The 45,873-nt window shown below is 59.0% G+C and carries 35 protein-coding genes (1 of these 35 only partly in view); 19 read left to right on the forward strand and 16 right to left on the reverse strand.

Going from position 1 to position 45,873, the window contains the following annotated elements; translation table 11 throughout:
• Positions 1-114 carry the start of a hypothetical protein gene (locus tag ACQ4OE_RS20660; protein ID WP_122589761.1) on the reverse strand. It extends 177 nt beyond the left edge of the window, so 114 of the gene's 291 nt are visible here — the first part of the coding sequence; its start codon is at positions 112-114; the stop codon falls past the left edge of the window.
• Between the two features lie 404 nt (positions 115-518).
• Here ACQ4OE_RS20660 and argF point away from each other — a divergent pair, with 404 nt between their 5' ends.
• Positions 519-1,439 carry an ornithine carbamoyltransferase gene (gene argF, locus ACQ4OE_RS20665; protein WP_430947722.1) on the forward strand — a complete coding sequence of 307 codons (921 nt, stop codon included), beginning with the start codon at positions 519-521 and terminating at the stop codon, positions 1,437-1,439.
• Positions 1,436-2,545 (forward strand): ABC transporter ATP-binding protein, encoded by a 1,110-nt coding sequence (locus ACQ4OE_RS20670; protein ID WP_122589765.1) that lies wholly within the window; start codon positions 1,436-1,438, stop codon positions 2,543-2,545. Before argF ends, ACQ4OE_RS20670 begins: the two co-directional genes overlap by 4 nt.
• 119 nt (positions 2,546-2,664) lie before the next feature.
• On the opposite strand, the gene ACQ4OE_RS20675 is transcribed toward ACQ4OE_RS20670, so the two are convergent.
• Positions 2,665-3,447, reverse strand: coding sequence for a PhzF family phenazine biosynthesis protein (locus ACQ4OE_RS20675; protein ID WP_430947723.1), 783 nt, complete (start codon positions 3,445-3,447; stop codon positions 2,665-2,667).
• Positions 3,448-3,542: 95 nt separating this feature from the next.
• Positions 3,543-4,013, reverse strand: a complete 471-nt coding sequence (gene ybaK, locus ACQ4OE_RS20680; protein ID WP_430947724.1) for a Cys-tRNA(Pro) deacylase — start codon at positions 4,011-4,013, stop codon at positions 3,543-3,545.
• A gap of 362 nt (positions 4,014-4,375) precedes the next feature.
• On the opposite strand from ybaK, the gene ACQ4OE_RS20685 reads away from it, so the two are divergent.
• From ACQ4OE_RS20685 to ACQ4OE_RS20735, 11 genes are all read left to right on the forward strand, one after another.
• Entirely contained in the window at positions 4,376-5,227 is an 852-nt protein-coding gene (locus tag ACQ4OE_RS20685; protein ID WP_430947725.1) for an MIP/aquaporin family protein, read from the forward strand.
• Positions 5,228-5,304: 77 nt separating this feature from the next.
• Positions 5,305-6,807, forward strand: a complete 1,503-nt coding sequence (gene glpK, locus ACQ4OE_RS20690; RefSeq protein ID WP_007916698.1) for a glycerol kinase GlpK — start codon at positions 5,305-5,307, stop codon at positions 6,805-6,807.
• Positions 6,808-6,902: 95 nt separating this feature from the next.
• Complete coding sequence (locus ACQ4OE_RS20695) at positions 6,903-7,658, forward strand: DeoR/GlpR family transcriptional regulator (RefSeq protein ID WP_007916700.1); 756 nt, start codon at positions 6,903-6,905, stop codon at positions 7,656-7,658.
• Between the two features lie 282 nt (positions 7,659-7,940).
• Entirely contained in the window at positions 7,941-9,482 is a 1,542-nt protein-coding gene (gene glpD / locus ACQ4OE_RS20700) for a glycerol-3-phosphate dehydrogenase (RefSeq protein ID WP_122589773.1), read from the forward strand.
• A gap of 554 nt (positions 9,483-10,036) precedes the next feature.
• Complete coding sequence (locus tag ACQ4OE_RS20705) at positions 10,037-10,963, forward strand: glutamate/aspartate ABC transporter substrate-binding protein (RefSeq protein ID WP_122589775.1); 927 nt, start codon at positions 10,037-10,039, stop codon at positions 10,961-10,963.
• Positions 10,964-11,156: 193 nt separating this feature from the next.
• Positions 11,157-11,903 (forward strand): amino acid ABC transporter permease, encoded by a 747-nt coding sequence (locus tag ACQ4OE_RS20710; protein WP_008079435.1) that lies wholly within the window; start codon positions 11,157-11,159, stop codon positions 11,901-11,903.
• On the forward strand, positions 11,903-12,574 hold the full coding sequence (locus tag ACQ4OE_RS20715; protein ID WP_003227756.1) for an amino acid ABC transporter permease: 672 nt from the start codon (positions 11,903-11,905) through the stop codon (positions 12,572-12,574). The genes ACQ4OE_RS20710 and ACQ4OE_RS20715 overlap by 1 nt, the downstream gene beginning before the upstream one ends.
• Positions 12,571-13,305 carry an amino acid ABC transporter ATP-binding protein gene (locus tag ACQ4OE_RS20720; RefSeq protein ID WP_007963947.1) on the forward strand — a complete coding sequence of 245 codons (735 nt, stop codon included), beginning with the start codon at positions 12,571-12,573 and terminating at the stop codon, positions 13,303-13,305. Before ACQ4OE_RS20715 ends, ACQ4OE_RS20720 begins: the two co-directional genes overlap by 4 nt.
• 176 nt (positions 13,306-13,481) lie before the next feature.
• Entirely contained in the window at positions 13,482-15,383 is a 1,902-nt protein-coding gene (locus tag ACQ4OE_RS20725) for a sensor histidine kinase (RefSeq protein ID WP_430947726.1), read from the forward strand.
• Complete coding sequence (locus ACQ4OE_RS20730) at positions 15,380-16,708, forward strand: sigma-54-dependent transcriptional regulator (protein WP_430947727.1); 1,329 nt, start codon at positions 15,380-15,382, stop codon at positions 16,706-16,708. The genes ACQ4OE_RS20725 and ACQ4OE_RS20730 overlap by 4 nt, the downstream gene beginning before the upstream one ends.
• A gap of 20 nt (positions 16,709-16,728) precedes the next feature.
• Entirely contained in the window at positions 16,729-17,058 is a 330-nt protein-coding gene (locus ACQ4OE_RS20735) for a GlpM family protein (protein ID WP_430947748.1), read from the forward strand.
• A 6-nt stretch (positions 17,059-17,064) separates the two neighbouring features.
• Here the strand turns inward: ACQ4OE_RS20735 and ACQ4OE_RS20740 are convergent, their stop codons facing one another.
• Together ACQ4OE_RS20740 and ACQ4OE_RS20745 are read right to left on the reverse strand one after the other, a co-directional pair.
• Positions 17,065-17,733 carry a DsbA family oxidoreductase gene (locus ACQ4OE_RS20740; protein ID WP_430947728.1) on the reverse strand — a complete coding sequence of 223 codons (669 nt, stop codon included), beginning with the start codon at positions 17,731-17,733 and terminating at the stop codon, positions 17,065-17,067.
• Between the two features lie 162 nt (positions 17,734-17,895).
• Positions 17,896-18,930 carry an alpha/beta fold hydrolase gene (locus tag ACQ4OE_RS20745; RefSeq protein WP_430947729.1) on the reverse strand — a complete coding sequence of 345 codons (1,035 nt, stop codon included), beginning with the start codon at positions 18,928-18,930 and terminating at the stop codon, positions 17,896-17,898.
• Positions 18,931-19,135: 205 nt separating this feature from the next.
• On the opposite strand from ACQ4OE_RS20745, the gene metR reads away from it, so the two are divergent.
• The gene (metR, locus tag ACQ4OE_RS20750) at positions 19,136-20,053 is read left to right on the forward strand and encodes a transcriptional regulator MetR (RefSeq protein WP_122589789.1); all 918 of its coding nucleotides are present in this window, start codon (positions 19,136-19,138) and stop codon (positions 20,051-20,053) included.
• Positions 20,054-20,083: 30 nt separating this feature from the next.
• Here the strand turns inward: metR and ACQ4OE_RS20755 are convergent, their stop codons facing one another.
• From ACQ4OE_RS20755 to ACQ4OE_RS20765, 3 genes are read right to left on the reverse strand one after another with little or no spacing between them, the layout of a single operon-like run.
• On the reverse strand, positions 20,084-20,581 hold the full coding sequence (locus ACQ4OE_RS20755; protein ID WP_430947730.1) for a GNAT family N-acetyltransferase: 498 nt from the start codon (positions 20,579-20,581) through the stop codon (positions 20,084-20,086).
• A 2-nt stretch (positions 20,582-20,583) separates the two neighbouring features.
• The gene (locus ACQ4OE_RS20760) at positions 20,584-21,222 is read right to left on the reverse strand and encodes a LysE family translocator (protein ID WP_430947731.1); all 639 of its coding nucleotides are present in this window, start codon (positions 21,220-21,222) and stop codon (positions 20,584-20,586) included.
• Between the two features lie 23 nt (positions 21,223-21,245).
• A complete protein-coding gene (locus ACQ4OE_RS20765; protein ID WP_430947732.1) occupies positions 21,246-21,680 on the reverse strand; it encodes an NUDIX hydrolase in 435 nt (144 codons plus the stop codon).
• Positions 21,681-21,942: 262 nt separating this feature from the next.
• Between ACQ4OE_RS20765 and ACQ4OE_RS20770 the strand changes: the two genes are divergently transcribed.
• On the forward strand, positions 21,943-23,562 hold the full coding sequence (locus tag ACQ4OE_RS20770; protein ID WP_430947733.1) for an FMN-binding glutamate synthase family protein: 1,620 nt from the start codon (positions 21,943-21,945) through the stop codon (positions 23,560-23,562).
• A gap of 36 nt (positions 23,563-23,598) precedes the next feature.
• Here the strand turns inward: ACQ4OE_RS20770 and ACQ4OE_RS20775 are convergent, their stop codons facing one another.
• From ACQ4OE_RS20775 to ACQ4OE_RS20785, 3 genes are all read right to left on the reverse strand, one after another.
• Complete coding sequence (locus ACQ4OE_RS20775; RefSeq protein ID WP_430947734.1) at positions 23,599-23,961, reverse strand: GtrA family protein; 363 nt, start codon at positions 23,959-23,961, stop codon at positions 23,599-23,601.
• Positions 23,962-24,232: 271 nt separating this feature from the next.
• Entirely contained in the window at positions 24,233-25,654 is a 1,422-nt protein-coding gene (locus ACQ4OE_RS20780; protein WP_430947735.1) for an amino acid permease, read from the reverse strand.
• Between the two features lie 374 nt (positions 25,655-26,028).
• The gene (locus ACQ4OE_RS20785) at positions 26,029-29,268 is read right to left on the reverse strand and encodes a hypothetical protein (protein WP_430947736.1); all 3,240 of its coding nucleotides are present in this window, start codon (positions 29,266-29,268) and stop codon (positions 26,029-26,031) included.
• A 533-nt stretch (positions 29,269-29,801) separates the two neighbouring features.
• Here ACQ4OE_RS20785 and ACQ4OE_RS20790 point away from each other — a divergent pair.
• Positions 29,802-32,912, forward strand: a complete 3,111-nt coding sequence (locus ACQ4OE_RS20790) for a transglycosylase domain-containing protein (protein WP_430947737.1) — start codon at positions 29,802-29,804, stop codon at positions 32,910-32,912.
• Between the two features lie 157 nt (positions 32,913-33,069).
• Positions 33,070-38,115 carry an NEL-type E3 ubiquitin ligase domain-containing protein gene (locus ACQ4OE_RS20795; protein WP_430947738.1) on the forward strand — a complete coding sequence of 1,682 codons (5,046 nt, stop codon included), beginning with the start codon at positions 33,070-33,072 and terminating at the stop codon, positions 38,113-38,115.
• A 117-nt stretch (positions 38,116-38,232) separates the two neighbouring features.
• Here the strand turns inward: ACQ4OE_RS20795 and ACQ4OE_RS20800 are convergent, their stop codons facing one another.
• From ACQ4OE_RS20800 to ACQ4OE_RS20820, 5 genes are all read right to left on the reverse strand, one after another.
• Positions 38,233-38,724: a CS1 type fimbrial major subunit gene (locus tag ACQ4OE_RS20800; protein WP_430947739.1), complete on the reverse strand. Its 492-nt coding sequence runs from the start codon at positions 38,722-38,724 to the stop codon at positions 38,233-38,235.
• A gap of 31 nt (positions 38,725-38,755) precedes the next feature.
• Complete coding sequence (locus ACQ4OE_RS20805; RefSeq protein ID WP_430947740.1) at positions 38,756-39,496, reverse strand: molecular chaperone; 741 nt, start codon at positions 39,494-39,496, stop codon at positions 38,756-38,758.
• A 34-nt stretch (positions 39,497-39,530) separates the two neighbouring features.
• Positions 39,531-40,766: a hypothetical protein gene (locus ACQ4OE_RS20810; RefSeq protein WP_430947741.1), complete on the reverse strand. Its 1,236-nt coding sequence runs from the start codon at positions 40,764-40,766 to the stop codon at positions 39,531-39,533.
• A gap of 27 nt (positions 40,767-40,793) precedes the next feature.
• On the reverse strand, positions 40,794-43,316 hold the full coding sequence (locus tag ACQ4OE_RS20815) for a TcfC E-set like domain-containing protein (RefSeq protein WP_430947742.1): 2,523 nt from the start codon (positions 43,314-43,316) through the stop codon (positions 40,794-40,796).
• Positions 43,317-43,424: 108 nt separating this feature from the next.
• Entirely contained in the window at positions 43,425-43,910 is a 486-nt protein-coding gene (locus tag ACQ4OE_RS20820; RefSeq protein ID WP_430947743.1) for a CS1 type fimbrial major subunit, read from the reverse strand.
• A 520-nt stretch (positions 43,911-44,430) separates the two neighbouring features.
• On the opposite strand from ACQ4OE_RS20820, the gene ACQ4OE_RS20825 reads away from it, so the two are divergent.
• Together ACQ4OE_RS20825 and ACQ4OE_RS20830 are read left to right on the forward strand one after the other, a co-directional pair.
• A complete protein-coding gene (locus tag ACQ4OE_RS20825) occupies positions 44,431-45,051 on the forward strand; it encodes a PadR family transcriptional regulator (RefSeq protein ID WP_430947744.1) in 621 nt (206 codons plus the stop codon).
• Positions 45,048-45,836: a siderophore-interacting protein gene (locus tag ACQ4OE_RS20830; protein ID WP_430947745.1), complete on the forward strand. Its 789-nt coding sequence runs from the start codon at positions 45,048-45,050 to the stop codon at positions 45,834-45,836. Before ACQ4OE_RS20825 ends, ACQ4OE_RS20830 begins: the two co-directional genes overlap by 4 nt.
• The last annotated feature ends 37 nt before the right edge of the window (positions 45,837-45,873 follow it).

Here is a 45,873-nt window from a genome sequence, read left to right on the forward strand (position 1 = left end):
ATCTTCGCTGCGCAGCAGTTCGAAGGACATTGACGTCACCGAGGCAGTGAGATGGGTCAGGGAGCGAGCCGTGTGGCCCAACAATTCCATTAACAGTTTTTCTTTCGATTCCATGCGGAGGCTTCCTGCGTCGCTCGAAAGGTATTTATAACCCAGCACTTTGCTTTAGCAAATGTTTCAGGCTGAGCATCCGACCAAATGGTGGCATGGCGCCACGGTCGTAAACCGACTCAAGCGACCCGATCCCCGCCACGCCGCATTGCCAACCCCTGCGAGGCCAGTGTACAAAGAGGCTCGCTGCTGTCTTGAACCCGGCTTCAAATGCGCCACTGCAACATCCAGTGCGCCCTTCGATTCCCGCAAGAACCGTAGCCTATTGGAAAAACGCGACATTTAGTGTCAATATCGCGCCTCCCCCTATTTCGTCGCCCCGTGCGGCTTACGCCGCAGGTCTCGCCCGTTGTTCCGTTAAACAAGGCTTTGAGCATCTGCGGTTTGTAGCAAAAAGGTAGTCAATGATGAGCGCAAGGCACTTTCTCTCCCTGATGGATTGCACGCCCGAAGAGCTGGTCAGCGTGATCCGTCGAGGCGTTGAGCTCAAGGACCTGCGTAACCGCGGCGTACTGTTCGAGCCTCTGAAAAACCGCGTGCTGGGCATGATCTTCGAGAAGTCCTCGACCCGTACCCGGATCTCCTTCGAGGCCGGCATGATCCAGCTCGGCGGCCAGGCGATCTTCCTCTCGCCGCGCGACACCCAACTGGGCCGTGGCGAGCCGATCGGCGACTGCGCCATCGTCATGTCGAGCATGCTCGATGCGGTGATGATCCGTACCTTTGCCCACAGCACCCTGACCGAATTCGCCGCCAACTCGCGCGTGCCGGTGATCAACGGCCTGTCCGATGACCTGCACCCGTGCCAGCTACTGGCCGACATGCAGACGTTCCTTGAGCATCGCGGTTCGATTCAGGGCAAAACCGTGGCCTGGATCGGCGACGGCAACAACATGTGCAACAGCTATATAGAAGCGGCGATCCAGTTCGACTTCCAGTTGCGCGTCGCGTGCCCGGAAGGCTTCGAGCCTAATCCTGAGTTCTTGGCCAAGGCTGGCGATCGTGTGACCATCGTCCGTGATCCGGCCGACGCCGTGCGCGGCGCGCACCTGGTGAGCACCGATGTCTGGACTTCGATGGGTCAGGAAGAGGAAACTGCCAAGCGCCTAAAGCTGTTCGCCCCGTTTCAGGTTAACCGTGCCCTGCTCGACCTCGCTGCCGAGGACGTGCTGTTCATGCACTGCTTGCCTGCGCACCGTGGCGAGGAAATCAGCCTCGACCTGCTTGATGACCCGCGCTCCGTCGCTTGGGATCAAGCAGAAAACCGTCTCCACGCACAGAAGGCCCTGCTCGAGTTCCTCGTTGAACCGGCATATCACCACGCATGAGCCATGAATTACTGCTGAACCTGCGCAACCTCGCTTGCGGCTACCAAGATCAACGAGTGGTGCAGAACCTCAATCTGCACCTCAACGCCGGCGACATCGGCTGCCTGCTCGGCTCCTCCGGCTGCGGCAAGACCACCACCCTGCGCGCGATTGCCGGTTTCGAGCCGGTGCACGAAGGTGAAATCACCCTCGGTGGCGAGACCATTTCCAGCGCCGGTTTCACACTGGCGCCGGAGAAACGCCGGATCGGCATGGTGTTCCAGGACTACGCGCTGTTCCCGCACCTGAGCGTCGCGGACAACATCGCCTTCGGCATTCGCAAGCACCCGAACAAAGAGCGCGTGACCGAAGAACTGCTCGAACTGGTCAACCTGAAAAACCTCGGCAAACGCTTCCCGCATGAGTTGTCCGGTGGCCAGCAACAGCGCGTCGCCCTCGCCCGTGCGTTGGCGCCGGAGCCGCAATTGCTGCTGCTCGACGAGCCGTTCTCCAACCTCGATGGCGAACTGCGCCGCAAACTCAGCCATGAAGTCCGCGACATTCTCAAGGCCCGTGGCACCAGTGCGATTCTGGTGACCCACGATCAGGAAGAAGCCTTCGCCGTCAGCGATCACGTTGGCGTGTTCAAGGAAGGTCGACTGGAGCAATGGGACACGCCGTACAACCTGTACCACGAACCGGCGACGCCATTCGTCGCCAGTTTCATCGGTCAGGGTTACTTCATTCGCGGCCAGCTCGGCAGCCCGGAATCGGTGCAGACCGAACTGGGTGAGTTGCGCGGTAATCGGGCTTATACCTGGCCGATTGGCGGGGCGGTGGATGTGTTGCTGCGTCCGGATGACATTGTTTATGCGCCGGACAGTGCGTTGAAAGCGCGAATCGTCGGCAAAACGTTCCTTGGCGCGTCGACCCTGTATCGCCTGCAATTGCCAACGGGCGCGCAGCTGGAATCGATTTTCCCGAGCCACGCCGATCATCAGGTGGGGGCGGAGGTAGGGATTCGTGTTGCCGCTGAGCATCTGGTCTTGTTCCAGGCATCCGGCAGCACCGCCGCACAAATCCCGGCAGTGGAAAACGGCGTGCGCCGCTACAGCACCGCCCTCTGATCCGCCCTGGATCAAAACGGTGGGAGCGAGCCTGCTCGCGAATACAATCTATCAGTCACAGATGATTTGACTGACCGACCCTATTCGCGAGCAGGCTCGCTCCCACAGGTGTTTTTGGGCTAGCCCAACAACAATGTACCGCTCGCAACCAACGTCGCGTAGCCGCCAATCTTCACCCGCTCACCGTCCAACCGGCAAACCAACTCCCCGCCCCGTGCCGAACGCTGGCATGCGGTGAGGCTCGTTTTGCCCAGACGTTTCGACCAATACGGAATCAGGCTGCAGTGCGTTGAACCGGTCACCGGATCTTCATTGATGCCGATCGCCGGGGCGAAATAGCGCGAGACAAAATCGTGCTGATTACCGCGCGCCGTGATGATTGCGCCCAGCCACGGCAGCTTGGCCAACGCGACCATGTCCGGTTTGCAATCGAGCACGGCCTGCTCCGATTCCAGCACCACGAACAGTTCGTTGGAGCCAAGCACATCAACGGCTTCAACACCCAGCGCGCGCTCTACATCGAGGGTCACGCCAATCTCTGACGGCACGATCGAAGGGAAATCCAGCCACAAGCGGCCATCTTCACGGCTGACACTCAAAGGCCCGGACTTGCTGGTGAAGTCGATACGCTCGGCAGTTTCTTTGTAAATATCGAACAGCACATGCGCGCTAGCCAGCGTCGCGTGCCCGCACAATGGCACTTCCGTGGTCGGGGTGAACCAGCGGATATGCCAGGCCGATCCTTCGCGCACCAGAAATGCCGTTTCTGCCAGATTGTGTTCAGCGGCGATCTTCTGCATCAGCTCATCCGCGAGCCACGCATCCAGCCGATAAATCATCGCCGGGTTGCCACTGAACGGCCGATCACTGAATGCGTCGACCTGATGAAACTCGAGATGCATAACCTTCTCCCTAAGTCAGTCGACAGAGCATGCGGCGCGCGCCGGCTCAGCGCCAGTGACAGAACCGGCCAATTTTCTTCATACAGCGATAACGCTCAGGCGCGACCGATATCGGCGAATTTGGCCTGGGTGTGTTCGGCGAGAACGGCGGGGGCCAATTCGACTTCCAGACCGCGCCGACCGGCACTGACATAAATAGTCGCAAACCCCCGAGCCGAGTTGTCGATAAAGGTGCGCAGGCGCTTCTTTTGCCCGAGCGGACTGATGCCACCCAGCAGATAACCCGTGGAGCGCTGGGCCGCTGCCGGATCAGCCATCTCGACCTTTTTCACTCCAGCAGCGTGGGCCAGACCTTTGAGGTCAAGGCTTCCGACGACCGGCACCACCGCCACCAGTAGCTCGCCTTTTTCACTCGCCGCCAGCAAGGTTTTAAACACCTGCGCCGGTTCCAGCGCGAGTTTCTCAGCAGCCTCCAACCCATACGACGCGGCTTTGGGGTCATGTTCGTAACTGTGCACGCGATGTTCGGCACGAACTTTTTTCAACAAGTCCAACGCAGGGGTCATGGCAGCTCCAGATTCGGCAGCGAGAGAAAAATCCTGCGGCGGATTCTAGGCGATCGCGTCGCAAAAGGCTCTATCCCAGGCCACGTTTGCCGGGGCTTGCAGGGGTTTCAAGTAACTAAGCCAGCGGCAATGGCAAAGGATCATTCACACGGCGAATAGTTTTATTGTGACCGATGGTTCACTTTCGACCTTTGACAGGTTTGTTTCTTGTCTATATTTTTTCGAATCTGAATAATGTAAGAATTATCATCATTGCAGCATCCAGCAGTAAACCGGGAACCGAATGGGGATTCCAACCCGGTGAAAATCGCGCTCTGCCCTGACGGCAATGCGCCAGACAACAACAAAAACCGAGGTTTTCAATGACGACTGCTTTACAGCAACCAACGCTCTCGAGCCAATGCATGGCCGAGTTTCTGGGCACTGCACTCCTGATCTTTTTCGGCACCGGCTGTGTCGCCGCGCTCAAAGTCGCGGGCGCCAGCTTCGGCCTGTGGGAAATCAGCATCATCTGGGGCGTCGGCGTGAGCATGGCGATCTACCTCACCGCAGGCGTTTCCGGCGCGCACCTGAACCCGGCCGTAAGTATTGCGCTGGCGATCTTCGCCGACTTCGAAAAGCGCAAACTGCCGTTCTACATTCTTTCCCAGATCGCCGGCGCCTTCTGCGGCGCGCTGTTGGTTTACACGCTGTATAGCAATCTGTTCTTCGATTACGAACAAACCCACCAAATGGTTCGCGGCTCTGTCGCCAGTCTTGAGTTGGCCTCGGTGTTCTCGACCTTCCCGAATCCGGTGCTGTCGACCGCGCAGGCGTTCCTGGTCGAGATGATCATCACCGCGATCCTGATGGGCACGATCATGGCGCTGACCGACGACAACAACGGGTTGCCAAGAGGCCCGCTGGCGCCACTGCTGATCGGTTTGCTGATCGCGGTGATCGGCAGTTCGATGGGCCCGCTGACCGGTTTCGCGATGAACCCGGCGCGTGACTTCGGTCCGAAACTGATGACTTTCTTCACCGGTTGGGGTGAAATTTCCTTCACTGGCGGCCGTGATATTCCGTACTTCCTGATTCCGATTTTTGCACCGATTGTCGGTGCCTGCCTCGGCGCTGCCGGGTATCGCGGGCTCATCGCCCGTCACCTGACCGGCGCCACACCTGCTACAAAGGATGCAGAACCGGCCATTGACGGCAAACCAAGAACTTCTTGAAACAGTCGGCGCAGGCTCCTGCCCAATCGAGCCTGCGCCACGGCCCACTCTCCCTTATTTCGTCCAAGGCAATCGACATGACCGACATTCAGAATAAGAACTACATCATTGCCCTCGATCAGGGTACGACCAGCTCCCGCGCGATCATTTTCGACCGCGATGCGAACGTGGTCTGCACCGCGCAGCGCGAGTTCGCTCAGCATTACCCGCAGGCCGGTTGGGTCGAACACGATCCGATGGAAATTTTCGCCACCCAGAGCGCGGTGATGGTTGAAGCGCTCGCCCAGGCCGGTCTGCATCACGACCAGGTTGCCGCCATTGGCATTACCAACCAGCGTGAAACCACGGTGGTCTGGGACAAGACCACTGGCCGCCCGGTGTACAACGCGATCGTCTGGCAGTGCCGCCGCAGCACCGAGATCTGCCAGCAACTCAAGCGTGACGGCCACGAAGAGTACATCCGCGATAACACCGGTCTGGTCACCGACCCGTACTTCTCCGGCACCAAGCTGAAGTGGATCCTCGACAACGTCGAAGGCAGCCGCGAGCGTGCGCGCAACGGCGAACTGCTGTTCGGCACCGTTGATAGCTGGCTGATCTGGAAATTCACCGGCGGCAAGGTACACGTCACTGACTACACCAACGCCTCGCGCACCATGCTCTTTAACATCCACTCGCTGGAGTGGGATTCGAAGATGCTCGAGATCCTCGACATCCCGCGCGAGATGCTCCCGGAAGTGAAGGCTTCTTCGGAAATCTACGGCCGCACCAAGAGCGGCATCGCCATCGGCGGTATTGCCGGCGACCAGCAAGCGGCGCTGTTCGGTCAGATGTGCGTCGAGCCGGGTCAGGCAAAAAACACTTACGGCACCGGCTGCTTCCTGCTGATGAACACCGGCGACAAAGCGGTGAAATCCCAGCACGGCATGCTCACCACCATCGCTTGCGGCCCGCGTGGCGAAGTCGCTTACGCGCTGGAAGGCGCGGTATTCAACGGCGGTTCGACCGTGCAATGGCTGCGTGATGAATTGAAGATCATCAACGACGCCCATGACACCGAATACTTCGCCAATAAAGTGAAGGACAGCAACGGCGTTTATCTGGTGCCAGCATTTACTGGTCTCGGCGCTCCTTACTGGGACCCGTATGCCCGTGGCGCGCTGTTCGGTCTGACTCGCGGTGTGCGCGTGGATCACATCATCCGCGCTGCGCTGGAATCGATCGCCTACCAGACCCGCGACGTGCTCGACGCCATGCAACAGGACTCCGGCGAACGCCTGAAAGCCTTGCGCGTGGACGGCGGTGCGGTGGCGAACAACTTCCTCATGCAATTCCAGGCCGACATCCTCGGCACGCAGGTTGAACGCCCGCAAATGCGCGAAACCACGGCACTCGGCGCGGCGTACCTAGCCGGTCTGGCGTGCGGCTTCTGGGGTAGCCTGGAAGAACTACGCGGCAAAGCGGTGATCGAGCGCGAGTTCGAACCGAGCCTGGACGAAGTAGAGAAAGAGAAGCTGTACAAAGGCTGGAAAAAAGCCGTCAGCCGCACCCGTGACTGGGCGCGTGAAGACGCTGAATAAGCCAACCTTCAGAGACTGATAGGCAACTAACTGGTAGGGAGCGGATTCCTGCGGCATCATGGGCAAATTTTGCACGGCAGCCCAAAGGAAGCCCCATGAATCTGCCTCCCCGTCAGCAGCAAATCCTCGAGCTGGTCCGCGAACGCGGCTATGTGAGCATCGAGGAAATGGCCACGCTGTTCGTTGTAACCCCGCAAACCATCCGCCGCGACATCAATCAGCTCGCGGAAGCCAATCTATTGCGTCGCTACCATGGCGGCGCGGCCTACGACTCCAGCGTCGAAAACACTGCCTATGCGATGCGCGCCGATCAAATGCGCGATGAAAAACAACGCATCGGTGAAGCCATCGCTGCGCAGATTCCCGATCACGCCTCGCTGTTCATCAATATCGGTACGACGACCGAATCGATTGCCCGCGCCCTGCTCAATCACAATCACCTGAAGATCATCACCAACAACTTGCACGTGGCGTCGATGCTCAGTGCCAAGGATGATTTCGATGTGTTGCTGACTGGCGGCAATGTTCGTCGTGATGGCGGTGTTGTGGGTCAGGCGAGTGTGGATTTCATCAATCAGTTCAAGGTCGATTTTGCCCTGGTCGGCATCAGTGGTATCGACGAGGACGGCAGCTTGCTGGACTTCGATTATCAGGAAGTACGGGTATCCCAGGCGATCATTGCCAATGCGCGGCAGGTGATTCTGGCGGCGGACTCGAGCAAGTTCGGGCGCAACGCGATGATCCGGTTGGGGCCGATCAGTCTGATTGATTGCCTGGTGACCGATCAGCAACCGGTGCCGGCGCTGGCGCAGTTGTTGAGTCAGCACAAGATTCGCCTGGAAGTCGTTTAACTCCCCTCTTACTCGTTCCCACGCTCCGCGTGGGAATGCCGCCCGGGACGCTCCGCGTCCCACCTCAAGAGCCGACGCAAAGCGTCTATCAATGCATTCCTTTGCTGCGCATGGGAACGATCCATCCGTAAATGTTCGAAAATATTCTTTTAACCGCCCTTCGATGAGTTTTTTCAATCGAATGCGACTGGCTGCGCGCGTGTTTATGGGCTACCATTTTCGCAAATGAACATTCATGTTCGATTTCCAATATAGAAAATCAAAAGAACTCGAGGCCAGCCGATGTCCACCTCTACCTTGCGTACGCCCCCAATCTCCGAGATCTACGACATCGCCGTTATCGGCGGCGGGATCAATGGCGTCGGGATCGCAGCGGATGCCGCCGGTCGCGGGCTTTCGGTGTTCCTTTGCGAAAAAGACGACCTCGCCAGCCACACCTCGTCGGCCAGCAGCAAGCTGATCCACGGTGGCCTGCGCTACCTCGAACATTACGAATTCCGTTTGGTGCGTGAAGCGCTGGCCGAGCGCGAAGTGCTGCTGGCCAAGGCGCCGCACATCGTCAAACCGATGCGCTTCGTGTTGCCGCATCGTCCGCACCTGCGTCCGGCGTGGATGATCCGCGCCGGCCTGTTCCTCTATGACAATCTCGGCAAGCGCGAAAAGCTGCCGGGTTCGAAAAGCCTGAAGTTCGGTGCCGACAGCGCGCTGAAAAGCGAAATCAAGAAAGGCTTCGAATACTCCGATTGCTGGGTCGATGACGCCCGCCTCGTGGTACTTAACGCCATGGCCGCTCGCGAAAAAGGCGCCCACGTGCACACCCAGACCCGTTGCGTCAGCGCCCGTCGTGCCAAAGGGTTGTGGCACCTCAACCTGGAACGCGCCGACGGCAGCCTGTTTTCGATCACCGCCAAAGCGCTGGTGAACGCCGCCGGCCCGTGGGTCGCCAAGTTCATCCGTGACGACCTGAAGATGGAATCGCCGTACGGCATCCGTCTGATTCAGGGCAGCCACATCATCGTGCCGAAACTGTACGAAGGCGATAACGCACACATTCTGCAAAACGAAGATCAGCGCATCGTTTTCACCATTCCGTACCTCAACAACCACTTCACCCTGATCGGCACCACCGACCGTGAATACACCGGCGATCCGGCGAAAGTGGCGATCACCGACGCCGAAACCGATTACTTGTTGAAGGTGGTCAACGCGCACTTCAAGAAGCAGGTCAGCCGTGAAGACATCCAGCACAGCTACTCGGGCGTGCGCCCGCTGTGCAACGATGAATCCGATAATCCGTCGGCGGTGACTCGCGATTACACCTTGGCCTTGTCCGGCAACAGCGAAGAAGCACCACTGCTGTCGGTGTTCGGCGGCAAGCTGACCACCTACCGCAAGCTCGCCGAGTCGGCGATGGCGCAACTGATGCCGTTCTTCACCCAGATGCGCCCGAGCTGGACGGCCACCGCCACCCTGCCCGGCGGCGAAGACATGACCACGCCGCAGGCGTTGAGCGCGCTGATCCGCGATAAATTCGACTTCGTGCCAACCGAGATCGCCCGTCGCTGGTCGACCACCTACGGCAGCCGCACCTGGCGCATGCTCGAAGGCGTGGAAAGCCTCGCCGACATGGGCGACCACATTGGCGGCGGGCTCTACACCCGTGAAGTCGATTACCTGTGCAGCGAAGAGTGGGCGACCACGGCGCACGACATCCTCTGGCGCCGGAGCAAGCTGGGACTGTTCACCACCCCGGCCGAGCAGGAAAAGCTTGCGGCGTATCTGGGTAAGGTTGAGCAGAACCGTAGCAAGATTGAAGCGGCGTGATGTGAACATTGGTTAAACAAAAAGCCCCTGAATCGTAAGGTTCAGGGGCTTTTTGTTTTGTGTGTTTTATTGAATCTGATTGAGTCAGTTAGATCTTTTCCCCTCACCCCTGCCCTCCCGAAACGTCGGACCGCCCCCAAGGGGTAGAGGGGGAAGGGAGCCGATCTTCATGGGCTTCAAAAATCTAAGTTCGACTCGGTATCTCACGTCGGCGTAACTCGACCGTCCACTGCGGTCAGTCCCCTCTCCCTACGGGCGGTCCGACGTTTCGGGAGGGCTAGCGTGAGGGGCTCTTGACCGTTCGGTTTTCCGAACGAGACTCCCCGGTCAATTCGGTAAACCGGATCAGTCCCCACAAAAAAAATTCGCCAAAAAACTTTAATATCCTTATAAATCATCACCTTAACCAATCCAGACTGGTCTGGCACGACTCATGCTCTACACTCTCTCGACGAATGCCTGTTGTGCCAACACTTCAGGAGCCGTCAGGCATTCGAAGCACAAAAGGGCCGACAAACTGGCTCCATAAAAAAAACAATGTCGAGGAAAATTTGATGCGCATCGTTCCCCATATCCTGGGCGCAGCCATTGCTGCCGCTCTGATCAGCACGCCAGTTTTCGCCGCCGAACTCACCGGCACCCTGAAGAAAATCAACGATTCGGGCACCATCACGCTCGCTCACCGCGACAGCTCCATTCCGTTTTCCTACATTGCAGATGCTTCCGGCAAACCAGTGGGCTACTCCCACGACATTCAGGTAGCTATCGTTGAAGCCCTGAAAAAAGACCTGAACAAGCCCGATCTGCAGGTCAAGTACAACCTGGTGACCTCGCAAACCCGTATCCCGCTGATCCAGAACGGCACCGCGGATATCGAGTGTGGCTCGACCACCAACAACGCCGAACGCGCTCAGCAAGTCGACTTCACCGTCAACATCTTCGAAATCGGCACCCGTCTGCTGGTCAAGAAAGACAAGGATGGCAAGCCGTCCTACGCTGACTTCGCCGACCTGAAAGGCAAAAACGTCGTGACCACCGCTGGCACCACGTCCGAGCGCATCATCAAAGCGATGAACGCCGACAAGCAGATGGGCATGAACATCATCTCCGCCAAAGACCACGGCGAATCCTTCAACATGCTGGAAAGCGGCCGCGCCGTTGCCTTCATGATGGACGACGCCCTGCTGGCCGGCGAAGAAGCCAAGGCCAAGAAGCCGGCCGACTGGATCATCACCGGTACGCCGCAGTCCTTCGAAGCCTACGCGTGCATGGTTCGCAAAGACGACCCGGCCTTCAAGAAAGCTGTCGATGACGCCATCGTTGGCCTGTACAAGTCTGGCGAGATCAACAAGATCTACAGCAAGTGGTTCGAGAGCCCGATTCCACCAAAAGGCCTGAACCTGAACTTCCCGATGAGCGATAAGGTGAAAGGTCTGATCGCCACCCCGAGCGACAAGCCGGCGCCTGACGTAAAAATCTGATTCCTGACTAACCTTATCTCCTGAGGGGGCGACCCTCCCTCAGGCGTCTGTTACTACCTGCTGGCTGTACTGTGGAACACTCGACCTGGCGGTTTTCGAGCCGATCGCGTGTGCCCGACGTTCAACGTCGGACGGGAAAGGATTTTCCCCAAGCGGGTGCTTGTACATCGATCGATCTCGAGGGGAGACCCTAATGAATTACAACTGGGACTGGGGCGTGTTCTTCAAGTCCACCGGCGTCGGCAGCGAGACTTATCTCGACTGGTACGTCACCGGTTTGGGCTGGACCATTGCCATCGCCATCGTGGCATGGATCATCGCCTTGCTGCTGGGCTCCATTCTGGGGGTCATGCGCACGGTGCCAAACCGCATCGTATCGGGCATCGCGACCTGCTACGTGGAACTGTTTCGCAACGTGCCGCTGCTGGTTCAGCTGTTCATCTGGTACTTCCTGGTGCCTGATCTGCTGCCGCAAAACCTGCAGGACTGGTACAAACAGGACCTCAATCCGACCACCTCGGCTTACCTGAGCGTTGTCGTGTGCCTGGGCCTGTTCACCGCCGCCCGCGTCTGCGAACAAGTGCGTACCGGCATCCAGGCGCTGCCACGCGGCCAGGAAGCCGCCGCCCGCGCCATGGGTTTCAAGCTGCCGCAGATCTACTGGAACGTGCTGCTGCCCCAGGCCTACCGCATCATCATTCCGCCGCTCACCTCGGAATTCCTCAACGTCTTCAAGAACTCCTCCGTGGCGTCCTTGATCGGTTTGATGGAATTGCTGGCGCAAACCAAACAGACCGCCGAATTCTCGGCCAACCTGTTTGAAGCCTTCACCCTGGCCACGCTGATCTACTTCACCCTGAACATGAGCCTGATGTTGCTGATGCGCATGGTCGAGAAGAAAGTCGCAGTGCCCGGCCTGATCTCCGTGGGGGGTAAATAATGGACTTCGATTTCAGCGGCATCATCCCCGCTATTCCAGGCCTGTGGAACGGCATGGTCATGACCTTGCAGTTGATGGTCATGGGCGTGGTCGGCGGCATCGTGCTGGGGACGATCCTCGCGCTGATGCGCCTGTCGTCGAGCAAACTGCTGTCGCGCGTCGCCGGCGCCTATGTGAACTACTTCCGTTCGATCCCGCTGCTGCTGGTGATCACCTGGTTCTATCTGGCGGTACCGTTCGTGCTGCGCTGGATCACCGGTGAAGACACGCCGATTGGCGCGTTCACCTCCTGCGTCGTGGCCTTCATGATGTTCGAAGCCGCGTACTTCTGCGAAATCGTCCGGGCCGGTGTGCAGTCGATCCCTAAAGGTCAGATGGCCGCGGCGCAGGCGATGGGCATGACCTATGGCCAGACCATGCGTCTGATCATCCTGCCCCAGGCGTTCCGCAAGATGACGCCGTTGCTGCTGCAACAGTCGATCATCCTGTTCCAGGACACCTCGCTGGTTTACACCGTGGGTCTGGTGGACTTCCTCAACTCCGCCCGTTCCAGCGGCGACATCATTGGCCGTTCCAACGAGTTCCTGATCTTCGCCGGTGTCGTCTACTTCATCATCAGCTTTTCCGCCTCGCTGCTGGTCAAGCGTCTGCAAAAAAGGTTCGCCGTATGATCTCTATCAAGAACATCAACAAGTGGTATGGGGACTTCCAGGTGCTGACTGATTGCAGCACCGAGGTCAAAAAAGGCGAAGTGATCGTGGTCTGCGGCCCGTCGGGCTCCGGCAAGTCGACCCTGATCAAATGCGTCAACGCGCTGGAGCCGTTCCAGAAAGGCGACATCGTCGTCGACGGCACCTCGATTGCCGACTCGAAGACCAACCTGCCGAAACTGCGTTCGCGCGTGGGCATGGTGTTCCAGCACTTCGAACTGTTCCCGCACCTGACCATCACCGAAAACCTGACCATCGCGCAGATCAAGGTGTTGGGCCGCAGCAAAGAAGAGGCGACCAAGAAAGGTCTGCAATTGCTCGAGCGCGTTGGCCTGTCAGCGCACGCCCACAAGCATCCGGGGCAACTCTCCGGCGGTCAGCAACAGCGTGTGGCGATCGCCCGTGCGCTGGCAATGGACCCGATCGTCATGCTGTTCGATGAACCGACCTCGGCGCTCGACCCGGAGATGGTGAACGAAGTGCTCGACGTGATGGTGCAACTGGCCCACGAAGGCATGACCATGATGTGCGTGACCCACGAAATGGGCTTCGCCCGTAAAGTGGCGGACCGGGTGATCTTCATGGACGCCGGCAAGATCATCGAAGACTGCCCGAAAGAGGAATTCTTCGGCGACATCAGCGCCCGCTCCGAACGTGCTCAGCACTTCCTCGAGAAAATCCTGCAGCACTGAAAACAACACACCTGCCGGGGCATTACGCCTTCCCTGTGGGAGTGAGCCTGCTCGCGAAGTGGCCATCACATTCAGACTGGATGTTGAATGTCAGTCCGCTTCGCGAGCAGGCTCGCTCCCACAAGGGCCAGCGTTGCTCTCGCAACAAGTGTGGTGGTTGACCCAAGGCATCTGTGATGAAATGCGACCCCAATCTCTATCGCGCCGCGCCGCCATCACTTGCCGTGAAGCCCCGTCTGATTCGTCATTTATTCCTGCCGCCGCTGATCATCGCCCTGATGATCGGCCTGGGTTTTATCGGCTTCTGGACCAGTGAACATTTCGGCATCCGCAGCCTCGGCGAAAATGGCCAGCGTCAGCTGGAACTGCACGCCCGCGCGGTCGAAAGCGAGATCAGCAAATACACCTACCTGCCCAGCCTGCTGGAACTCGAAACCAGTGTCTCGCAGCTGCTGGCCGACCCGACCCCGGAGTACCGGGAAACGGTCAACGCTTACCTCGAAGGCCTGAACCGGCGCAGCCGCAGTCGGGCCATCTACGTCATGGACACCACCGGCCGCGTCATGGCCACCAGCAACTGGCGCGATGTCGACAGTTACCTCGGTGAAGACCTGTCCTTCCGCGCCTATTTCCAGAAAGCCGTACGCGGCGAGCCCGGGCGTTTCTACGGCATCGGCAGCACCAACGGCGAACCCGGTTACTACCTCGCGCATGGCCTCGAAGAACACGGAAAGATCATCGGCGTCGCCGTGGTCAAAGTGCGTCTGGAAGCCATGGAAGAACGCTGGCAACGCGCGCGTCTGGAAGCCTTCGTCAGCGATGAAAACGGCATCATCATTCTCTCCAGCGATCCGGCTCGGCGCCTGAAAGCGGTGATTCCCTTGAGTGAAGCCACCAAGGAAAAACTCGCCCGCAGCCTGCAGTATTACTGGTTCCCGCTTAACGAACTGCAACCGTTGGCTCGCGAAACCTTGTCCGAAGGCGTGGAGAAACTGACCTTCCCGGCCAACAGCGAAGTGCAGTCCGGCGAGGACGACATCAGCTATCTGGCGCAGACCCGACCGCTGAGCGACACGCCGTGGAATTTCACTCTGCTCACGCCGCTGCAAGACCTGCGCCGCGAAGCGATCAACCAAGGCATTCTCGTCGCCGTGGCGTTTGCACTGGTCGCGTTCCTGCTGATCGCCTGGAATGAGCGGCGCAAGGTGATCGCCACCCGCCTCGCCGCCCGCGAAGCCTTGCAGGAAGCCAACAATCAACTGGAGCGTCGGATTACCGAACGCACCACCGACCTGCGCGCCAGCAACGAGCGACTGAAGAGTCAGATCCGCGAACGGCGTCAGGCTGAAGAGACCTTGCGGCGTGCCCAGGATGAGTTGGTGCAGGCGGGTAAACTCGCGGCCATCGGCCAGATGTCGACCAGCATTGCCCACGAATTGAATCAGCCGTTGGCCGCGATGCGCACGCTGTCGGGCAACACCGTGCGCTTTCTCGAGCGCGGCCAACTCGACATCGCCAGCACCAACCTCAAGACCATTAATGACCTGATCGACCGCATGGGCCGCATCACCGCGAGCCTGCGCTCGTTCGCCCGGCGTGGCGACAATCAGGGTCAGGCCAGCCTTGGCAAAGCGGTCGATGCCGCGATGCAAGTGCTCGGTGCCCGGGTCGAAGCCTCGGCGCTGAACGTGCATCGTCAGTTCGCCGATGTGCAGGTGCAGATCGACCAGACGCGCCTCGAACAGATTCTGGTCAACCTGATCGGCAATGCCCTCGACGCCATGCAGGCGCAACCGCTGCCCGAGCTGTGGCTGGAAGGCGAAGAGTTCAACGCCAAGTATCGCTTGCGCGTACGCGACAACGGCCACGGCATCGACGCCGAAGCGCGCAAGCATCTGTTCGAACCGTTCTTCACCACCAAGCCCGGCGAGCATGGCCTGGGCTTGGGCCTGACCCTTTCCGCCAGCCTCGCCGCCGCTACCGGCGGCCATCTGGGTGTCGAACACCCGGCCAGCGGCGGCACCACTTTCGTCCTCAGTTTACCGTTGGTAAGCCCTACTCCCGCCGAGCCAATATGAACCCCGAACTCAGTGTGCTGATCGTCGAAGACGACCCCCATGTGCTGCTCGGCTGCCAACAGGCGCTGACCCTCGAAGACATTCCCTGCATCGGCGTCGGCAGTGCCGAGGAAGCGCTGGAGAAGGTCGGCGAAAACTTTGCCGGCATCGTCATCAGCGACATTCGCCTGCCGGGCATTGATGGCCTGGAACTGCTGACCCGCCTCAAGCAACGCGATCGCAGCCTGCCGGTGGTGCTGATCACCGGTCACGGCGATATTTCCATGGCCGTTGGCGCGATGCAGAAAGGCGCTTACGACTTCATGGAAAAACCGTTCTCGCCGGAGCGTCTGGTCGACGTCGCGCGGCGGGCGCTGGAGCAACGCAGCCTCGCTCGCGAAGTGTCGTCGTTGCGCCGGCAACTGGCCGAGCGCGATTCCCTTGAAGGACGCATCATCGGTCGTTCGCCCGCCATGCAGAACCTGCGCGAACTGATCGCCAACGTCGCCGACACCTCGGCCAATGTGTTGATCGAAGGCGAAACCGGCACCGGTAAAGAACTGGTCGCCCGCTGCCTGCACGATTTCAGTCGCCGCCACAGCAAACAGTTCGTCGCACTCAACTGCGGCGGCCTGCCGGAAAACCTCTTCGAAAGCGAAATCTTCGGCCATGAAGCCAACGCCTTCACCGGCGCGGGGAAACGGCGCATCGGCAAGATCGAGCATGCCGACGGCGGTACGCTGTTCCTTGATGAAGTGGAAAGCATGCCACTGCCGTTGCAGATCAAACTGCTGCGCGTATTGCAGGAACGCACCCTCGAACGCCTCGGCTCGAACCAGAGCGTGGCGGTGGATTGCCGGGTGATTGCGGCGACCAAATCCGATCTCGACGAGGCGAGCAAGGCCGGCGAATTCCGCAGCGACTTGTACTACCGCCTCAACGTGGTGACGCTGGAATTGCCGCCGCTGCGCGAACGTCGCGAAGACATCCTGCAACTGTTCGAACACTTCACCCAGCAATCGGCGTTGCGCTTCGACCGCGCATTGCCGGAGCTGGACAACCAGACCCTGTCGAACTTGATGAGCCACGACTGGCCGGGCAACGTGCGCGAACTGCGCAACGTCGCCGAACGCTTTGCCCTCGGCTTGCCGGCGTTCAAGAAGTCCGGCGCCAACAGCGGTGGACAAGGACTGGGCTTCGCCGAGGCGGTGGAAGCCTTCGAGCGCAACCTGCTCAGCGACGCCCTGCAACGCAGTGGCGGCAACCTCACGCAGGCGAGTCTTGAGCTGGGCATGGCCAAGACCACGCTGTTCGACAAAGTGAAAAAATACGGCCTGAGCCATTAAGCGAGAACGACGTGGACCTGATGTTCAAAGCCCTGTTGGGCGCTGCGGTGGTACTGCTCATCGCTGCGCTGTCAAAGACCAAAAACTATTACATCGCCGGACTGGTGCCGCTGTTTCCAACGTTCGCGCTGATCGCGCATTACATCGTCGGCAAGGGGCGTTCGATTGAGGATTTGAAGACCACGATCGTGTTCGGGATGTGGTCGATCATTCCGTATTTTGTGTATCTGGCGACGTTGTACGTGATGGTGGACCGGATGCGGCTTGAGGCGTCGCTGGCGGTCGCGGCCGTCGCGTGGCTGATGGCCGCGACCGTGCTGGTCAGCGTCTGGGTTCGGCTGCACAGTTGATATCCACTAGCCGTTGACCGTGCCGCCCTTGGATTCGGCCATGATCTGCCGGATCGCGCCGACAAATGTTTCTACCGGTTGCCCACCCGTCACCGCGTACTGGCCGTTGAACACCACGGTCGGCACCGAACTCACCCCGCGCTGGAGCCACAACTGCTCTTCTTCGCGCACCGCTTTGGCATATTCATCGGACGCCAGAATCGTCTCGGCGCGTTGACGATCAAGCCCGATACTTTCAGCAATCTGCACCAACTGCCCACGGTCAGACGGATTGCCGCCATCGCTGAAATACGCCTTGAACAACGCCTCCTTCAACGGCAACTGCAAACCCTCGTTCCCGGCCCAATGCAGCAAGCGATGCGCATCAAACGTGTTGTAGATACGGCTGTTGCCATCCGTGCGAAAGGCAAATCCAACTTCGGCACCACGGGCACGAATCGCCTCGCGATTCTTCTGCGATTGCTCCGGCGTCGAGCCGTATTTTTCTTGAATGTGTTCGGCGATGTTCTGCCCTTCGGCAGCCATTTTCGGATTCAGCTCGAACGGCTGAAAACGGATCTCCGCTTGCACTTCATTGCGCAGAATTTCCAGCGCTTCCAGCAAGCCATACAAACCGACAACGCACCAAGGGCAGGAGACGTCGCTGACAAAATCGATTTTCAAAGCGGAACTCATCACACACCTCGCGAGGGGAAATCGTGCGGGAAAGTTTGCACGATACACCTGCCGCAGATTTTTTGGTGACCCTAGCGGCCCCTTCGCGAGCAGGCTCACTACCACCCTTGGAATGCGTTCCCCTGCTCGCGAAGAGGCCCACTCAGACACCACAGACCTCGGTTACAGCAGATTCCCACCCACCACCGGCTCAATCTGCGCCCAATGCGAAGCGTCTTCACGATGCGCCTGCAGATACGGCAGAACCGCCGCGAGCAACGGCTCCTTGAACGCCTCTTGAAAGCGATGCGCCAACCCCGGAATCAGCCGCAACTGACTGCCGCGAATATGCGCTGCCAGATGCACGCCGTGCATCACCGGCAGCAACGGATCGGCGGTGCCATGCACCACCAGCGTCGGCACGCGCAACTGATTGAGCAACGCCACTCGGCTCGGTTCAGCAAGGATCGCCATGATCTGCCGCTTCACACCTTCGGGATTGAACGCCCGGTCATACGACGCCGCTGCCTGTTGCAGCAGCGCCTGCCGATCATCGGTGACCGCCGGGCTGCCTAATGCTGCGAGTAAATCGGCCTGCTGCTCCAGCGCCACTTGCCGATTCGGTGCACCGCGACGGGACAGCAATTGCACCAGCGCTGCACTCGGCGCCGGCAAGCCTTCGGCGCCCGACGTGGTCATGATCAGCGTCAGGCTCTCGACTCGCTGCGGCGCCATCGCCGCCATGTGCTGGGCAATCATGCCGCCCATGCTCGCGCCCAGCACGTGGAATTGCTCAACGTGCAGCGCATCCATCAGCCCCAGTGCATCGTCGGCCATGTCGGTCAGGCTGTACGGCGCCGAGACTGGCAGCCCAAGTTTGTAGCGCAGCACTTCAAAGGTCAGGTTGGCCTCAACCGGCGCCTGACGCCAGGTCGACAGACCGACGTCGCGATTGTCATAACGGATCACCCGAAAACCCTGCTGACACAGCGCGACCACCACCTCATCCGGCCAGTGAATCAACTGCCCGCCGAGGCCCATTACTAGCAGCAATGCCGGGTCCGACGCGCGACCAATGCTTTGATAAGCGATGCTGACTTGTTGCAGATCGACGTGCTCGGTCGGCACGTTGACGTCGCAACGCGCGGCCGCCACCGACGGCGCACCGAACAAAAGCGCGGCCAACATGGCCGCGACCGATAAAAACACTTTGTGCATGAAAAACACCGAAACGCAGAACCCCAGTAGAGCGCGAGTCTGATGAAGTTTGTTCAAGCGCGCTGCCACAGTTGCGTGACAGTTTGATGAAGAGTGCCGAGCGGTCATTGCGCGGGGTGTGAAAAGACCCTGTCGACAGCTTGGTTAACATGAGACAAACTCACCGCCATTGCTGAATCAACAAATTCTATTCATGGAGTCATCGGTGCTTGAGATCCGTCACCTAAAGACCTTGCATGCCCTGCGCGAGGCCGACAGCCTTGTCGACGCGGCTGACCGCCTGCATTTGACGCAATCGGCGCTGTCCCACCAATTCAAGGAACTGGAAGAGCGCCTGGGCATGCAACTGTTCGTGCGCAAGACCAAACCGGTGCGGTTCACCAGCGCCGGGTTGCGCTTGCTGCAGTTGGCCGACGCGACACTGCCGCTGCTGCGTGCGGCGGAACGCGACATCAGCCGCTTGGCTGGTGGCACCGCCGGGCGTCTGCACATGGCAATCGAATGCCACAGTTGTTTTCAATGGCTGATGCCGACCATCGACCAGTTCCGCGACGCGTGGCCGGAAGTCGAACTTGATCTGGCCTCGGGCTTTTCCTTCGCGCCGCTGCCGGCCTTGGCGCGGGGTGATCTGGATCTGGTGGTCACCTCCGATCCGCAGGAAATCGCCGGTATCACCTATGTGCCGCTGTTCACTTACGAAGCGATGCTCGCCGTGGCCAATCAGCACGCGTTGGCGAGCAAGCCGTACATCGTGCCGGAAGACTTGCTCCCGGAGACGCTGATCACCTATCCGGTGGAACGTGATCGCCTGGACATCTTCACCCGCTTCCTCGAACCGGCGGATATTGAACCGGCGCAGGTGCGCACTTCCGAACTGACGGTGATGATGATGCAACTGGTTGCCAGCGGTCGTGGCGTCTGCGGCATGCCACACTGGGCGCTGCATGAATACAGCTCGCGCGGGTATGTGAAGGCCAAGCGGCTGGGCGAGAAAGGTTTGTTTGCGACGCTGTACGCGGCGATCCGTACGGACATGCTGGATGCGCCGTATATGCGCGATTTTCTGCTGACGGCGAAGGACACATCGTTCTCGACGCTGGATGGGGTGAGCGCGGTTCGCTGATCAACATCCAATGCAAATCCCCGTGTGGGGTCAGAGTTGGCGCCACATATGGATCTTGTCGAAGTAGTCTTCGCCGACCCGCACCGCCAGCGGTTCGAGGCCAAACTGGATGAAGCCGCAGCGCTCGTAGAGTTTGAATGCGGCCTCATTGCCGGCGGTAACGGTCAGTTGAATCAGCTGCAACGCCGGATGATTCTGCGCTTCGGCCAGCGCCGCTTGCACCAGCTCGAAGCCCAACCCGTGCTGACGAAAATCCGCTGAAACGTACATGCCAAACAACGTGGCCTTGTGTCGCGCTTTCTCTCGCGGCTCGAAGGCCAGGCCGACGATCCCGGCCAGTTCCCCGGATTCGAACGCGCCGAGCACTACATCCAGCTTGCTGGTCAGGCGCCCTTCCCACCAGCTCAGCGGCATCACCGCCCGTTCGCGCACGCTGGAGGTGAACGCCTGCGGATGGCGGTCATAGGCTTCAAGCATCAGCGCCCGATAAGCCAAGGCATGACTGGCGTTCATCCGTTCGATCCACATGTTCAAGCCGCCCTGCGCTGCTCAAACATCAGCCGTACCGCCAACCCGGCCAGCACAAATCCCATGAAGTAGCGCTGCATCGCCAGCCACCTCGGATTGCTCACAAACCATGACGCAATACCCGCAGCGAACAACGCAATCAGCAGATTGATGGTGAAGCTGACGCTGATTTGTGTGAGCCCGAGAATGATGCTTTGAGTGAACACAGAGCCGTGCTCAGGTGTGATGAACTGCGGAAACACCGAGAGATAGAACACCGCGATCTTCGGGTTCAACGCACTGGTGAGAAACCCCATGGTGATCAGTTTGCGCGACGAGTCCGGCGGCAGTTGCTGCGCCTCGAACGGCGAACGCGCTCCGGGTTTCAGCGCTTGCCAGGCCAGCCACAGCAGGTACAGCGCGCCAGCCCACTTCAACACTTCATAGGCCATTGGCACCGCAAGAAATACCGCAGTCAAACCGGCGGCCGCTGCAAACATGTGCACAAAGAACCCCGCGACAACACCAAGCAACGACGTCACCCCGGCCTTGCGCCCCTGACAGATCGAACGCGAGATCAGATAGATCATGTTCGGCCCCGGCGTCAGCACCATCAGTAACGCGGCAGCGGCAAAAATCAGCAAATCAGGAAGCGGGATCATGGCAAAGTCCTTTGCGTGAATGATCAGGCGATGGCAGTCAGCGAGGCTCGATAAAACGGCAGGATCACATCACGTGTCAATGGCGCCAGATCGACATCACCGTCAGTGGCCGGATCGATCCACAGCACTTCTTCGATTTCAGCCGCAGGGGAAACTTCGGCGTTGATGGTCAGTTGAAAGATATCTGCCTGTACAACAAATCCCGGCTCGTTCGCGGCTGGTGCTGAAAACTGACCCAAGAAAGTCGCCTGCGCCGGATCGATGTGCAGATCCAGTTCCTCTTCCAGCTCACGGGCCAAAGCATGCACCGGCAGCTCGTGCGCTTCGATCTTGCCACCCGCTTGCATGAAGGCGCTGGTGCCGCGTTTGCGCACCAACAGGGTTTGGCCATTGGCGTTAAGCAGCAGCGCGGCGGCAATGCGGATGATGGAGGTGGTTTCGCCGGAAAGCGTCGACATAAAAGCTGCCCTTGATTCAAAAACACCAAGGATCCCATGGCCGGGCGATGGTCGCCACTTGCAAAAATTCGATGCGTGAACGCCGCTCCCACAACGGGATTTGCGGTGGTTCGTAAATTTGTGTCTGGCGACCGAGTATTACCAGCGATACTTTCGTCTGATCGTTTGGTGAAGTTGCCTCATGCAGGCTCACGCCTATATGGGAAACGTGTTTATCCCTGAATCTTCGCTGAATATTCCGAGTCCGAACCAAGGAAACCGTATGAGCCTGTCACTCCTGAGCCGCTACGCCTTCTTTGCCGTCTGCGTGATCTTTACCCTCGCCAGCCTGCCCTTCCTCGAACATGACTGGCTGTGGCCGATCACCGCCGTCACCGCTGTGCTGAGCTTGCTGGGTCTGTTCGATCTGCTGCAGACGCCCCACGCTGTGCGCCGTAACTACCCGATCCTCGGCAACATCCGCTACCTGGTCGAAGGCATCCGCCCGGAGATCCGCCAGTACCTGCTGGAATCCGACAGCGACGCCCTGCCCTTCTCCCGCGCACAGCGTTCGCTGGTCTATTCGCGGGCGAAAAACGAGACCGCCGACAAACCGTTCGGCACGCTGATCGATGTCTATCAAGCGGGTTTCGAATTCATCGGCCACTCGATGCGCCCGGCACCGTTGAGTGATCCGAACAGTTTCCGCGTCACCGTCGGCGGCCCGCAGTGCTCGCAGCCGTACTCGGCGTCGGTGTTCAACATTTCGGCAATGAGCTTCGGCTCGCTCAGCGCCAACGCCATTCGCGCGCTGAACCAGGGCGCCAAACTCGGTAACTTCGCCCACGACACCGGTGAAGGCAGCATCAGTCCGTATCACCGCGAACACGGCGGCGACCTGACCTGGGAACTGGGCAGCGGCTACTTCGGCTGCCGCACCAGCGATGGCCGTTTCGACCCGGAACGCTTCGCCACTCAGGCGCAGAACCCGCAAGTGCGGATGATCGAAATCAAGATGAGCCAAGGCGCCAAACCCGGCCACGGCGGCATCCTGCCCAAGCACAAGGTCACCAAGGAAATCGCTGAAACCCGCGGCATCCTGATGGGCGAAGACTGCGTCTCGCCGTCACGCCACAGCGCGTTTTCCACGCCGATCGAGATGATGCATTTCATCCAGCAATTGCGTGAACTGTCCGGCGGCAAACCGGTGGGCTTCAAGTTCTGCCTCGGCCATCCGTGGGAATTCATGGGCATCGCCAAAGCCATGCTGGAAACCGGCATTCTCCCGGACTTCATTGTTGTCGACGGCAAGGAAGGCGGCACCGGCGCGGCGCCCGTGGAATTCACCGATCACATCGGCGTGCCGATGCGCGAAGGGCTGCTGTTCGTGCACAACACCCTGGTCGGCCTGAACCTGCGCGACAAGATCAAACTCGGCGCCAGCGGCAAGATCGTCAGCGCCTTCGACATCGCCAGCGTGCTGGCCATCGGTGCCGACTGGGCCAACTCGGCGCGTGGTTTCATGTTCGCCATCGGCTGCATCCAGTCGCAGTCCTGCCACACCAACAAATGCCCGACCGGCGTCGCCACGCAGGACGCTTTGCGCCAACGTGCGTTGGTGGTTCCGGACAAAGCGCAGCGCGTGTTCAACTTCCATCGCAGCACCCTCAAAGCCCTGGCGGAAATGCTCGCGGCGGCAGGACTTGAACACCCGTCGCAACTGTCGGCCAAGCATTTGGTGCGACGCATGTCGGCGACTGAAATCAAACTGTTTTCGCAGCTCCACGTGTTCCTGAAACCGGGTGAATTGCTCACTGGGGAAGTGAATGGCGAGTTCTATTCGCGGATGTGGCAGATGGCGCGGGCGGACAGTTTCGAGCCGAACGAAATCGCCGCCGCATAAGCTGCGCAGCGTCAGTCTGTACGACAGGCTGGCGCTTCAAACCTCACGATTGCGAAACAGCACAAAGCGAAAAAAGCAGTACGCCAGCAGCAGATTGATCCCGGTGAACGTCGCCACCGTGACCAACCCATGCAACGCTTGCGCATCGCCCAGCGAGCCGATGCCAAAACTCACCCCGCCCATCACCACAATAAACAGCAGATAGCCGGGCATCGACGTGCCTGTCTCGAAGATGTACAGCACATTCACGTAAATCGTGAACGCGGCGGCCACACAGAACGCGGCAAAATTGCTCGCCGCCTGAGTCAGCCCGCCAGCGCTGCTCATCACGAAAAACACTTGCCAATGGATCAAGGCATCGGCCACGCCGATGACCATGAGTGCAGGGAATCCTTTCATCACCGCTCCTCGCCACCCAGGATTGGACGGAGGCTCACGCTAAGCCTGCAGCCCCTCTTTGGTCTACTGTCAGAAATTACAGGTGAGAGGTCCATTCCGACGAGTGGTGCAGGCTCGTTACCGCAAAATTCGGCTGTGCAGCAGGTCATTTGTCTGTGTTTCGGGCCGGCTATAAACAGCAAAAGATCGCAGCCACCGGTAGCACGTACCGGAAACACGTTCCAAAGTAGGGCTGCCGGAGGCTGCGATCTTTTGTTTCAGAGGCTATGAATCAGGACGCTGAACGTGCCGCCACTTGCGAATCACCGGTGGGTTGCAACTTGAACACATAGAACAACACCGTCAGCAGCACCAGGAACGCCGGGCCGATATACAGCGCCACGCGGGTGTCCGGGAAGTACGCCATCAGGCCGACCACCAGCACCAGAAATGCCAGGGCAAAGTACGAGCTGACCGGGTACAGCCACATCTTGTATTTGAGGCCGGCACGCTCACTGGCGCTCAGGCCTTTGCGGAATTTCAGTTGCGCCAGCAGGATCATCACCCAGGTCCAGATCGCGCCGAAGGTGGCAATCGAGGTCACCCAGACGAAGACTTTTTCCGGCACCAGGTAGTTGAGCAGCACGCCCAGCAACAGCGCAGCAATCGACAGCAGCAAGGCACGACGCGGCACGCCGTTGTTCGAGGTCTTGGCGAAACCCGCCGGGGCCTGGCCGTTCTGCGCCAGGCTGTAGAGCATGCGCCCGGTGCTGAAGATGCCGCCATTGCACGACGACAGCGCGGCGGTGATCACCACGAAGTTGATGATGCCGGCGGCGGTCTTGATGCCCAAACGCTCGAAGGTCATCACGAACGGACTGCCCTGAGTGCCGATTTCGTTCCACGGGTAGATCGACAGGATCACGAACAGCGCGCCGACGTAGAACAGCAGAATCCGCCAGAACACCGAGCCGATCGCATCGGGAATGGTCTTCTGCGGATTCTTCGCTTCGCCAGCAGTCAGGCCGATCATCTCAACGCCGAGGTAGGCGAACATGACCATTTGCAGGGACATCAACACACCGGTCACGCCGTTGGGCATGAAGCCGCCATGGGCCCACAGGTTAGAAATGCCCAGCGCCACACCGTCATTGCCGAAACCGAAAGCGATGATGCCGACACCGCCGATGACCATGGCAATGATCGTCACGATCTTGATCAGGGCGAACCAGAACTCGAATTCACCGAAGGCTTTCACCGCGATCAGGTTGATCGATCCCATGCTGACCAGCGCCGCCAAGGCCCAGATCCAGCGCGGCACATCGGGAAACCAGATGCCCATGTACACGGCCACCGCGGTGATTTCCGCGACGCAAGTCACCAGCCACAGGAACCAGTAGTTCCAGCCGGTAAGGAAACCCGCCAAAGGGCCAAGGTAGTCTTGCGCATAACGACTGAACGAACCGGCCACCGGGTTGTGCACGGCCATTTCGCCGAGCGCGCGCATGATCACCAGGATCGCCAGGCCGCCGAGAATGTAGGAAATCATGATCGCCGGCCCGGCCATTTCAATAGCCTTGGCCGAACCTAAGAACAGACCGACGCCGATACAGGCACCGAGCGCCATCAGGCGAATATGCCGTTCGCCGAGTTCGCGTTTGAGCGGACCGCCCTGAGCGGTATCGCCGTGAGGCAGGGGATTGCCAACTGGCATAGGGGTACAACCTCGTCTTGTTATTGGATAGACCACCGAGTGTCGAAGCGTCGGCCGATAAGCCTTGGCTTGAAATGAAACCGCGCCTGCTTTGTGGGCAGATGCGTCTTGCGGGGCTACCGGCAAGATCAGCGGGGCGTGCAGTATAAAAACCCTGGGGCAGAGCTTTTCACTCTATAAATCACAAGATTCAGCGGGAGTTGTCGCAAAGAGGTCTGTCGACCTGAGGGATCAACTGGCCAGGATAGGAAAACTCGCCACCGAAAACGGCGGCGAGTATTGCACAACCTTGGTGCGTCGTGCCTTATGCAATGGGTTTTGCGTTGAGCAAAACCGGCCTCATGCTCGATGCTGCGTGTCGCAAAGAGAGGGCTTCACTGCACGACCTGAATCGAAAAAAGCTCATCCGGCAAATCCGGTAGCTCGAAGTGGGAGAGGTCTTCAACGCGATCAATGTAATCGGGGTCAATATCATCGAGACGGAATTCGCTGACGTGATACACACGCCCGCCTTTCGTATTTCTAAAGGTTTGGTATGTCGAGGCGAGCGCACCGCTTTCCAGCACCTTATGCAGACCCTCCTTCATGGACTGAATGCTTTCAAATTTCGCCAACCCCGCATTCGGGTCGTAAAAATACCATACTGGCTTGCCGTCGATGACTCTTACTCCTGCGATCATGGCGTGATCTTGGGTGCTGATTCTAAGACTTTTGGAATCAGGCGATGACAGCAGGTCAGCAATGATGTTGTCGGCACTCATGACATCCGGGGTGCCATTCGGATGAAATTTATCACTACGTGCAACCTTGTCCTGAAAACTTCTTAAATCTTTAATGAATTTCTGTGAAGGCGGATTATCTGCCTTGTTAGACACCTTGTAGAAATTTTGTAGAAGTATCTGTTCTTTACCGTAATGAATGGCAACCGCCATCGCATTCGACAGCCCTGCACACTCCCCTTTGGTAGTTAGATCGACATAGGCCGAGTAGTAGCTCTGTGACAATGACGTGACCTTCACTCCCGCGCCTTGACAGTCCTGCAGCAGTAGGCTGGAAAAGTAAGCAGCATCATCGAGCAGCCTTTTTTTTATTTCCTTTGTTAAAGCCCCAATCTGTTCGGGACTCCAGTCAGGCCGGGACGCTAACGTGTATAAATCTTCAAGTTTCATTGTAGGGGTGTAGCCCGTTATCCGTTCCAGGCTTCCACTTTCAAAACCTTTGTTATACGCATGCAAATTATTGGGGGCTTGCGCATTTAATAAATTACTGTGGTATTCCACAAAGTAGCCGGGATGATTTGTATTGGCCCCATAAAGCCGATTTGCACCCGGGGTTTTAGGCGTAAAGGCGCCTGGAGAACCATAGAGCCGGTTCGTTTGAGCGTTGTAGGGATACCACTCACCGTTTTTCAATACGCCCACGCCTGCGACACTTCCGTCAGCCATTTTGAACGTGCCCAACACTGTGGGCCCGTGTTCTTTACCCACCGCATGGAGCAACTTATAGCCATCCGGTGCGTTACGCAGCCAGTCAAGCTGGCGCAAAGCGCGTACTCCGACAAACTTGAGGCCACGGCCTACAAGACCGACTGTCCCCCCTACCAAAGCGGGTAGTGCACTCAACGGATTGAGTTCGCCGATAACAAACGTACCGATGATTTTGGCCGCGCGTAGCGCCTTGGTGAGTGCCGAAACGGACTGGGTCGCGACTTTCGCCAGCTTGGAGACAATGCCCGCGCCAGCGGTGACGAAACCCAATACATCCATGAACAAATCCATGGTGCCGTCGGCGTAGTTGCCCTTGATGAAATTGCTGATGGCAGACTTGAACGGGATCAGGTCCACGACGAAATCCACCGCCGCCTTCAGTTTTGCCGCATGTTTGTCCCTCGTGGTCTGGCCTCTGGCTTCCTGCAGGACTTTTTGGTTGTCCAGGTCCAAATGCTGGGCAAAGGCAAAGGCGATTTCCATGGTCCTCTCGCTGGAGTAACTAAGGGGCGTCGCAAACGGCGGGAGCTTGGAAGTCGCAGTCAATGGCCGATCCGCTTTGAAAAGCTCCGTGGTGTGGATGAGGCTCTGGTTGGAGGGTTGAGGAAACTCCGTTTCCTTTCCTGGATGCTTCTTGTGTAGCCCGATCACACCCTTGTTCAAGTTGATGTAATAAAGGGTTACTTCGCCACTCAGCTCCACCCGCATGGTTAACTCAGGAGCAGTATGAGTTAAATCTCTCCCCCAAAAATCCGAACGAAGCCTGTATACCTTGCTCTGAAAGAAATCGATTTGCCCATATTCAAGTTTTTCCCTGTCGCGCAGTGGCAGTTGGGAAATCAGGTGCCTGACCGTCGCCATCGCGCCTTTCTTCAGTGCAATGATTGTTTTGTCAAACTCGGCTTTGAACTCCTCCTCCACCCCCAGCTCCAGATTTGAGTTAATGTCACGAGTCAGGTATGAATAACGGATATTCTCGGTCCCCCACGTGTAATAAGGCGGACCTCCCATCATCGCAATATCCAAAAGTGAATGCAGGCCCCATGTTCCGGAAAAGACTTCATCGATTCCGTTACCCACCCCTGACCTGGTGTCGTAAAACAGAGGCGTCTCAAAAGGAACTTGGCCTGGAAACTTTTCTTTGAGTTTACTCAGGGCAATTGCCCGACGGCTTGGAATTTCACGGCTCAACAACGTCGATACGTTAAGCCGCTCATTCAGTTGCCGATTGTATTCCTGGGTAATGACTTTCAGTTCTGCATCGGTTACTCGATCATCCGCTTTCTCTTCGATCAAGCCATTGATGAAGCCCCAATCGATCATCGCCAATGTCTGGGCCTGCCTGGCAACGGCAGGTTCATCAAGCTCGGCGTTTTCCGCGCAGATCATTACTTGCCCGAAGCTCATGTTGGCCACCTTCCCCGGCGTCCGGGCTTCAATCACGGCGCAGGCGACCGCCAGATTGACCCAGGCAGCGCTGCCATACCTCACGCTGTCGGGAATCTCTTTGATCAAGTAGACACTGGCGTACCCTGCCAGCACGACATGCGCGGTCAAACCGGACATTGACGCACTGCTCTTTGCAGAAAGTTCAAGGAAATCCCGGAAATTTTTAACGATCGTTGCAGCGGTCTGGCCCCAGTGTCGCGTATCTGCCAGATCAAAGTCAGCAACGTTGCTTCGCTCTCCGATGCCAATAGACAGGTGCCCCAAAAGCAGCTGAATAGCGGCCAATGCATGTTCATCAATACTGACATCGGTAGAAACCGAGTTCATCTTGGTTTGTACCGCGAGACCAAGTGCCTGCCCTTGCGGACCGCGCACCAGGACTTCCACTGCACTGGCAGGATCGGCCAGGGCTTCACTGGAAAGTGGCTGCCCGCCGTTCAGATGATCCAGTACGCCCAAGCCTGGCTTTCCATAGCTGTCGAGCGTCTGAAGGTAACTTGACGCCGCGCTGTAGGCGCTGTTCTGTTGAGCCGTCGTCCAAGGCACTGTCCACGATAATGCCCCTGTAAAATCTCCAAATGGGTGGACCGATATATTGTCAATCTCGGCCAGCAGATCATTCGAATTATTATCAGGCGGCGCAACAACTGCCGACGAAGAACTCTTGAAACCAGACATATTTACTTCCTTGGTGAATTAAATAGGTAAAACCAGCTAAAAGAGAACACCAACATTCGCCCAGAAAGAAGTGCGCATGCATTACCAAGTAAATACATTACTGATCGCAACTCATGCCACGTCATTGATTGCACCATCAGCAAACATTCCACATCACATGAATCTGCCTACGGCAACATCTAAAAACAACATCCACTGACCACTGAAGTAGCCTCGGCACGCGAATACACTCAGCTTGAAGAAGCCTGGGCATCAACCTCACTCATAAAAAGTTGCTTCTTCAGGTCGTCATATACCAAACAAAAAATTGCCAATACCCAGCCACACTTTCATGTGCGCTGTTTACTTTATCAACGACGCCACAACTGCGTAGCGCGACCACGCATGCCTTAGCACAAGAGCCCGCCCCCCTGCACAACCTGACCTCATCCAAAGAAAATCCGCCCGCCCTTCACAATTCCTCCTCTCACCGCCAAACCAGCGTCTAAGCTTCAGTCAAGTCCGATCAATCTGCGTGAATGGATCAATCGACTATGGGCGCTTTGTGGCAAACCGATTCGAGTAAAACCGTGGTTCCGACTGAACGTATGGATGAAGCGTCCCCCCCTGAAAAACCCCGCCGTCGCCGGCACGGCTGGAAGGCGTTCTGGTTGTTGCTGGTGATCATCGCGGTGGTCGTAGGCCTCGCCGCGTCCAAGGAAATGCGCACCTCACGCTTTCAGTCACGGGAACTGAGCCAGTACGCCGCCGCGCTGACCTACAAGCTGGAACCGGGCCCCAGCGAAGCGATTCGTTATCCGGGCAACGGGCCGTTCGATTTGCGTCTGGGCTACAGCTCTCTCGATGAATTCCTGCCGCGCCTGCTCAAACGCGATTACGTGGTCACCGAGCAGACACGCTTTTCTCCGGCCTTGCTCAGCTACACCGACAAGGGCTTGTTCGTGCCCTACTCCGAAAAGATTCAGGCCGGGTTGTCGATCACCGATTGCCGGGCCGCGCCGCTGTACAAATACAACTACCCGCAGCAGCTGTACTCGAACTTCGCCGCCATTCCGCCGGTGGTGGTCAGCAGTCTGTTGTTCATCGAAAACCGTTTTCTGCTCGATCCCAAACAACCGCTGGCCAACCCGGCAGTGGACTGGCCGCGCTTCGGCATGGCGGCGTGGTCGCAGGTGGCAAAATTGCTGCACCTGCCGGGCCAGTCCGCCGGCGGCAGTACCTTGGCCACGCAACTGGAAAAATACCGGCATTCGCCTGACGGCCTGACGGTGTCCGGTGCGGAGAAGCTGCGGCAGATGATGTCCGCCAGCGTGCGCGCCTATCAGGACGGCCCGCAAACCCTCGGCGCACGGCAGAACATTGTTCGTGACTACCTCAATAGCGTGCCGCTGTCAGCGGTGCCGGGCCATGGCGAAGTGCACGGCATGGCCGAGGGTTTACGGGTCTGGTACGGCAGCGACTTCACCAAGGCCAACGAGCAACTGAACAGCCCGGCCACCGACGCGAAAACCATGGCCGACAAAGGCCTGGCCCTGCGTGAAATGCTCTCGCTGATGATCGCTCAGCGCCGTCCTTCGCATTACTTGAACAAGGGCCGCGAAGAACTCACCGACCTCACCGACAGCCACCTGCGCCTGCTCAAACAGAACGGTGTGATCGACGGCGCCCTGGCCGATGCCGCGCTGGCAAGCAAGGTTACCTATCGCGACTGGCAGACCCAGCCGACCATTCAGCCGATTGAAACCAACAAGGGCATCAGCGTTGCCCGCAGCCGTTTGGCGAGCATGCTCAATCGTCCGCTCTACGACCTCGATCGCCTCGATCTCTCGGCCACCAGCACGCTGCAGGGTGACCTGCAAACCCAAGCCACCGACTACCTGAAGAAACTTGCCGACCCGGCCTTCGCCGCGCAAATCGGCCTGCTCGGCGAACGCCTGCTGACGCCGACCAGCACCACGCAAGTGCGCTACAGCTTCACCCTGTTCGAACTGACCCCGGACGGCTCGCGGGTGCGAGTGCAGACCGACAGCACCGACCAGCCGTTCGACATCAACGAAGGCAGCAAACTGGAACTGGGCTCGACGGCGAAGATGCGCGTGCTCACCACCTACCTGCAAATCATTGCCGAGTTGCACGACAAATATGGCGCCATGAGCGTGCCGGAATTGAAGAAAGTCGAAGTGCCCGATCAGGATCGCCTGAGCCAGTGGGTCATCGACTACCTGATCCAGAACAAGGATCACGACCTGTCGAAGATGCTCGGTGCAGCGCTCGACCGCAAATACTCGGCCAGCCCCGGCGAGGCGTTTTTCACCGGTGGCGGTTTGCACACCTTCCATAACTTTCGCAAGGAAGACAACGGGCGCCTGCCGACCTTGCGCGACGCTCTGCGTGAGTCGATCAACCTGCCGTTCATTCGCTTGATGCGCGACGTGGTGCGCTACGTCACCTACTCGGGCCCCAACAGCAGCGCCGAACTGCTCAAGGATGATCGCGACCCGCGCCGGCAGGAATACCTGGCCAGTTTCGCCGACCGCGAAGGCACCTCTTTCCTGCTCAAGTTCTGGAAGAAGTACCGCAACAAAGACACCCAGGCACGTCTCGACACCTTCCTCGACAGCATGCGCCCGACGCCGATCCGCATGGCGGCGGTGCATCGGTACCTGCTGCCGGAAGCCAGTCAGGAAGACTTCAACACTTTCGTGCGCGCGCACCTCAAAGGCGCCAAGCTCACCGAGAAACTCAGCGATGACCGGCTGATCCGCCTCTACGATTCCTACGGCCCCGGCAGCTACGATTTGCCCGATCAGGGCTTTATCGCCAAGGTGCACCCACTGGACCTGTGGATGATGGGCTACCTGCTCAAACACCCGGACGCGACCTTCAAGGATATCGTCAAGGCCAGCCAGTTCGAACGTCAGGAAGTCTATAGCTGGCTGTTCAAGAGCAAGCACAAGGGCGCCCGCGACAGCCGCATCCGCACCATGCTTGAGATTGAGGCGTTTCTCGAGATTCACCAGCGCTGGCAGAAAGTCGGTTATCCGTTCGACCATTTGGTGCCGTCGCTGGCCACCGCTATCGGCAGCTCCGGCGACCGCCCCGCTGCGTTGGCCGAGCTGATCGGTACGATCCTCAATGATGGCGTGCGCATGCCGACCCTGCGCATCGACAGCCTGCATTTTGCCCAAGGCACGCCCTACGAAACCAAACTGGTCAACGACCCGCATGTGGGCAAACGGGTGATGCCGTCGGAAGTCGCCACCGCCATGCGTGAGGCGTTGTCGCAAGTGGTCGATGCCGGTACGGCGAAACGGGTTTCGGGCAGTTTCAAACTGGCCGACGGCACGCCGTTGGCCATGGGCGGCAAGACCGGCACCGGCGACAACCGCATCGAAGCCATTGGCTCCGGCGGGCGGATTCTCAGCTCGAAATCAATCAACCGCACGGCGACGTTCGTGTTCTACATCGGCGATCACCACTTCGGTACGCTGACCGCGTTCGTGCCGGGGCGCTCGGCGGAGAACTTCAAGTTCACTTCGGCGTTGCCCGTGCAGGTGCTCAAAGGCATGGCGCCGATTCTCACCTCTTATCTGCAACCAGGCAGCGACACGGCTTGCCAGCCCACTCAAGTGGCGCAGCGATAGGCTTTGGTAAAACGGTGGTAGCCGGCTATTTTTCTGTTGCTGATTTTGAATCAGTCCAACAAGCAATGGCGTATTTGATCCGCTGATAATTGCGCGTTTTTTTCATCCTCGACGGCGCTAGCCTGATCATCCCTATCGAGACTCAAGGATGATCACGATGTCGGTATCAACGCTGCCTGCAAACGCTGCAGGTACCAGCAAACACTTCACGCTGCTCAAACAAACCATCGGCGACCACTTTCAGACCGCCGCCCCGGAACGTATCCAGGCCTTGGCCCGGAGTTCACGCAAGATTGAACCGTGGCACGTTGCAAGCCCCGAACTCGACGAGAGCAACAAGGCCGCGTGGATCACCCAGAACGCGGCCGATGAAGCCCTGGTCCAGACCCAGGATGCGCGAACCTTTGCCGAACCCTTGCTGCGCCGCGCCTTGCGGGAAAAATACGCGGTGAACGTTGATGTCAGAACCACGCACCTGCTGCTCTACATTCCAAAAAATGGTTCGTGGGGGCTGCCTGATCCATTGGGCGGTATAACCGCTCGCAGCGTCTCGCTACTGGATGCAGCCCTGCACAACTTTGCCGTGGGCGAGTCCTTTATCGAAAAGGACTCGGCGTTCACCAGTCAGCCCGATGCCCGCGGGCAGTTCACTATCCAAAATATCCAGCGCAACATGACCATCAAACAGTTCATGACCCTGTGCCGCGAACTGGACATCGGCAAGCAATACCAGGCGCACTTGAAGCAAGCCCTCAAGCCCATCGGGGTGGTAGACCGGCTGGAACTGAAGAACACACTCAAAGCCAATGAAAAATCGATGTTCGCGAACGCCGCCGCGATGGCGTTGGCCAAGGGCGACATCAGCGAAAACGCGCATTCGGTCGTCACGGGCCTGATGGCGGGCAACACCGGCCTGACCCTGCTCGGCAAGGTCACTGAAGCCTGCGATCTGTCGCTGCTGGGCACCCTGCTGACTGGCATCGTGGTGTTTGGCCCGGTGACGCAACAGGCGACCGGCGACGACCCGATCGTGGTCTACGTGCCCCACGATCCCGAACACCCGTTCAAGCAATACGACTCATGGAAAGCCTTCATTCGTGAGCTGGCGCGACAATTGCGCGAAAACAAAACCGCACCGTCATCGCAGATCAGCTATCGGCAGTTCTTCAGCCAGTTTGTCGATCAACAGCAGCGCGGCCATTTCTTTGCGGGTTTGCAATCGCGACTGACCACGCCGACCTTTCACAGGGATGTTGCGCCCGATCAGCGCCCCGCCTGGCGCGACAGCCCGGTGGAACAGCCCGACCTGCAGTTTGTGCGCACGGCGTTCACCGGTGATCTGGCGGCGCACTTGTTTCAAAGCAAACTCGACAAGGTGCTCAAAGACGCCCGCGAAATTGCCATTTCCACAGCGGACGCTGACAGTCACGCACGCAAGGCGTGGTGGGACAACTTCGCGAAAATCGCCTGGGACATCTTCAATGTCGCACTGATGGTCGCCACTCCGTTCGTCCCCGGGCTGGGCGAAATCATGCTCGCGTACAGCGCGTTCCAGCTCGGCACAGAGGTCATCACCGGCGTGGTCGACCTTGCCGAAGGTCAGTGGAAAGACGCTATCGATCATCTGGTGGGCGTTGTGGATCAAGTGGCACAAGCTGCTGCCATGGTCGCTGGTTTCAAGGCCGGCAAGCCGTTGCTCAACAAAGCCTCGGCGTTCGTCGACGGCCTGTTGCCGGTGAAAATGGCCGGTGGTGAAACCCGTTTATGGAACCCTGATCTGAAGCCCTACCAGCTCAAGGACGTTGGCCTGGCAACCGCGGCCCGTCCCGAGGCCAACGGCCTTCACCCATTCGGCGGCAAGCAGATTCTGCGCGTCGATGAGCAGCATTATGAAGTCGCCCGGGATAGCAAAACCGGCCGACACCGCATCCAGCACCCGCAACGCGCCGACGCCTACATGCCCGAAGTCAGGCTCAACGGTGCCGGGGCTTACGCGATTGAAACCGAGCAACCGCGCACGTGGGAAGACGCCATGTTGCTGCGCCGGCTCAGCCCGTCCGCTGCCGCCCTCAGCGACATCGAACTGCAAACCGCCCGACAGATCAGCGGCACGGATACCGGTGAATTGCGCCGCATGTACGTGGAAAATCGCCAGCCACCTGTGTTGCTTAACGACACCTTGATCCGTCTGGACATCGACCGCAGCATCGAGACCTTCATCGAGCAAATGCGCAGCGATGACCCGGCGGTGTACGGCAAAGCCGACTCCGTCACCCAATTACAGATCATGACGCAGCACGGTATGTGGCCGGAAAATGCCTCGATGCGGGTCATCGACGGTGCGGGCAAGCAGCTCTGGGAGCACAGCGAACCCCTGTCCCCGCCCGGCAAGAAACTCATTGTGCAATTGCAGGAGCGTCAGCTGCTCAACGGCGAATTGCTCAGCACCGTGATGGCGACACTGGACCACAACGGCACGGCGGTGATCCTTGATCAGCCGCCAGGCACGCCGGTCGGCTCGCTCGCCACGCGCACCCAGGCACTGCGCCAGCGGATTGTCGAGATAGCCGAGCGCGAGCGGCAAAAACTCTTCGATGCCGACTACGCCAGCCGTGAAGACACCGCCAAAGCGTCGAACCAGATCGTGCGCAACGCGTTCCCCGAGATCCCCGCGCAAGGCATCGACAACCTGCTGGCTCTGGCCAGCGAATCCGAACGCAAAGTCATCGAGGATGAGGCGCGCCTGCCCCTGCACCTCAAGCGCATCGCTCAGGAACTGCAACTGGAAACCCGCACGGCGCGCAGCTATGAAGGCTTTTACCGCGACGCGTTGATCAGCGCCGACACCGAGCGTCTGGTGCTCAATGCCCTGCGCATTCACAGCGATGCGCTGGGCGAGGTGCGCCTGGAAATTCGCCAGGATCGCTTCGACGGTGAGCTGATCTGCAAGGCCGGCCCGGCGAAGGCAAAGGTCGTGCGCATTCTGGTCAAAGGCACAGGCAACACCTATGAAGTCCGCGACCCGGCCAACACACGGCTTCACGAAGCGGCGGATCTTTACCGCGCCGTGTTGCAAGCCCTGCCGGATGAGCAACGTCAAAACCTCGGTTATCTGCCCCGTGAGGGCGCGATGTTCAAGCAATGGGTGATGGTGAAACTCGAGCCCCCGTTCGAACGGCGCATCGCCCTCGACCCACGCGATCCACCGCCCCCGGTACCGACGCAGGATCTGCTGCTGTTGCGCGGGCCGATGCTGTCGCGATCACCGCGCACGCTGGATGAGCGGGTAGCCGATCTGTACCCGCATTTCAGTCCGCGCGAGGTCAGCCTTTTCGTCAAATCCCTCACCGACCAAGGCGACGCCAGTGAGACCCTGATGCGACTGGAGCAAGAACTCGGCGAGCTGCGCGATACCCTCAACAGTTGGTTGTTCGATCACATCGTCGACTGGGGCATGCACAGTTCCGACTTCATCATGACTGGTGGTAAATACCTCGCCGATCAGATGCTGGAATGTTTCGAACGGCGCAGCGAAGTGTTCGGTAAACAGCCCATCCACTCGCAGGCCGGCTACGCCCTGGACTTGTCCAGCGAAGTACCCGGCTACGACCTCGAACGCTGGTGGAAGAAGCTGCCGGAGCAAAAAAAATACGCGAAACAGATAGATGCGCTGAACGTCGACAACGTGCGTCTGCGCTCAAAACAAACTGGGTTGCTCGACGACTTTCGTCATGTGCGGCAACTCAGTGCACGCAACTGCGAGCTGCCGCGCTTACCCGCATCCATCAGCAACATGCAGGCCCTTGAAGCCCTGCGTTTGAGCGAAAACAAGATTCGCTTGAAGCCAGAGGATGTCGAGCGCCTGCGCCACCTGACCCGTATGGAAATTCTGCGCCTTGACGACAACCCGCTCGGTGCACAGATCAACATCGGGCGCATGCCGCGACTCAAAGTGCTGAGCCTGAACAACACCGGCATACAAACTTGGCCGGAAGGCATTTTCAATCATCGGCGGCCGAGGAGTTTCTTCCTCGACATGCAGCAAAACCCGATCACCGAAATCCCCGACGTTCCCGCTGGCTCGGATCAGGCGTTCATCATTGCCCGCACGCGGATCTTCACCCTCAATCTCACCGATGCAAACCGGCTCGCCTACGAGGCTTATCGAACCTCCGTCGGCTTCAATGCACACCATTTTTATTCCACCAAAGCCAACAAGGAGATGGCTCGCTGGCCGGTCTATGAGGACCGGGTCTGGCACAACCACGCCGGCCTCGGCACTTACCGGCAGGAAGCCTGGGGTGATCTGGCAACGGAGCCCGAATCCAAGGGCTTTTTCAAAGTCATCGAAAAGCTCAGGCAATCGGCCGATTACCTCGCCGATGGAGAGCCGCGCATGGATTTGTCCGATCGGGTGTGGCGCACGATCGAGGCGGGCTATCTCGACCACAACCTTCGCGACGAACTGTTCCTCATGAGCACCTCGCCGACGAGCTGCGCCGATGCCGGGGCGCAGTTGTTCAACAACATGGGGATCAAAGTGCTGGCCTCGGAAGCCCGTTCATCAGCGACCACCGCCGCCGAACTGCAAACTTCAATGGTGACGCTGGCACGCGGCGCCGCCCGCCTTGAAGCGGTGGGTGAAATCGCCAGGAGCGACATGCTTACGCGTACGCAACGCGCCGATGAGGTCGAAGTGCACATGGCCTATGAAACCAATCTGGCGGAACGTCTGGGTCTGCCCTGGCAGTCGAAAAACATGTTGTATCGGCAAATCGCGCAGGTCAGCGAGCAAGCCATTGATCGTGCGTACGACAAGGTCATCGCCGATGAACAGGGTGACGGACTGGTCGATCGCATGCTGGATCTGTCGATCTGGTCGAGCTTTCTCGAAGAGGCTTACCCTGCCGAATACCAGCAGAATGCTCTGACCTTTCAGGACAAGATCGGGCAGTTGGAGGATCTGCGCCGTGCACAGGAGCAATGGGCAGACGCCGCCGATATGGCGCAAGCGCAAAAGGCCTCCTTACGCCAGCAAATGACCACCCTCGCCAAACAGATTCCCGTGAGTGAAAGCCTGATCTTCACCGGTGCCGCGATGACCGAAGAAGCCTACGGGCAAATCTCCATTGACCTGGGTGAACAGAAAAAAGAGCTGGGCAGAAGACTGACCCGTGCGGCGCTGAAAGAGGCAGGCCTCTGATCGGTCAGCGGCGAGACTGAGCAACCCTTCGAGGCGAGCGGTGCCTGCTCCGGCGGACCAGGTCACCGCGATGTTTGAGTGACACGGCTTCCCCACGGGATTGAACGTGCATAGCGTTCACGGCGCCAACGCCTCGAAAATCATGTGCACGCTGCCGTAGTAATGACCCGGCCGATAACCGCCCTCCGGCGGCTGATCGGCCGCCACTTCGAGGCGCACCCGTTTGCCGGGGCGAGCATCAAAATCGCTGACCACCTGATCCGCATCGAGACTCAGACGTTTCTGATTGAAGGTCACGATCAGCGGGATGTTGTCGCTGCCATTGCCATTGCTCAGGTACGGCTCGGCCGCTATCCGTGCAGAGATCGCGCCGTTGCTGTTCTTCACATCGAAGTTCTTGCGCAGCGGCGTGAACTGTCCGGAATCCGGATTGAACGGCAGGTTCTGTTCCAGATGAATCCAGTCCGGCTCCGACGGCAGCACAAAGAACTCCGCCGTCGGAATCGTCACCGAAACCTCGAAGGTTTCACGCTCGCTGATAGCCTGCGCCCGCTCGCTGGCGAGAACCAGCAGCGGCAGCAACAGGGTCATGGGAATGGCCTTGAACATGCTGGTCACCTTGCCCGCTCGCGTTGCGTAGTCATCCTTTGATCTCCAGAGGTTTGCTGTCCTTGCCTTCGATCACCGTGAAGCTGTACTCGCGGCCACTCTGCTTGGCGAACTCGAAGGTGCGACCCGGCAGGATATGGTGCTTGGTGGTGGGCTGGCAGTCGGTTTCATTCTTGGCCGAACAGTCACGGAACTCGTCGATCACCACCACCGAATTGCCCTGGTTGCTGATCCGGTATTGCCCGGCACCGTTGTCGATCACGCTGTTGAAGCGGGTTTGCGCCGGCCGCACGAAAAACACCGTGCCGTAACCGGCCAACACATTGACCCCGGCATTGAGGCTCTTTTTGTAGTCCTCGCGCTCATCGGCCGAGACGGCGAATTCGTCTTCCTTTTCCGGCACCACCGGAACGAAACGCACGCGGAAGTAACGCTCTTTGTCGCGCTCACCCATGTACACCAGACGCGTGCCCTGCATGCCGTTGGCGGGGACGATCAAGCGCGCGGGGCTGGCCAGCAAACCGTCGCGCACGCGGTTGTCGGTCTGGGCCGTGAGCGGTACTTCCCGCGGTGCGCCGTCGCCGTCGTAGACGATTTCGAGGATGTTGACCTTGACGAATGCGGTGCTGTCGCCGCCATTGAACACGCGTTTCAGGTAGGTGCTCTTGTCGGCGTCGAGGTAGTCGTAAACCACCCCGACATTGATCGCCGGAACGGCGTGAGCGGTCAGCGGCAAGACGCCGGCCAACAGCAATGCCCATCGAAATTTCATGTGATTGATCTCCTTATGCTGAACATTGAGCGGGTCAGACTTCCGAATCCCAGATGACGGTGACGTTGGCACGGTAGGTCTTGCTGACCCCGGTGAGCATCTCTTCGACGTCTTTGCTGCCAACTTCGAAGTGCAAGGTGCCCGGTTTGCGGTCGATGTATTGCCCCGGCAGAAACAGCTCGGTGCCACTGCCGCTGCGCACCAAGCGCCGGCGATTGACCGGTTGCCCGGCGCCGTCGGTGATGTTGGCCGGCAAGGTCACGGCAATGTTCAACGGCACGGCGTGACCGCTGGAGGGTTCATAGATCGAGCAGTTATCGCCGCCGTCCGTGTGCTCGCATTCCAGGCGCATCTTGAAACGGCTGGAAGCGGACAGGTTGAAGGTCTGATCGCGGAACAGACGCTCCGGGCGCCGATTGCGCTGCAGCCACGCCTGCCAGCCACCCTGGGGCAGCAACTCGACGCGATTGCCACCGGGTGGGACTTCGACCTTAAGCGTGTGCTCCACGTCGAGGGTGAAGTTGAAGGTCTGCAGATTGTCATCGGGGATCATCAGGTCGCCGAAGTCAAAGTCCCCGCCGGGCATCATGGTGTAGGTGATGCTGCCGGTGTATTGCCCGGTCGACATGCCCAGCGGATTGGGGGTACGCAGTTCGTAGGCGTATTCCATGAAGCTGTAGCGCAGTTGTGGAATTTCCTTGCCCGGGGTGATCGTGCAGGCCCCGGCGTTTTCCGGCACGATCCAGAAAAACCATCCGGAGTTGACGCTGGCAGCCAGAAAACCGGTGCGCTGACAAGGCGACGGTGGATTGTTGCGCCACATGGTGTCCCAGTTTTTCCCGGGCAGTTGCCAGTAACCGACATGGGGTACGTACCAGGTGACACCAATCCCGGCGATCCGCACCTCCACCGTCTCGACTTCGTTGGTTTCCTTGTGGGTCACCTGCACCCGGCGCCAATCCGACGGGACTTTGAACATCGCCCCTTTGCGCGCATCAGGCTCGCCAATGAAATGTGCAGGCATCGGTGCATTCGCTGTAGCCCGAAACGAATTGTCACGCAGGCTTAAGATGCCCAACTGCTGGCATTGCGCTGGAATGTGGCCCAGGCACACCGAGCTGATCGGCGTGGTGTTCTTGAACTTGTTGACCATCGGATTGCCCGGATCCGGGCGAAACACCGCGGTCAGTTCATGGCTTGCCGCCGCCACCGGATTCGCCAGTAATCCCGCCAACACGCCGAGACAAACACCTGCCGACCAACGTTGCATCCGAGTTTTACCGCTGCCGTACATCATTCAACCCGCCTTTTCACTGGTGTGCAGATTTTCTGCCAGGGTGTCCGCCGAGCAGCGCAGATCGCCGATCATCAGCACATTGTTTTCGCTGCGCGCGTTCGCCGTATCGAGGCGGAACTGGCAGAGCAGATTCTCGCCGCGCCGCACTTCGAGGGTCGGCGCCGACGCGTTCATTTCCATCGAGAAAAACCCGTCGACTTCGGTCACACCACGGCTGGCATGATTGATCACGTGGTGGCCCTTGAGCGGCAGCCCCTGCGGGTCGAGCAGGCGACCGAGCACGGTGAAGGTCCTGCTCACGGTGATCTTGCGGTAATCGACGCCGCCCTTGTTCAGGTGATAGCGCGCCCGCGCCGGCTGAATGCTCGCGGAGGGCGTGTGATTGCCTTCGAAATCGAAGCTGACCGAGCTGTTCTTGTAAGCGGTCAGCGGCACGTAATTGCGCCCCGGTCGCAAGGTGGCGCTGCCGCCACTGAGGTCGTCGGCGCGCAGGGCGATCTCGTCGAGATCGGTTTCCACGTCGATGATCATCCCGGCGCCAGCGGTCTGTTGCTGGCTGGTCATGACCACGCGCTGGCCGCCGACGGCGACGGTGCTGTCGAGGTTGAGGCCACCGGTGTAATCGCCGTTGAACGAGGAGCGCTGCAAAAATGCATCGCCATTGACCAGGTCATTCTGGAAATTGGTCATGCCCGACAGGCCCACGCCGTAAGTGTCCGCCAGTGCAGTGACGGAGACGCTTTGCAGCAGGTGATCCTGCAGGGTCTTGCGATAAGACAGCGAGCCATTGTTGTCGCGGCCGCCATCACGGGAGGTGCGTGTGCCGAGACTGCCGGACCACTGCTCACCCGGCCCGCCGAGGGCGATGCTGACACTCAGATCGACCCCGCGATTGCGCGCATCGCCGCTGCTGTAACTGCCCGGTCGATCGAACACCGAGAAGCGCCAGTTGCCATCGCTGCCGAACAACACCGTGCGCTGCGACCAGCCCAGATCGAGCGCGGTGCCGGAAACATTGCCCTCGCTGTAGGAGACGCGGGCGTTGAAGGAATTCTTGCTGTTGAGCCGATGATTGAGCGCCAGCGATGAACTGCTGGTCTGGCCGATGAACACGTTGCGCTGCCGTACACGGGTGCCGTCGGGCAGGGTTTCATAGGTGTTGGTAGTGTCCAGCCAACTGCGGTTGTGAGTGGCAAACAGACTGCCGGAACCGTAGTTGTACATGGCTTGCAGGTCCATGCCGGTGCCGTGTTCTTCGGTCTGATAAACGTTGGCGTACAGGCTGGTGCTGTCGAGCAGGTTCCAGTCGATGGACGAACCGTATTGCTGCTTGCCCTGAATCTGCCGCGCCGACAGGCCAAGAATCACCCGTGGATGCAGCAAGTAATTCAGCGCCGCACCGGCGGTGGTGTCGCCACTGGCCTGCTCGTCCCAATTACTCAGCAGTTTGCTTTCCTGGCCGGCGAACAGGCTGTAGCGCCAGCGTTCATCGTGATTGCGCCAGTTGGTCGGTTTGTAGACCAGTTCTTGAGTCGTCGAGGTGATCTGGCCGTCTTCGATCAGGCGCACTTCGACTTCGTAGATGCCGCCCGGCAATGGCCGGGTGTCGAGGGTCTGCAAACCGGCGGCGACAGCTTGGGTGTTGAGCAGCAAACCGTTGCGATAAATCTCCACCGACGCCTGTCGGTTGGCCGTGACGTAAATCGGGTAAACGCTCGGCGTCGGGCTGTTGACTGCCAGACTGTCGGAACTGCCGTACATCAGACCCACCGCCGTATCGGGGCTGGCGCCGAAGGTGCGCAACTGGCGGGTCAGGCCATCGGAGCCGGGGGTGAAATAACCGAGGCGCAGAAACGTGCCGGGCAATTCACGCTGGGCGAACAACTCGTGCACGGCGTGGTACAGGGTGTCGTCGGGATCGCCGAGGCGCGCCAGTTGCAGATTGAGCCGCTGGGTCCAGTTGCCGAGGCTGCTGCTGGCCTCCAGGCCATAACGCCCGCCGAGGTCCTGATCCTGACCACCGTTGAGGTTCAACTGGTTGCGCACGATCAGCCCGGTGCTGCCGTTTTCCGGCAGTTCGTAATAACGCGCGGCGGCGCTGTCGCGCTCGGCGTTTTCCGTGGCGATCGACAGCAATGAACTTTGCAGGTTGTAGTGCAGCGCGATCAGCTGTTCCGGGCAATTGCTCTGGCAAGCACCCAGCGGGGCACCTTGTTGCAGATACGCGGCCCAGGCTTCGCGCTCTACGGCGGGGATCTGGGTGTCACCAACGTCGGTGAATTCCAGCAGGGTGACGCGATCATCCTTGCTCAATACGATCATCGCCTCACCGAGAAACTGTTGATCACGCTCCACTCGAACCGCCAAGGGCACGTCGAAAAAGTGCTCTTCGAAATCCGCCGGCAAGCCTTTGGCCTGCGCCAGCAAACTGCGCGGTGTCGTGCCGTTGTCGTTAGTTGCGGCCACGGCGCTGGCACATAAAAAAAGCGCGAGCGCGGCCGCGATGGGCGTCATCGGGAACATGATCTTGATATCCAGGTTACATAAGAAGTCGAGCCCCGACGGTTATCACTGGATAACCGCCGGGTGCGACTATTGAACAATTAACGCTTTATTCAACAGCGGCGATGATCAGGGTTTGATAACCGGCTCGAAGACCACCGCGAAACTGCCGGTGTAGTTGCCGTTCTGGTTCGCCTGAGGGGTGGCGGCCTTGATGCGCAGGGTACGTTGCACACCCGGCACCGACTCGATTTCGTTGACGATTTCGGTCGTGGTATTACCCAGTTCGATACCACCGACCGACACGGTCAGCGGGATATTGTCACGGCCGTTGTACAGCGATGCAGTGCCGTCGATCAGCGCGTTGATCGAGCCTTTCGGGTCGGTGTGCTTGAGGTTGAAGATGTGGTCGATGGTGGACATTTCACCGCTGTCGAGCTGGCTCATGACCTCGTCACGGCCGAAGTCCGGGTTCTGCGGTTTGATCACGAACAGCGAGGTCGGAACGAAGGCGCGGACGTTGATGACCTGCGGATACGGTTCTACAGCGAAAGCCATCGAGGAGCTCATGGCCAGACCTGCGAGCGAAGCGGCGATTGCGAGTTTCTTGAACATCGTTCAGTACCTGTTTTCTTGATGAGGATCGGATCATTGAAAGTTCAAACAACGCCTGCCTGAATTGAGCCGTGTTGGTTTGGACTTTCAACGCCGAGGCATCATCAACTTTTAATTCAAGAAAGTAAGCAGGCAACTTCCGACGATCGCGTAGTTAAACGCCCTCGCAATACGCCGGAAAAAAGAACGAAAAACCCAGATCGAAAACGGTGACTGTAAGTTTCGCCTTACATACAGTTTTCATGGAAAAACCATACAGGGATTACAACTAATAAATACAGGCTAATTGCATGAGATAACATCTAAGCGGCGAATTAATAGAGCGATAGCTTTAACTTTCCGGACATTAATCCTCGGCAAAAGCAATTGAAAGAAAAAACTGTGGATTTGCCGGTCATGCCGTCTGTTCGTGCGCCGTCACCGCTCGTCGCCTGAAGGATGCGTCTGACAAAAACGCCTTGCGAAATCCATAAGATATATCTTACGTTGTATCTAAACACGACGAGAGAGAAAGCAAAAAATGAGAGACCATCATTCCCCCCACCGCGAACACGGCGACGGCCGCGACGGTTTTGAGAAACGCCCCGGTCGCGAACGCGGCGACGGCCGCGACGGTTTTGAGAAACGCCCCGGTCGCGAACGCGGCGGTCGAGGCCCCCGGGTGTTCGCCCCCGGTGATCTGAAATTGCTGCTGCTGGCACTGATCGCCGAGCAGCCGTGCCACGGTTACGACCTGATCCGCCAGATCGAAGGCATGTTCGACGGCGCCTACAGCCCGAGCCCCGGTGTGATCTACCCGACCCTGACCTTTCTCGAAGAAAGCGACCTGATTGCCGGCGACGCCGAGGGCGGTAAAAAACGCTACAGCGTCACTGAGGCCGGGCGCTTGTCGTTAAGCGAACAAGCCGTGGCGCTCGATGGCGTACGCATGCGCATCGATGTCAGCAAACGTTCGCTGCGCGGCCATGATCGGCCGGCGGAAATTCACGAGGCGGTGCACAACCTGCGCCATGCCCTGCAAATGCACCACGGGCGCTGGAGCCCGGAAGAAATCCTGCGTGTGCGTGACCTGCTCAACGACACCGCCAAAGCCATCGTCGACGGCCCTGCCGTTCAACCTGCCTCGGAGAAAGCCGAATGACTGCAGTCGATACCCAAACCATTCACCGCGTGATGCACGAAATCAAACGCCGCAAGCTCGAAGTGCTGCGCGTGATCGACCTGACCCCACGCATGCGCCGCATCACCCTCGGCGGGCCGGAGCTGGCCGGGTTTATCAGCCTCGGTACGGACGATCACGTCAAACTGTTGTTCCCGCAGAACGCCGAACAGACCGCTGCGCTGGAAACCATGGTGCTTGGCGCCGGCAAGGACGACGGGCCGAAGCCGGAGATGCGCGACTACACCCCGCGCCGTTATGACCTGGATGCGCTGGAACTGGACATCGATTTCGTCCTGCATGGCGACGGCCCTGCGTCGACCTGGGCGGAACAGGCCACTGTCGGCCAGTTTCTGCACATCGGCGGGCCACGCGGCTCGATGATCGTGCCGGACATTTTCGACAGTTACCTGCTGATCGGCGATGAAACCGCCCTCCCCGCCATCGCCCGCCGCCTCGAAGGCCTGGCGGCCAATCGCAAGGCGCTGGTGGTGATCGAAGTGGAAAACGGCGCGGAGCAACAAGTGCTGGAGAGTGCAGCGCAGGTCAATGTGATCTGGGTGCTGCGCGAAGGTGGCAAGGACAACCTGCTGACCACGGTGAAGCAGTTGCAGGTACCCAAGGGCAATCTGTATGCGTGGGTGGCCACCGAGACCAAGGTGTCACGGCAGATTCGCCGGGTGCTGATCGATGAGCATGGGCTGGATGAACAGCTCATCAAAGCCGTCGGCTACTGGCGCGCCGAAGGCACCTCCGAAGAGGACTGAGAACCGTGTGGGAGCGGGGCTTCTCTCTAAAGAGTCC

The organism is Pseudomonas sp. WC2 (assembly GCF_050586545.1).
Taxonomy (GTDB): domain Bacteria; phylum Pseudomonadota; class Gammaproteobacteria; order Pseudomonadales; family Pseudomonadaceae; genus Aquipseudomonas.

What these genes read in the sequence shown, in the direction of transcription:
- argF (WP_430947722.1), top strand. Translation starts at nt 519, where the DNA reads ATGAGCGCAAGGCACTTTCTCTCCCTGATGGATTGCACGCCCGAAGAG.
- ACQ4OE_RS20670 (WP_122589765.1), top strand. Translation starts at nt 1,436, where the DNA reads ATGAGCCATGAATTACTGCTGAACCTGCGCAACCTCGCTTGCGGCTAC.
- ACQ4OE_RS20675 (WP_430947723.1), bottom strand. Translation starts at nt 3,447, where the DNA reads ATGCATCTCGAGTTTCATCAGGTCGACGCATTCAGTGATCGGCCGTTC.
- ybaK (WP_430947724.1), bottom strand. Translation starts at nt 4,013, where the DNA reads ATGACCCCTGCGTTGGACTTGTTGAAAAAAGTTCGTGCCGAACATCGC.
- ACQ4OE_RS20685 (WP_430947725.1), top strand. Translation starts at nt 4,376, where the DNA reads ATGACGACTGCTTTACAGCAACCAACGCTCTCGAGCCAATGCATGGCC.
- glpK (WP_007916698.1), top strand. Translation starts at nt 5,305, where the DNA reads ATGACCGACATTCAGAATAAGAACTACATCATTGCCCTCGATCAGGGT.
- ACQ4OE_RS20695 (WP_007916700.1), top strand. Translation starts at nt 6,903, where the DNA reads ATGAATCTGCCTCCCCGTCAGCAGCAAATCCTCGAGCTGGTCCGCGAA.
- glpD (WP_122589773.1), top strand. Translation starts at nt 7,941, where the DNA reads ATGTCCACCTCTACCTTGCGTACGCCCCCAATCTCCGAGATCTACGAC.
- ACQ4OE_RS20705 (WP_122589775.1), top strand. Translation starts at nt 10,037, where the DNA reads ATGCGCATCGTTCCCCATATCCTGGGCGCAGCCATTGCTGCCGCTCTG.
- ACQ4OE_RS20710 (WP_008079435.1), top strand. Translation starts at nt 11,157, where the DNA reads ATGAATTACAACTGGGACTGGGGCGTGTTCTTCAAGTCCACCGGCGTC.
- ACQ4OE_RS20715 (WP_003227756.1), top strand. Translation starts at nt 11,903, where the DNA reads ATGGACTTCGATTTCAGCGGCATCATCCCCGCTATTCCAGGCCTGTGG.
- ACQ4OE_RS20720 (WP_007963947.1), top strand. Translation starts at nt 12,571, where the DNA reads ATGATCTCTATCAAGAACATCAACAAGTGGTATGGGGACTTCCAGGTG.
- ACQ4OE_RS20725 (WP_430947726.1), top strand. Translation starts at nt 13,482, where the DNA reads ATGAAATGCGACCCCAATCTCTATCGCGCCGCGCCGCCATCACTTGCC.
- ACQ4OE_RS20730 (WP_430947727.1), top strand. Translation starts at nt 15,380, where the DNA reads ATGAACCCCGAACTCAGTGTGCTGATCGTCGAAGACGACCCCCATGTG.
- ACQ4OE_RS20735 (WP_430947748.1), top strand. Translation starts at nt 16,729, where the DNA reads ATGTTCAAAGCCCTGTTGGGCGCTGCGGTGGTACTGCTCATCGCTGCG.
- ACQ4OE_RS20740 (WP_430947728.1), bottom strand. Translation starts at nt 17,733, where the DNA reads ATGAGTTCCGCTTTGAAAATCGATTTTGTCAGCGACGTCTCCTGCCCT.
- ACQ4OE_RS20745 (WP_430947729.1), bottom strand. Translation starts at nt 18,930, where the DNA reads ATGCACAAAGTGTTTTTATCGGTCGCGGCCATGTTGGCCGCGCTTTTG.
- ACQ4OE_RS20755 (WP_430947730.1), bottom strand. Translation starts at nt 20,581, where the DNA reads ATGTGGATCGAACGGATGAACGCCAGTCATGCCTTGGCTTATCGGGCG.
- ACQ4OE_RS20760 (WP_430947731.1), bottom strand. Translation starts at nt 21,222, where the DNA reads ATGATCCCGCTTCCTGATTTGCTGATTTTTGCCGCTGCCGCGTTACTG.
- ACQ4OE_RS20765 (WP_430947732.1), bottom strand. Translation starts at nt 21,680, where the DNA reads ATGTCGACGCTTTCCGGCGAAACCACCTCCATCATCCGCATTGCCGCC.
- ACQ4OE_RS20770 (WP_430947733.1), top strand. Translation starts at nt 21,943, where the DNA reads ATGAGCCTGTCACTCCTGAGCCGCTACGCCTTCTTTGCCGTCTGCGTG.
- ACQ4OE_RS20775 (WP_430947734.1), bottom strand. Translation starts at nt 23,961, where the DNA reads ATGAAAGGATTCCCTGCACTCATGGTCATCGGCGTGGCCGATGCCTTG.
- ACQ4OE_RS20780 (WP_430947735.1), bottom strand. Translation starts at nt 25,654, where the DNA reads ATGCCAGTTGGCAATCCCCTGCCTCACGGCGATACCGCTCAGGGCGGT.
- ACQ4OE_RS20785 (WP_430947736.1), bottom strand. Translation starts at nt 29,268, where the DNA reads ATGTCTGGTTTCAAGAGTTCTTCGTCGGCAGTTGTTGCGCCGCCTGAT.
- ACQ4OE_RS20790 (WP_430947737.1), top strand. Translation starts at nt 29,802, where the DNA reads ATGGGCGCTTTGTGGCAAACCGATTCGAGTAAAACCGTGGTTCCGACT.
- ACQ4OE_RS20795 (WP_430947738.1), top strand. Translation starts at nt 33,070, where the DNA reads ATGTCGGTATCAACGCTGCCTGCAAACGCTGCAGGTACCAGCAAACAC.
- ACQ4OE_RS20800 (WP_430947739.1), bottom strand. Translation starts at nt 38,724, where the DNA reads ATGTTCAAGGCCATTCCCATGACCCTGTTGCTGCCGCTGCTGGTTCTC.
- ACQ4OE_RS20805 (WP_430947740.1), bottom strand. Translation starts at nt 39,496, where the DNA reads ATGAAATTTCGATGGGCATTGCTGTTGGCCGGCGTCTTGCCGCTGACC.
- ACQ4OE_RS20810 (WP_430947741.1), bottom strand. Translation starts at nt 40,766, where the DNA reads ATGCAACGTTGGTCGGCAGGTGTTTGTCTCGGCGTGTTGGCGGGATTA.
- ACQ4OE_RS20815 (WP_430947742.1), bottom strand. Translation starts at nt 43,316, where the DNA reads ATGTTCCCGATGACGCCCATCGCGGCCGCGCTCGCGCTTTTTTTATGT.
- ACQ4OE_RS20820 (WP_430947743.1), bottom strand. Translation starts at nt 43,910, where the DNA reads ATGTTCAAGAAACTCGCAATCGCCGCTTCGCTCGCAGGTCTGGCCATG.
- ACQ4OE_RS20825 (WP_430947744.1), top strand. Translation starts at nt 44,431, where the DNA reads ATGAGAGACCATCATTCCCCCCACCGCGAACACGGCGACGGCCGCGAC.
- ACQ4OE_RS20830 (WP_430947745.1), top strand. Translation starts at nt 45,048, where the DNA reads ATGACTGCAGTCGATACCCAAACCATTCACCGCGTGATGCACGAAATC.